Below are 56,161 nucleotides of genomic sequence, written 5' to 3'. Positions count from 1 at the left end.
GTCGCATGACGAGCTGATGGATCAGCGCGCCGATGGCCAGGCCCACGCCGATGGCGAGCAGCGCCGCCACCGGCGTGGCCATGCCGGCCTCGCGTTGCAGGTAGAAGACGTAGGCGCCCACCATGCCGACCGCGCCCTGGCTGAAGTTCAGAATCCCGGAGCCGCGGTAGATCAGCACGATTCCGAGGGCGGACAGGCCATAGATCGCGCCGGCCCCGAGACCGAGTACGGCGAACCTGATCACGTCAGTCAGCATGTGTGGGCCCGGTCCTCAGCTCTTCGGCGGAGTGGTGCAGTTCTGGCCGGTGTAGGCGTCGCGGAAGGTGTCGTACACCGGCAGTTCCTTGCCGCCGCTGTACTTCACGATGAACGCGCAGGAGGTGAAGATCCGCGGGTATCCGCCCACGTTGCCCTTCTGCCACTGGATCGGCGGGGTGAGGCCGATGTCGATGCCGCTCATCGTCGGCAGCGCGTCCCACAAAGCGGTGTTGGTCGGGTCGGGCACCTTCTTGGCCGCCTCGGCGAAGGCGAGGACGGCGGCGTAGGCGTTGAGCCGGAAGCCCCGCGTCTCGCTGATCCCCTGCTTCGACATGGCCGCGACGTAGTTCTTGGTGGCCGTGTTCTCGTACGACGGCGGCAGGTAGCCCAGCGCCTCGTAGAGGCCGTCCGAGGCCGCCCCGAGCGCGTCGGCGACCTTCTCCTTCTGCGTGCCGATGATGCCGATCCCGATGTTCGGCGCGTCCTTCTTGAGCTGCTTGATGAAGGCGGTCGAGTCGGTGCCCGGCAGCACGGTCAGGATGGCGTCGGTGCCGTTGGCGAGGACGGCCTGGACGTAAGGCGCCATGTCCGCGGCGCCGGTCGGCACGGGCACGTCGTTGAGGATCTTCTGACCGGCGGACGTGAGGCCCTGGTTGGCGAAGCCGCTGAACGCCCCGCCGCCGTCGATCTGGATGCGGGCCATGCTGATCTTCTTGAAGCCCTGCGCGGCCAGCGCGTTGGCCAGCGACGCGGTCTGGATCGGCGTGCTGCCGTCGAGGGGGAACTGCGCGATCTCCGTCAGGTCCGTGCCGGAGGTGACGGCACCGATGATCGGGATCTTCGCCTCCCGGAGGATCTTCTCGTGGCCCTTCTGCAGGGTGAGCTCGCCGACCACGGCCGACACCCCGAGGCTCTGGGCCTGGCGGGCGCAGTTGTCCGCGATGTTCGGGTCGTTGCCGGTCTTGCAGACGGTCATCTCGATCGGCCGTCCTTTGATGCCACCGTTCGCGTTCACCTGCGCCAGACCGGCATTCGCACCGTCGACGAGCTCGGGGGCGGCACCCGAACCGGTCTCGTCGTAGATCAGCATGACCTTCACCGGATTGCCGGCTGTTGAGCCGCCGCCCGGGGCGGCGGGTGACTTGGTCTTGTCGTTGCTACAGGCGGATAACGCGACCGGCAGAACAAGCATCGCCGCAGCGAGGCGGGTCCGCAGCGTCCTCATGAATGCCTCCATCAAGGCCAGAAAGGTTGGGGGTGTGGGCCTGATACTGACATCAGTTTCAGAAAATTGGAACAGAAGACCGTTCAGGCCTTCGCAACCGCCTCCACGACCGGCGCGGCCGGCTCGTGGCGGACGTCGTCGGGGGTCAGCTTCCGCATCCAGGCCGCGAACTCCAGCAGGATGCCGTCCGGGTCGAAGAAGTACAGCGAGCCGACGTAGACGCCGTCGTGCATGCGCCGCGCGATCGTGGACGGGCTGTCGTCATGGAACACGACGTGCCCGACCTCCACGCCCTTGGCCTGGAGCCGCTCGCGGTACTCGTCGAACTTGTCGGCCGGGATCTGCAGGGCGACGTGGTTCATCGACGCGACGGCGCTGGCGATGTCGCCGACCCCGGGCAGCGCACCGGGATGGGTCACACCGGGAACCTTGTCCGGCGCACCCGGGAACCAGAAGAAGGCCAGGGCGTTGCCGCCACCGCAGTCGAAGAAGAAGTGCTGCCCCATCCCGTTCGGCAGCTCGACCGTCTTGATCAACGGCATTCCCAGCACGTTGGTGTAGAAGTCCACCGTGCGGCGCATGTCGCTGCACACCAGCGCGAGGTGGTTGATGCCGCCGATCTCGAATTCTCGCTCGGCCATGATGCGCCCTCCAGGGTTCAGTTGATCGGGCCGATCCCGGCCCGGTCGGCCACCAGTTCCAGGTGCGGCGCCGCACCGCCGGCGAGCTGACCGTTGGTGTGGGCCCGCTTGAGATAGATGTGCGCGGGGTGCTCCCACGTGAAGCCGATGCCGCCGTACGTCTGGATCGCGCCCTCGGCCGCCGCCAGATAGGCGTCGGCGGCGGCGAGCTTCGCGACCGCGGCGGCCAGCGCCGAGTCCGGGGCGTCGGCATCCAACCGGCGCACCGCGTGGTCGACCGCCGCCACCGCCCCGTCGAGCTGACTCGACACGTCGGCCAGGCGGTGCTTGACCGCCTGGAACGAGCCGATCGGGCGGCCGAACTGCATGCGCTGGCGGGCGTGGTCCACGGCGCCCCGCAGCACGGCCCGGGCCCCGCCGATCGAGTCGGCCGCGACCAGCGCGGCGAGCTCCGACCGCAGCCGCTCGGCCTTCCACTCGCCGTCCCGGCCGAGCGGCGTCGTCACCGCCCCGTGGAACTCGACGTGCCACAGGACCCGCGACGGGTCGAGCGTGGGCAGCGGGCGCCGGACGACGCCGCGCGCATCGGCCGGCACCACGAACAGATCCGGCCCCGTCGCGATCACGAAGGTGTCGGCCGCTCCCCCCTCCAGCACGTAGGTCCGCTCGCCGTCGGCCAGCACGAGCGCGACCCGATGCCGGCCGCTGACCGCGCCCGCCAGGAGCCGGTCCCGTTCCGGTGACGCGGGCGCGGAACGCAGCGCCCGCAGGCCGAACATGTGGCCCAGCAACGGCGTGGCGGCCGGCACGGCGCCGCACTCCTCGATCGCCACCGCCAGGTCCTCGAGCCCGAGCTCGGCGACACCGAGATCGAACAGCGCATCCCAGTTCCCGCCGGGCGTACAGCGGGCCACCACGGCGGCCACCGAGGAGCGCCACTGGTCGCGCTCGGCGGCACTGAGCTGACTCATGGCCGGCTCATGCCCGCAGCGCGGCGGCGGCCTGGCTGTCGAGGTACTCGTCGATGCGCGAGATCCGCCCGCCGGTCACCGTCACCACCAGGCAGGCGGGGATCTCGACCTCGGTGCCGTTGGGCGCGGTCCCCCGCAGCACGTGCTGCTCCACGTAGCCGGTCGGCGTCGCGTGGCGTACCACGTCCTCGTAGCGCTTGTTGCCGACCTTGCGGTGCAGCCAGTTCAGCACCTTGAGGTTCTCGTCGACGCGCTGCTCGTGCTGATCGTCGTTGTGCCAGACCACCACGTCGGCCGTGTAGATCTCGTCGCGCAGGGCGTCGAGGTCGTTGGCGTCGATCGCCGTGGCCAGCCGCTCGGCCAGCGCGAGCGAGACATCCGCCGGGCTGGTTCGAAACTCGCTCGTCGTCATCGAAACTCCTGAAAGCGATGTCGGTTTCCGTCAGTTGTCGCGGTACGTGGTCAGCGCACGATCTCCGACCACGGCGCCTGCTCCCGGTAGTCGCCGCGCAGCAGTCGCTTGGCGACCACCATCCGGTGCACCTCGTCCGGGCCGTCGTAGATGCGCGCGTAGCGGGCGTCGCGGTACATGCGCTCGAGCGGCGTGTCCTCGGTGACGCCCAGCGCGCCGTGCACCTGCAGCGCGCGGTCGACGACGTCGTGCAGCATCTGCGCGCCGAAGAACTTGATCAGGGAGATCTCGATCCGGGCGTCCTGCCCGGCGTCGATCTTCCGCGCCGCGTCCAACGTCATCAGCCGGGCCGCCTGGATGTGCGCGGCCGACTCGGCGATGTAGCGCTGGACCTCGCCCTTCTCCGACAGCAGCGAGCCGTGCGCGAAGCGGGTCTTGACGCGGTCACACATCAGCTCGAAGGCGCGCTGGGCCTGCCCGAGCCAGCGCATGCTGTGGGTGATCCGGCCCGGCCCGAGCCGCGCCTGGGCCACGGCGAAGCCGCCACCCCGGGGCCCCAGCAGGTTCTCGGCCGGCACCCGCACGTTGTCGTAGCGGACCTCGCAGTGGTTGCCGCCGTAGTGGCCCATGGTCCGCACGACCCGCTCGATGTTGTAGCCGGGCGTGTCGGTGGGCACGAGGATCATCGAGAACTGCTGGTGCTTGGGCGCGTCCGGGTCAGTCTTGGCGAAGACCGTGGTGTACATGGCGCGGTTGGCGCCGGAGGTGAACCACTTGTGGCCGTTGATCACCCACTCGTCGCCGTCGAGCACCGCGGTGGTCTGGATCAGCGTCGGGTCGGAGCCGGCGACCTCGGGCTCGGTCATGCCGATCGTCGGTCCGGTCACGCCCTCGAACAGCAGCGGGATCCACTGCTTCCGCTGGGCCTCGGTGCCGAACTCCAGCAGCATCAGACAGTCCTGAAAGGACAGTGTGCCGAGGGCCTCCGTTCCCCAGTACGAACGCCCGACGATCTCGTTGACCATGACGTAGTCCATGAACGGCAGGCCGCCGCCGCCGATCGCGGCCGGGTGCCCGAGCGCCCAGACGCCCCGCTGCTTGGCCAGGCTCTTCAGCTCCGCCATCGCCTCGGTACTGCTCGCGTCGTTGCGATCCAGGATCGGCTCCCGCGGGATCAGCTCCTCGTCGACGAACCGCCGCACGTCGTGGCGCTGCTGGGCGAAGTCTCGACTCGGCACGGACGCCACCTCCAAATTAGCTGATTCTAACATCAGTTTTAGTTTTACATCGACGCTGCCGCGCTGGTCAATGGCCGTAACGGTCAGCGCGGGATCTGCGCCCAGGGCGTGTCGCGAGGCAGGCCGGGCTCCTTGGGCAGCCGCAGCAGGCGCTCCCCGATGATCGTGCGCATGACGTCCGACGTTCCGCCGGCGATCGTGTAGGCCTGCGACTGCAGCCAGGTCCACACCGGGTCGTCCGGGACCGGCCCGCCGGCCCGCACGGCGTCGGCGTCATAGACGAGCCCGGCCGGGCCGAGCAGCTCCAACGTGAAGCGGGCGATGCGCTGCTCCAGCAGGGCCCGGCGCAGCTTGAGACCGGACGCGCCCGGCCCGGGCCCGCCTTCGGCCCGCGTCCGCTGGTCCCGCAGCGCGGACAGGCGCAGCACCTCGGCCTCGACCCACAGCCGGGTCAGCTCGGCCCGCCGGTCCGGGTCGGACCCGGTCCGGCGCCAGGTGTCGACCGCCAGGGCGATGGCCCCCGACCCGCGCTCCCCGACCGACCCGCCGATCGCGGCCCGCTCGCTCGCGAGCATGGTGGTGGCGACCGCCCATCCGCCCCCGACGTCGCCGAGCCGGGCGTCGTCGCCCAGCCGCACCCCGTCCAGGAACACCTCGTTGAAGTGCGCACCCCCGGTCAGGTCGCGCAACGGCCGCACCTGCACGCCCGCGGCCCGCATGTCGATCAGGAACGCGGTCAGCCCGGCATGCTTCGGGACGCCGGGGTCGGTGCGGGTCAGGGCCAGCCCGAAGCGGGCGGTGTGCGCCAGCGACGTCCACGTCTTCTGCCCGTCGACGACCCACCCGGCGCCGTCACGGTCTTCGCGCACGGCCCGCGTGGCCAGCCCGGCGATGTCCGACCCGGCGCCGGGCTCGGAGAACAGCTGGCACCAGATGTGCTCGGCCGTGAAGATCGGCCGGAGCAGCGCCCGCTGGGCCGGCGTGCCGTGGGCCATCAGCGCCGGCGCGACCATGCCGATGCCCATGGGGTTGCGCTCCCAGGACTCCAGCCGGCCGGCCGCCGCGAGCAGCGCGTCCACCTCGGCCTGGCGGTCCGGGCCGAGGCCGAGCCCACCAGCCCCGGCGGGATGGTGGACCCAGGCCAGTCCGGCGTCGAACTGAGCCCCCAGCGCCGTGATCCGGTCGGCGCCGTCGGTGTCGCGAATGAAGCCGGCGACGCGCCGCCGGAGCTCGTCCTCGTTCACTGGATCAACGACTCCCGTCCGGCCCAGTACTGGTCCTTCAGCTTCCGTTTGTAGAGCTTGCCGGTGGGCAGCCGGGGCAGCTCGGTCACGAAGTCCACGGAGCGGGGGCACTTGTAGTGGGCGATCGACGCCCGGCAGAAGGCGATCAGCTCCGCGGCGGTCGCCGGCCCGGCATCCACCCCGGGGGCGAGCTGCACGACCGCCTTGACCAGCTCCCCCAGGTCGTCGTCGGGGACGCCGATCACCGCGGCGTCGTACACCTTCTCGTGGGTGATCAGGAGGTTCTCCGTCTCCTGCGGGTAGATGTTGACCCCACCAGAGATGATCATGAAGCTCTCCCGGTCGGTGAGGTACAGGTACGCCTCGTCGTCCAGGTAGCCGATGTCGCCGACCGAGCTGGCGCCGAGCTCGACGTCGCGCGTCGCCGCCGTCTTGCCGGGGTCGTTGAAGTACTGGAAGCCGGCCGGCCCCCGGAACCACACCGTGCCGGTCACGCCGGGCGGGCACAGGCTCCCGTCCTCGGCCCGGATGAGCAGTTCGCCGCTCGCGGCCCGGCCGACGGTGCCCGGGTGGTCGAGCCACTCCCGCGAGGTGCAGAACGTGTAGCCGATCCCCTCGCTGGCGGCGTAGAACTCGAGGATGATCGGGCCCCACCAGTCGATCATCTGGCGCTTCACCTGGGGCGGGCACGGCGCCGACGCGAGGATGACCGTGCGCAGCGACGAGACGTCGGCGCGGCGGCGGCGCTCCTCCGGCAGCTTCAGCAGGCGGGAGAACATCGTCGGGACCAGCTGCGAGTGCGTGACCCGGTGGGCGGCGACGAGGTCGAGGTACCGCTCCGCGTCGAACGACTCCATGACGACCGCGGTCCCGCCGGCCCGCAGCGTCATGGACACGCTGCCCTGCGGGGCCGAGTGGTACAGCGGAGCGGGCGACAGGTAGACGCTGGACCCGTCGAGCCCCCACCGTTGGCTCTGGATGCGTGACCCGAGGGGCTCCTCGGACGGGTGCGCGACCGCGAGCGCATGGTAGATGCCCTTCGGGCGCCCGGTGGTGCCGGACGAGTAGAGCATGGCCATGCCCAGCTGTTCGTCCGGAATCGGATCCGGCGGCAGGCCGGCGACGGCACCGTCGTAGGACTCGAACGGCGCCGGCGGGTCGGCACAGTCGGCCATCAGCCACCGTTCGACGCGGGGACACCGCTCCGGCAGCTGCCGAACGAGGTCGAGCTTGGCGGCCGACGTGACCACGATCCGGGCGGAGCTGTCGTTGATGATGTACGCGGCCTCGTCCGGGGACAGATAGTGGTTGATGCAGGTGTAGTACAGGCCGCTGCGTTCGGCGGCCGCCTCGCTCTCCAGCAGGCGCGGGTTGTTCTCCATGAGCATCGCCACGTGGTCGCCGAAGCGTAGGCCGCTGCGCCGGAAGAGGTGCGCCAACCGGTTCGCCTCCGACTCGTACTCACCGTAGGTGATCCGCGTGCCGGCCTCCGCCATGATGATCGCCACCCGGTCCGGACGGTCCTGCGCGATGTGTGCGGCGTACATCATCGGAGTGTGCCGCAGCCGTCGATTGTGTGCAATAGTGCAGACGAGCACCGCCAGAATGCCGTTTCTACGTGCTCCTGCCATCAGATTGTGCACATTCAGGGGAGCAGCCGTGACGAAGCAGGGTTCTTCAGGTCCGCTGTCGGGCGTCCGGGTCCTCGAGCTCGGCAGCTTCATCGCGGGACCGTTCGCGGGTCAGCTGCTGGCCGACTACGGCGCCGAGGTGATCAAGATCGAGCCGCCCGCCGGGGGTGACCCGATGCGCCGCTGGGGTGTCGTGCAGGACGGCCAGAGCCTCTGGTGGCCGGCCATCGCCCGGAACAAGAAGTCGGTCGCGCTGGATCTGCGCGACCCGGACGGCCAGGCCGTGCTGCGGGCCCTCGCCGCGCGCTGCGACGTCGTCCTGGAGAACTTCCGGCCAGGCACTCTCGACGCCTGGGGCCTGGGCTACCAGACCCTCGCCGACATCAATCCCGGCATCATCGTCGTGCACGTCTCCGGGCTGGGGCAGACCGGCCCGCGGTCGCGCGAGGCGGGCTTCGGCAGCATCGGCGAGGCCATGGGCGGCATCCGGTTCACGACCGGTGACGCCGGGTCGCGCCCGGCCCGGACCGGCATCAGCCTCGGCGACTCCCTGGCCGCGCTGTTCGCCGTCGTCGGAACGTCCACGGCGCTGGTCGAGCGCGCGGCGAGCGGCCGCGGCCAGGAGGTCGACGTCGCCATCTACGAGGCGGTCGCGGCGCTCATGGAGTCGACGATGGTCGACTACGAGCGGGCGGGAACACTGCGCACGCGAACCGGCAGTGTCCTGCCGGGTGTCGCACCGTCCAATGTGTACGGCACTGCCGACGGGGCCGACATCGCGATCGCGGGCAACGCCGACGCGGTCTACCGCCGGCTCTGCGACGCCATGGGCCGCCCGGAGCTGGCGACCGACCCGCGCTTCGACGGCCACGAGGCCCGCGGCCGCAACTCGACCGTCCTCGACGAGGAGATCGAACGCTGGACCACCTCGCTACCCGCACCGGACCTGCTGCGGACCCTCGCGGATCACGGCGTGCCGGCGGGAAAGATCTACACCGCCGCCGACATGGTCACCGACGCGCACTACGCCGCCCGGGAGATGGTGCTGCGGCCGGAGACCGCCGGCGGCACCGCGGGGCCGATGGCCGGCATCGTCCCGAAGTTCAGCCGCACCCCGGGCGAGGTGTCCGCGGTGGGGCCGCGCCTGGGTGAGCACACCCGCGCCGTGCTCGACGAGCTGGCCGGGGTGGACGACAAGGCCTGGGACGACCTCCTGCAGCGCGGGATCGTGGCCGAGTGAGCCCGCGCCGGACCGCCGTCATCACCGGCGCCGCGCGCGGCCTCGGCCGGGCCTACGCGTTGGCCCTGGCCGCCGCCGGCCACGCCGTCATCGTGAACGACCTCGGTGCCGACGACGGACCCGCCGGAGCGGTCGTCGCCGAGATCGAGGCCGCGGGCGGCACCGCCGTCCTGAGCCGGCACGACGTGACGGACTTCGCCGACACCGCCGACCTCGTCGGGCTCGCCGTCGACACCTTCGGCGGGCTCGACGTGGTGGTCGCCAACGCCGGCATCCTGCGCGACCGGACCCTGGCGTCGATGACCGAGACCGAATGGGACGACGTCATCGCGGTACACCTCAAGGGCACCTTCACCGTCGCCCATCACGCCGCCGCCCACTGGCGGGCAAGGGCCAAGGCGGGCGCGGACGTCGACGGCCGCCTGATCACCACGACCTCCGCCTCCGGACTGTTCGGCAACATCGGGCAGTCGAACTACGCCGCCGCCAAGGCCGGCATCGCCGCGTTCACGCTCGTGGCGGCCCAGGAGCTGCGGCCGTACGGCGTGAGCGCCAACTGCGTGGCCCCGAGCGCCCTCACCCGCCTGACCGAGGCGCCGCTGCGCCGCTACGAGGGCGAGATCACCGACCGCCGGCGCGAGGAGCTCGACCCGAACTGGGTGGCGCGCGTCGTCGCCTGGCTCTGCCGGCCGGACACGCGCGACGTCACCGGCCGCGTCTTCGACGTCCGCGGCCCGCAGGTCGGCATCGCCTCGGGCTGGCACCTCGAGCCGACCTTCACCCAGCCCGACGACCTCGACGAGCTCGACCGGGCCCTGCGGTCGGCCATCGCGGCCGCGCCGCCCGCCGCGGACATGGAAGGACAGCGTCATGACTGACGGGCCACTGCGCGGCGTGCGGGTCCTGGAGCTGCTCGGGATCGGCCCCGAGCCCTTCGCGGGCATGCTGCTGGCCGATCTGGGCGCCGACGTGCTCGCGCTGCGCCGCCCCGGCCAGGTGCCCGGCGGCGGCGGGCTGGAGCGGGGCCGGCCCGTGGCCGGCGTCGACCTGAAGGACGCCGAGACCGCGGACGTCGTGCGCGGACTGCTGCCCTCGGTGGATGTGCTCCTGGAGGGCTACCGCCCGGGCGTCGCCGAGCGGCTCGGGCTCGGCCCGGAGGACTGCCACGCCATCAATCCGCGGCTCGTCTACGGCCGGATGACCGGATGGGGGCAGACCGGGCCGCTCGCCGCCACGGCCGGGCACGACATCAACTACATCGCCGTCACCGGAGCCCTGCACGCCGCCGCGCGGGCCGGCCAGCCGCCGACGCCCCCGGCCAACCTCCTCGGCGACTTCGGCGGCGGCGGCATGTACCTCGTCACGGCGGTGCTGGCCGCGCTCGTCGAACGCGCGCGCACCGGCACCGGACGGGTGCTGGACGTGGCGATCACCGACGGCACCACCTACCTCGCGTCGATGCTGTTCGGCATGCACCGCGACGGGCAGTGGCAGGACGAGGCCGGCACGAACCTGCTCGACACCGGCGCGCCCTACTACGACGTGTACGCCTGTGCCGACGGCCGCCACGTCGCGATCGGCGCCCTCGAACCCCAGTTCTTCGCGGCGCTGGCCGACCTGCTCCGGCTCGGCCCGCAGCTGCGCGAGGGTCGCGACGATCCGGCCCGCTGGCCCGCGCTGCGTGCGGCGATCGCCGCGGCGGTGCTCACCCGGACCCGTGACGAGTGGGCCGCCCTCGCCGCCGGCACCGATGCCTGCCTGACGCCGGTGCTGACCCTCAGCGAGGCACCGCGGCACGGCCAGGCGGTGACCCGCGCGACCTTCGCCGACGGGATGCCCCGGCTTCCCCTCGGCCGCGCGGCGGCGACGGCGTCGGCCGCCGACGTCGTGCGGGCCTGGGGTGCGACACCCGAACTGGCCGCCGCGGTCGCGCAGTGGCCGTCGACTCCAACTCGCTGACAAGGGGATCCACATGCATGACGCGGTGATCGTCGACATCGCCCGCTCCGCGTCGGGCCGCGGCAAACCCGGCGGCGCGCTGTCCGGACTCCACCCCGTGGACCTGCTCGCCACCGTGCTGCGCGCGCTCGTCACGCGGACCGGGGTCGAGCCCGCGCTGATCGACGACGTCATCACCGGCTGCGTCGGCCAGGCCGCCGAGCAGGCGGCCAACATCGGGCGCAACGCCGTGCTGGCGGCGGGCTGGCCGCTCACCGTCCCGGGCACGACCGTCGACCGGGCCTGCGGCTCGGGCCAGCAGGCGATGCACTTCGCCGCCCAGGGCGTGATGGCCGGGGCGTACGACATCGTCGTGGCGTGCGGGGTCGAGTCGATGAGCCGGGTCCCGATGGGCACCGCGATGGTCGGCGGCGCCGACCCGTTCGGCCCGGGGGTGGCCGCGCGGCTGGCCGGGAACGGCCTCGTGTCGCAGGGCATCGCGGCCGAGCTGGTGACCGCCCGCTGGGGCCTCACCCGCGAGCAGCTGGACGCCTACGCCGCCCGTTCGCACGCGCTGGCCGCGGGGGCCGCCGCCGCTGGGGCCTTCGCCAACGAGATCGTCCCGGTCGGCGTGCCGGGCCGCGACGCCCCGCTCACGCAGGACGAGACCATCCGCCCGGCGACCTCGCCGGCCGGCCTGGCCGGGCTCAGGCCAGCCTTCTACAACGCCGCCGCCGGCGAGCGGTTCCCGCAGATCGGCTGGCACATCACCGCCGGCAACTCCTCGCCGCTGACCGACGGGGCGGCGGCCGCGCTGATCATGAGCGCGACGCGGGCGGCCGAGCTCGGGCTGCGGCCCCGGGCGCGGTTCCACGCCTTCGCCCTGGCCGGTGACGATCCGGTCATGATGCTGACCGCGCCGATCCCGGCGACCCGCAAGGTGCTGGCCAGGGCCGGCCTGACCATCGACGACGTCGACGCCTACGAGGTGAACGAGGCGTTCGCACCGGTCCCGCTCGCCTGGGCGGCCGATCTCGGGGCGGACCCGGAACGGCTCAACCCGCGCGGCGGCGCGATCGCGCTCGGCCATCCCCTCGGCGGCTCCGGGGTGCGGCTCATGGCGACCCTGGTGAACCACCTCGAACAGACCGGCGGCCGATACGGGCTGCAGACCATGTGCGAGGCCGGCGGCCAGGCCAACGCCACCATCGTGGAACGGCTCTAGAACGGCACAACGCCACCACCGTGGGGCGGCTTCAGAACGGCACTTCGAACACCGCGGTGCCGGCGAGGTGAACCTCGCCGGTCTGCCGGGTCGCCTGGACCACGACCGTGCAGACCGTGTGCGTCGCGGTCTCCTCGACGGCGGTGACCTCGCTGGTGTAGGTGAGGGTGTCGCCCGGCCACGCGATGGCGCGGAACTGCACCTCGAACCGGCGGATGTGGTCGGGGCCGAGGCGGTCCGCGACGAACGCGGCCAGGACACCGGCCTGCCGCATCCCGACGGCGAACACCGTCGGGAACCCGGCGGCACGCGCGAACTCGGCGTCGTGATGGATCGGGTTCATGTCGCCGGATGCGCCCTGGTAGCGCACGAAGTCGGTGACGGTGAGCGGGCCCTGCACCAGCGGCGCTCCGAGGGGGCCCACCGTCGGGCGCGACGCCGTCATTCGGCCGGCGCCGATGCCGTCGGGGCCTGCTCCGTCACGACGAGCGTGGCCCGGGCCTCGGCGACCAGCCGTCCGTCGGCGTCGCGGAACTCGGTGACGATGTCGGCGAACTCGAGCATGCCGCCGCGCCGGCCCTGCTTGGAGTAGACGCGATCGATGCGCTGGCGGCCGTGCAGCACGGTGCCCGCCCGTGGCGGCGGCCCGTGGAACACGTACTGCTGGCCGCCGTGGAGGACCCGCGACAGATCCGGCGGCTCGTCGCCCCACGGTGAGCTGGCGTCCGTCGTCCAGAAGGCGCTCGACGCCAGGAAGGTGGGCGGGGAGATCGGGTCGTCGCCGGAGTACAGCGGATGGTCCGAGCCGACGGCGGCGGCGAACTCGCGAATCTTGCCCCGCTCGACCGTCATCGTGAATTCGGCACCCGACCGGCCCTCGAACTTCGACATCTGACCCATGTGTACATCGCCTCTTCCCATCCAGCCTCGCCGATTGTACACAATTCGTCGGCCGCGACGCAGCACCTCGTCGCTGCCTACGGAAACCGCCCGGCGCGCAGCAGCTGGCCGGGCAGCTGCCGGCCGAGCACCTCGGTGATCCAGGCCGAGACGGACAGCAGCGCGTCGAGGTCGACGCCCGTGCTCACGCCCTGGCCTTCGAGCAGGTAGACGAGATCCTCGGTGGCGATGTTGCCGGTCGCGTTCGGCGCGAACGGGCAGCCGCCGATACCCGCGACGGAACTGTCGAGCACCGACGCCCCCGCCTCCAGTCCCGCGATCGCGTTGGCATAGCCGGTGTTTCGGGTGTTGTGCAGGTGCAGCCCGAGGGGAATCCCGAGCCCGGCCGCACCGGTGAGCAGGCGGGTGACCTGCCGCGGCACCCCGACGCCGATCGTGTCGGCGAAGATGATCTCGTCCGCGCCGGTGGCCGCGGCCCGCTCCGCGATGGCCAGCACCCGTCCCGGGTCGACCGCTCCTTCGAAGGGGCAGCCGAACGACGCGGCCAGCGTGATGCTGGCCCGCCGGCCGTCGGCGTGCGCCGCGGCCACGATCGCGGCGGCCTCGGCGAGCGACCGCTCAACGGCACGACCCTGGTTCCGCTGGTTGAACGTCTCGGTCACGCAGAAGGCCATCCGGGCCTCCACGCACCGCGTCGCCGCCAGCCGCGTGTATCCGCGCTCGTTGAGCACCAGAGCGACGTGGTCGACACCGTCGACCGGCCGCACCGCGGCGCAGACCTCCTCCGCGCCGCTCATCTGCGGTACCCGGGCGGGATTGACGAAGCTGACCACCTCGACGCTCGTCAGCCCGGTGGCCGACAGCCGGTCGACGAGCTCCGCGCGCACCCGGGGGCTCAGATGGTCCGGCTCATTCTGCAGGCCGTCACGTGGGCCCACCTCGCAGATCCTGACGGTCACGGGCTCTCCCCTGGTTCGTGCTGGCGGGCATCCGCACGGCACCCTCCCGATCACCAACGGCCGTCAACCTACCGCCCACGCGCTGGTTTGTACACAATCTAGGCCGGCATGACCTGCCGGCACAAGCACCGTCCGGCGACGGCCGGCCGTCGTCGTCGACCGCGTCGAACACCGCGGCCATGAGCAGCGGGGCGGCCCGTTCATCCGGCACGCCGGTCACCGCTGGGCCGTCCTGCCGTTGTCGATCCAGCGCCCGCTCATGCCGGCAGCCTTTGGACAACCGCCGCTGCGCATCGCCCCCGCTGCGCATCGCCCCCGCTGTTCGTCACCCCCGCTGTTCGTCACCCCCGCGAGCGGAAGCGGTCGGTGGTGACACGGCTCCGCCGGGTACGGTGCGTCGGTGAACGGATCGACGGCGGAGCCGGACCCGGCCCAGCGAACGCGGGCGATGCTGGTGCTCGCCGAGCCGGACCTCGGCGCCAGCGCGTTCCGGCTCGACGCGGCACAGCGTGCGCTGGACGCGGGCTGGGCGGGCACGATCACCGAGCTGCTCACCGTGCTGCGCGGCATCGACGAGCCAGGACGCGGCGAGGTGGTGACCGACCACGCCGAGGCGCTCCGGGACCAGCCGCACTACGGCTACCTCCTCGCCGTGGAGCGCGCGCTCGCCGAGCGTGGGGTGCGGGTCATCGCCCGTACCGTCGAGACAGCCCACTCCCTGCAGGGTCAGCTCACCGTCGATCTGGCCGCCTCGGTGCCGGCGTTCCCCGACAGCCGCCGGTTCGACGTCGTCTGGGACAGCACCGGCGGCTGGTCATACCGCCTCGACCGGCGCACCGTCTCCTACTCCGACCGGCGGCACGGCCGGTCCGTGTACTGGCAGCAGGGCCTCCTCCCCGAACCGGCCCCGGTCGCCGGCTGGATCGCCCGGTCGCTCGCCGGCGACCTGTCGCTGCCGGCGCGGCAGGGGTGGCACCTGGACGCCGACGACCTCATGACGGCGCTGCGGGCGCACGACTCCCCCACGCTCGCCGATTCGGCGGTGCCGACCCGCACGTCCCCGGTACGGCCCGGCAGCCTCGACCGGATCCTGCAGCGCGGCTTCGACCGCACCCTGCCACCCCCGCCACGGGCGGGCGACGACGTCTACGTGCCGTCGCGGTTCTGGCGCGACCTCGCCCCCGGCGCCGAGCTCCACGGCGGGCTCACCCAGATCGTCGAGGTCCGGGAGCGCCCAGGCGAGCTGGACTGGTACGAGGTGGCCATCACCGTCGGCGAGTGGGAGGAGAGCTTCGACTGGGACTGGCTCTCGGGGAAGCAGACCGAGTTCCGCCAGGAGTACGGCGACGCCCGCGCCACCCTGGAGGGGTGGTAGCTCGGCTCACGGCTGGATCGCGGGGAGAATGGCGGCAACGATTCGGGAGGAGTGGTGATGCGGCGGTTCGAGGGCAAGGTCGCGCTCGTCACGGCGGCGGCGCAGGGCATCGGGCGGGCCGTCGTCCGGCGGATCGCCGCCGAGGGCGGTGCGGTGGTCATCACCGACCTGCAGGAGGACGCGGTCGCAGCGCTGGCCGAGGAGATCGGCGCGGAGCACGCGCTCGGGGTCAAGGTCGACGTCACCTCGCGTGCCGACGTCGACGCCGCGGTCGCCGCGACCGTCGAGCGGTTCGGCCGGCTCGACCTGGTGGTGAACAACGCGGGTGGCTGCATCGTCACCTCGATGCCCGAGGACACCTCGGCCGAGGACTGGCACCGCCAGCTCGACTTCACCCTCGTCGGCGCCTCCCGTTGCATCCAGGCGGCCATCCCGCACCTGGTGAGGACCCGCGGCAACGTCGTCACGATCAGCTCGGTCAACGCCATCACGGCCTTCGGCAACGTGGAGTACGCCGCTGCCAAGGCCGGCCAGATCGCGATGTCGCAGAACTACGCCGCCCGGTACGGCCCGCTCGGCGTGCGCTTCAACGTCGTCGCCCCCGGCACCATCCGGACACCGAACTGGGACGACCAGCCGGGCGCGCTGGAGCAGCTCGCGCCGATGTACCCGCTCGGCCGCGTCGGCGAACCAGAGGACGTGGCCGCGGCGGTCGCGTTCCTCGGCTCCGACGACGCCGCCTGGATCACCGGCCACACCCTCCCCGTCGAGGGCGGCGTGCTGACCGGCCCAAACCCGATCGACCTGAGCCCACCCGACACCCTCCACCAACGCCTCTAGCAACCGCGACACCTCAAGGCCCAGACGCAATGCCACGTAGCATACGTTGATCTTGGCGGTTCGGTGGCGCGGTGATGCTGGTGGCTGACCGCGGGGTTCTACTGTGACTGGGTGATACAGGATTCGGAAACTTCGACTGTTGACGTGGGCATGGTCAGCCGACCGGATCAGGTGTCGTTGGGGGTGTTGGTCGCTGCGGTTCCGCGGTTCAAGGTCGACGAAGCGGTCGCGGTGTGCGAGGTGGCGGAGAGGCCTCGGGGCGGCACGCTGCCGCCGCACGTGACGGCGTATCTGACGATGGCGTTGTGTCTGTTCGCCGAGGACGGCACCGAAGAGGTCGCGCAGAAAGTGACCGGTTCACTGTCGGCGTTCGGGGTGTGGGATGCCAGGTGGGCACCGCCCACGTCGTCGGGCATCACGCAGGCGCGGAAGCGGCTGGGCCGCGATGTGTTGCGGGAGACGTTCTACCGGGTCGCGGAGCCGATCGCGCAACCGGCCACCCGCGGGGCGTGGCTTCGAGGCCGGCGCTTGGTGGCCATCGATGGGTTCGATGTCGATGTGCCCGACACCGCCGAGAACGCCACCGAGTTCGGCTACGCCGGCAACGCCCAAGCCCGGTCGGCGTTTCCGAAGGTGCGAGTGGTCGCGTTGACCGAATGCGGCTCGCAGGCGTTCATTGACGCTGAGGTGGGTCCGTGGGCGCGCAGTGAGAAGGCGATGGCCGCCACGCTGCTGCCCACACTGTCGTCGGACTGGTTGCTGATGGCCGACCGGGGCTTCTACAGTTTCGAGACGTTCAGCGTGGCAGCGCTTACTGGCGCGGCGTTGTGTTGGCGGGCGCCGACCCAGCTGCGTCTGCCGGTGCTGAAAGTTCTGTCCGATGGCACCTATCTGTCCGTGCTGATCGACCCGCAGATCCGGGGTCAGCACCGTGCGCGGCTGCTCGCGGCGGCGAAAAGCGGCGCCAAGCCGGATCCCGCTGCCGCGCATGTGGTCCGCATCATCGAGTACGACATCCCGAATCGCGACAGCAGCGAATCGATCGTTCTGATCACCAATATTCACGACCCGGACGATGTCACCGCGGCCGAGCTGGCCGGCACCTACCAGCAACGCCGGGAAGCCGAGGCATCCAACGGCCAGCTCAAGATGTGGCCGCGCGGTCCCGGCAGGGTGCTGCGCTCACGCAGCCCGGACCTGGTCCATCAAGAGGTCTGGGCCTACCTGCTGGTCCAGCACGCGATCAGCGCCCTGATCTGCCGGGCTTCCACCGGCGCCGACATCGACCCGGATCGAGTCAGCGTCGTCAACGCCGTCCACCTCATCCGCCGTACCGCCACCAGGACGGCGGCCTTTCCCCTTCCCCTCTGAGCACTGGCCCGCAGCCGCCAACAGAGTCCACGCCGAACTCACCGTGGCGTGCCCCACCCTGAGCCGGCCCCCGTCCAGTTCTACCCATACAGCTAGCACTCCATACAGGATGATCAACTTAAGCTACCCAGCATTGGGCCCAGACGTACCCCGGCTGCTGTCAGCAACCCAGAGCCGGAACTGGTGGATGGCTTCGCTGAGATTGAGCGGACCGCAGAAGGCCTCGAAGTGGTTGTCGACCAGGCGAGCGATGAACCAGTCGTGCTTGCTTCGGTGAACTTCCTGCTTGGGGAACGCAACGCCGTCCATTGCGGTCGCCTGCAGGTCCACCCTCAGCGACCAACCGGGGTTGTCCAGCGTCTCGATGGACACGCCGTACTCATGTTCCCAATCGCCATCGCACTGGGCGGCGTACCAGCCCTGAAGCCACGTCAACGCGTCAGGCCCGTCAACGTAGGAAATGGAAGCCTGCCCGCTCATGTGGTCATGATGCCGCAGGAATCTGAGCCCAACATCCGTGAGGCTTCATTGCGACGGTGTCACGCATGCTGTGTCACGTTGATGACCGTGCCGCTCGGGTCGCGGACGAAGAATTGACAGCCATGACCCGAGTCTATGGCGAGACGATCGCCGCCGAGCACCAGCGGCACCTCGCCGGCGGGGGAATCACCGGAACGCCTGCCGAGACGGCGCTGCTGGCGACCAATCCGACCGCCGAAGGCATGCACGTGACGCTGCACCATCACGGCGACGCCTCAGGCTCTACCTGACGCGCGACACGCGGCACACCGCCTTGCTCGGGTGGGGTCGGCCTGCCATCGTCAGCGGATGAGGCCCATGCGCTCATTGTCGCGAGGCGAAGATCTCAGTGAGCAGTTGTATCCGGACCTGATCGCGGCCGGCAGCCTTGCTCGGGCGTTGCGGCAGTCGCTGCCCTCCGGCGGCGGAACCGGGCTGGATGTCCGTGACCACATCGGGCGGTGGTCGGCGGTCGTCACGGGCGGCACGGCCGAGCGCGGCGACTTCCGCGTGTACATCGGCGCCGACGAACGGGCCTTCGGCGTCGCCGGATGGAGCCGGGGCGTCATGCTCATCGGCGGTAGCACCGCCGAACTGGCCGACGTCGGCGGGGCGGCGCAGTCCTGGCACGCCGGCGCGAGGCTCGAGGAGCTCCATCGTCAGTTCCCGTTCCTGGAAGTCACCAGCTTGGCCCTGGCCCATCAGCGAGGTCCGGCCGACGCGGTTGCCGAGCAATGGCGAGGGCTCCGCGAAGGTTGGGGAAGAGATGACCGTTTTCGGTTCGTCGTCGACCTCATCGACGCGGCACACGCGGCACCGCAACTGCGCCAACTGTACGTGTACACCAGCCACACATCGCTGCACTTCAGCACCTGCACCGGCTTCCCCTACAGCCAAGACGTTCCGTACATCGATCCGCGCACAGAAGGCGGCTACGTCGTTCGTAACGCCGCCGATCGTGAACCTGTCGGTGCGGCCGACGACGCCGAACGGGCGGTCGCGCTGCTGGTGGGGCAACTGCCGCCGGACCTGGGTCCGGCCGCGGCCGGCACCGCGGATCCTTCGGCCTGTTAGCGGCCCGAAACGTTTGGCCCGGGTCCGGAATCGTCGCCGCCGGCTGGGCCCTTCCACCGGTACAGATGCTCGGGGCGGCCGGTCGCGCCGTAGCGCAGGCTCATCAACGCCAAGCCGTCCTGCTCGAGGGCGGCCAGGTAGCGTTGCGTGGTGGCTCGCGCGATGCCGAGTTCGGCCGCGATCTCCGCGGCGGTTCGGGCCGTGTGTGGCAGCACCTGGAGCCGTTCCGCGACGAGCCGGGCGGTGACACTCGAGTGTCCCTTCGGCGTGACCGTCCGGTCGCCGGAGTGCAAGTGGCGTTGGCAGCGGTCAATGTCTTCCTGGTTGAACGTGCCGCCGGACGACATGGCGAGCGCCGTTCGGTAGCGGCTGTACGCGGTGAGGCGGTCGACCAGCTGTTCGGCCGTGAACGGCTTGAGGAGATAGTTCAATGCGCCGTGTGCGAACGCCTTACGTACGGCGGCCGCATCGGACATCGCCGTCAACATGATGGTGTCGACGTCGGTCTCGGCCAGCACCGTGAGTCCCGAGTCGTCGGGCAGGTAGGTGTCGAGCAGCATCAGGTCAGGCTGCTCATGGGCGAGCATCCGGCGCGCGTCGGCCGCCGTCAGGGCCGTTCCGACGACGCGGAATCCGGGCACCCGGTCGGTGTAGCTCACGTGGACCTTCGCGACCCGGAAGTCGTCCTCCACCACCAGGACTCGGATCATCAGTCGACCTCCGCTGTTCGGTCAGCGGGTGTGCGACAGGACCACATCTCCGGCTGAACCAGCCACGCCTCGCCGCTGAGTTGGTGAACCGCGCGTCGGCTGCAGCGGGCCCAGATTAGGTTTGCACGTCGCGTCGTGTCAATCACGTCGCTCGTCATGCAGGCACGACGTGCGACGCAGGGGCCGGATCCCGGGCCATCTGCCACCCGTGAACCGCCGCGAGCAAAACGCGCGAAACCTCCAGAACGTCAATTGCCTTCGCAACAACGGCAAGGCTGGAAGCCAGCTGGCCGGCTCCATACCCTCCTCCGCAACACCCGGTGAACACCCCTGTAATCGCCGGGCAACACAAGGAGGAAACGTGACCCAACCCGTGATCGAGTTGAGGGAGGCGACCAAGCGCTTCCGCGGCTCGACCGGAATCATGACAGCGGTTCAGAACCTCACCATGACCATTCGCCCAGGCGAATTCGTGGCGGTGGTCGGCCCGACCGGCTGCGGCAAATCCACCACGCTGTCGTTGGTTTCGGGCCTCGAACCGGCATCTTCCGGCGAGGTTCTGGTGGGCGGCAAGCCGGTGCAAGGCATCCCGGCGGGTATCGGCTACATGTTCCAGCAGGACGCGATCATGCCGTGGAAGAACGTGCTGGACAACGTCGCCGCCGGACCGCGTTTCCGCGGCGTGCGCAAGGCCGACGCGCGGGCCGTCGCGACGACCTGGGTCGAGCGGGTCGGACTCGCCGGCTTCGAGTCCTACTACCCCCATCAGCTGTCCGGTGGCATGCGCAAGCGAGTGGCGCTCGCGCAGACACTCGTCAACGAACCGAAGATCATTCTGATGGACGAGCCGTTCAGCGCGCTGGACGTACAGACGCGCAGCCTGATGCAGGACGAGCTGCTGCGACTGTGGGCCGGCACCGGCGCGGCCGTGATCTTCGTGACGCACGACCTCGAGGAGGCGATCGCACTCGCCGACCGGGTCGTCGTGCTGACCGCCGTCCCGGCGACCATCAAGGCCGACTTCGTGATCGATCTTCCCCGACCTCGTGACGTCGAGGAGATCCGTCTCACCACGGCGTTCCTCGACATCTACCGCGAGATCTGGGACTGCCTGCGCGAAGAGGTCGCCCGAGCGAGAAGGGGAGCGACACTCAATGCTGCCTGACACCGACGTACCGCGGCACCCCACGCAGGCACCGTCCGCAGACGCCGAACGCGCGGCGGTCCGGGCCGCGAGCCGATCACGGCGCCGCCGTCTCGCACTGGTCTGGGGCGTCCGGATCCTGCTGGTCACGGTCGGCCTGTCGGCGTGGGAGCTCGCCGCGCGGTACTGGGTCGACTTCGACGGGCGGACCCACTTCAGCAAGCCGCTGGACTGGAAGGACCACGCCCAACGCTGGGGCATCGACCAGTTCTTCTACTCCCAGCCCTCGCAGATCTGGCAACGCCTGCACGACTGGTTCACCGTCGGGCCGAGCAGTGGCCCGATCTGGGAGCACATCGGCGTCACCCTCTGGGAGGCGACGTCGGGCTTCGTCATCGGATCGATCGCCGGCGTCGTGCTCGGCATCCTGCTCGGCCGGGCCCGTTTCGCCGCCGAGGTGCTCGCCCCGTTCATCAAGGCCGCCAACGCCATTCCGCGGATCGTGCTGGCATCGCTGTTCGTCATCTGGTTCGGCCTCGGCCTGTCCTCCAAGATCGCCACCGCCGTGGTCCTCGTCTTCTTCGCGGTCTTCTTCAACGCGTTCCAAGGTGCCCGCGAGGTGGACCGCAACCTGGTCAACAACGCCCGCATCCTGGGGGCGAGCCGGACGAAGGTGCTCACCTCCATCGTCATCCCGAGCGCCACGTCCTGGATCCTGGCCTCGCTGCACGTCGCCTTCGGCTTCGCGCTGATCGGCGCGGTCGTCGGTGAGGTCATCGGCGCCAAGCGCGGCCTCGGACTGCTGATCGCCCACTCCCAGGGCACCTTCGACGCGGCCGGGATCTACGCCGGAATGATCATCATCACCGTCGTCGCCCTCGGCGCGGAGTGGCTGCTCACCGCCATCGAGAAACGCCTACTCCGCTGGCGCCCGCCTTCGGCGAGCGAAGCCAGCCATGTCTAACGACCATCCACAAAGGAGTGACTGGAACATGCGGAAGTTCTTGACAACCGTCCTCGCCGTCGGCCTGACGGCCGGCCTGGCAGCCTGCAGCACGGCCGAGAGGCCGACGGCCCCGAAGACCGAAGGTCCGCTGGCGAAGGTCCGGATCGGCGTCGGTGGCATCAACAAGGTCATCTACATGCCCGCGATGCTCACCGAACGGTTGGGCTACTTCGCCGCCGAGGGCCTGGAGGTCGAGCTCTCCGACGAGCAGAACGGCGTCAACCAGGAGAACGAGATGCTGGCCGGGCACCTTGACGGGGTGGTCGGATTCATGGACCACGCCTACACCCTGCAGCTCAAGGGCAAGTGCGTCCGGAGCGTCGTACAGTTCGCCAACACGCCGCTGGAGAAGGTCATGCTGTCGTCGAAGGACGCGGCGACGGTGAAGACGATGGCGGACCTGAAGGGCAAGAAGGTCGGGTTCACCAGCAAGGGTTCCTCCACCAACGCCCTGATCAACTCGCTGATGGCGAAGGCCGGCGTCAAGGAGGGCGACTTCGTCGGTGTCGCGGCCGGCGCCGGCTCCACCTTCGTCGCCGCGATCGAGAACGGCGGCATCAACGCGGGTATGACGACACCACCCACGTCGACCACCCTGCTGAGCAAGGGCACCGCGACGACCCTGGTCGACCTGTCCACTGTGGACAGCACGAGGAAGGCGCTCGGCGGGCTCTACCCGGCCAGCTCCCTCTACATGCCCTGCGACTGGGTGGCGGCCCACCCGCGGGAGTCCCAGAAGCTGGCCAACGCCTTCGTCAAGACCCTGCGGTTCATCGGGAGCAACTCGGCGGAGGACATCGCCGCCAAGATGCCGGCCGACTACGCGGGAGGCAACCCGCAGCTGTACGCGGCGTCGATCAAGGAGACCAAGGACGGGTTCACCACCGACGGCGTCATCGACGCCGACGGCGCCCGCAACGTCATCGAGGTCCTCGCCGCCGGCATCCCCGAGGTCGCCAGCGGCAAGGCGTCCATCGACGTGACGAAGGGGTACACGACCGAGTTCGTGACCAAGGTCCCCAAGGCGTGACCGGTCGTTCAGCCACCTGACCGGAGCGACAGCTCGACGGTCGGCGGGTCCCGCCACTGCGGACCCGCCGACCAGTCACGATGCGTCCTGGTCGGCTCCCGTTTCGGCAGCCAGCACGGCCGGCAGACGGGCGGCGAACACGGCACCCTCACCGTCGCCGCCGAGCTGGGCCAGCCACACCGCGCCACCGAGCGCGTGCACCGACTGCTGGACGATGGCCAGCCCGAGCCCCCGGCTGTCGCCGGCCCGCGTCGACACGCCCTGTTCGAACATGCGGTCCACCATCGACGAAGCGACGCCGTCACCGGAGTCGGCAACGCTCACGTGCAGGGTGTCCTGTTCGCCCGCGAGCACGATCTCCACCCATGCCGGGCGCGTCGCGCCCAGACGTGCGGCGTCGATCGCGTTGTCGAGCAGATTGCCCAGAATGGTGATCACCTCGACCGGGGCCGTCACTCGCCGAGCCACCCAGCTGCCCTCACTGATGTCCAGGCCCACGCCCTTCTCCGCGGCGAGGGCGCGCTTCGCCGCCAGGAACGCCCGCAGGTACGGGTCCAGGATCGCCTGGTCGTCCGCATCCGTCATGACAACCGACGAGGCCGACACCATGTGGAGATACTCCACCGCCTCAACGTGGTGCCCGGTCTCGAGCAGACCGGCGATCAGGTGCAGCCGGTTGGAGAACTCGTGCCGCTGCGCCCGCAGGCCCTCCGTCAGTGTCCGGACGGCGTCGAGCTCGCTGACCAGCTTCTCGAAGTCGGTGCGATCGCGCAGCGTGAGCACCCGACCGAGACTCCGCCCTTCGCGCCACACCTGCCTGCGGGTGGCGACCAGCACCCGGTCGCCGGCGACGGTGACGAGGTTGTCCGCGTCGCCGTCGTCGGACAGTGCCGATCGGACCCCCACGGGCAGGTCGATGTCGGCCAGCGTGGCACCCACCGGCGAATGGATGCCCAGCAGCCGCTCGGCCTCCCCGTTGTAGACGGAGATGCGGCCGGCGGCGTCCACCGCGAGCATCCCTTCACCGATGCCGTGCAGCACCGCCTCCCGCTCCTGCAGGAGTTCGGCGAGCTCATGGGGCTCCAGGCCGAGCGTCAGCCGCCGCAGCCGCCGCGTCAACAGCGCCGCCCCCGCCACGCCGAGCGCCAGCGCCGCCAGGGTGTACAGGCCGGCCACCGCCACGATCCCCCGCCAGCGCGTCTGGATGTCGTTCAGGTCGATGCCGACGCTGACGATGCCGATCACCTGACCGGTCTGATCGCGCAGTGGCACCTTGGCCCTGGCGGAGTCGCCGAGTGTGCCCCGCTGGACGGTGACCACGTCGCGACCGGCCAACGCCTCAGAAGGATCGGTGCTCACCCGGTGCCCCACCTCGCCCGGGATCGGGTGCGACAGGCGTATGCCGTCCTTGTCGGTGACGACGACAAAGAGCACGTCGGTGCTGAGGCGCACCGCCTCTGCTCGCGCCTGGACCACGCCGTCCGGGTCGTGCCGGCCGGTTCGAGGGTCGATCCGGTTCGCGGCCTCCACGATGTCCGGGTCCGTGGCGACGGCATGCGCGACAGCGCGGGCTCGCTCGCCGTACTGCGCGGTCAGCTCACCATCCAGCAGCCAGCCGAAGACGAACAGCCCGACACTCACCACAAGCGTGATCACGACGACCTGCAACAGCAGCGTCTGGCGCGCGAAACTCAATCGCGGGCGAAGCATGCCACGACGGTACGGCGCCACCCGACCCGCCACGAACGGCACCCAGAACAAGGCGGCGCGAACCCGCAACTTTCGACGAAGACATCGACCACCAGGATTTCCGCTATGTAGCGGATTGAGTGTCGCCGTCGTCTTCGAAACCGCGTAGTCCAGTACAGACTGCCGCCCGCATGCGACGGCAGGTAGCCGACCAGCGTTGGCGCGACACGGCGACGGAGGTCAGCGTCGTCCACGACGCGTCCGGGCGTCATGCAGCCGTCGGCTACTTTCGACAACGGCCGCGAGACCTACTGGTCGAGCGACCCGGCGAACGGCCCGGGCAACGCCGCGCTGGTCGTCGTACTGGTGGTCGCCGCCATCGCCTGGAGGCGCCGTCGACGGGCCGCGCCGGCCGTACCGCTGCCGACGACGTCGCCGGAGCCGGCCGTCGGCACCGGGTCTGCCGCCGTCCCCGCCGACGTCCACGAGTCTGGCTATCGGCTGGCGGTCGACTACGGCACTTCCAACACCGTGGCGGTGCTGAGGTGGCCTGACGGGCGGACCCGGCCGCTGCTGTTCGGCTCCTCCCCGCTGCTGCCCTCCGCCGTGCAGAACGCCGACGGCAGGCTGCTGACCGGGCAGGACGCCCGCAACGCCGCCCGAGCCGACCCGGCGTCGCACGAACCGAACCCGAAGCGCCGGATCGACGACGGCCGGGATCCTGCTCGACGCCGCGGGCAGGGCCGGCCTGCCCACCCCCGCCCTAGTCGCGGAGCCGCTCGCCGCCGGCGCCTACTACGCGTCGGTCCTCGGCCACTGCATCGACCAGGGACATGACCTGCTCGTGTACGACCTGGGCGCCGGCACCTTCGACGTCGCCGTGCTCCGGCGGGCCGGCACCGGCGCGGACATCACCGCGGTGGGCGGCCTCGACGACCTGGGCGGCCTCGACTTCGACGCGCTGATCGTGGCGGCCGCGGCGCCGACGGCACCCGACCCGCAGTGGCAGCTGCTGCTCGAGCCGCGGACCCCGTCGCAGGCCCGGTTCACGCACATGTTGCGGGACGACCCCCGGGCGGTGAAAGAGACGCTGTCGCGCCACTCGGTCGCCAGCCTGGCGCTGCCTGCGCTCGACCGCGACGTTCACGTCACCGCGAGCAGTTCGAGACCGCCGCGCTGCCGCTCATCAGCAGGACCGTCGCGGTCACCGCCGCGACCGTTCCCGACAGGAAGCTGCTCGACGGAGTCTTCCTCGTCGGCGGCTCCACACGAGTGCCGCTGGTCGCGACCGTGCTGTTCCAGCAGCTCGGGATCCAGCCGACGGTCATCGAGCAGCCGGAGATGGTCGTCGCTGAGGGTGCCCTGTACGCGACCGGTTGATCCGCCCAGACGCGGCGCTCCTCCCGACACTGGCGGTGGAACAAGGGACGCGTCTCTTCAGCGAACTTTCAGGACGGCCGGCCTACGTTTCCACGGCATTCTGCGGATTCGACGCCTACGGCGCCGTCATGAGGGAGAGCTGTGTCCTTGACCATCAACAGGCGCGTGACTCCGGGCGGGTGGCAGACCAAGGTGCCCGCGATCACCGCCACATTCTGGATCATCAAGGTGCTGTCCACGACGATCGGGGAGACCGTCGCGGACTACCTCGCCGTGAGCGTCGGCCTCGGGCCCGCGGTGACCGACGCGATCATGTTCGCCCTGCTGGTGGCCGCGCTGATTGTCCAGTTCCGCACCCGCAGGTACACGCCCTGGATCTACTGGCTCTGTGTGGTGCTGGTGAGCATCGTCGGCACCCAGATCACCGACTTCTTCACCGACGTCCTGGGCGTGCCGCTCTATCTCAGCACCGCCGTGTTCGCGGTCCTGCTGGCGGCGGTGTTCGCGATCTGGTACCGGCAGGAACGCACGCTTGCCATCGCCTCCATCAACACGCCTCGCCGCGAGGGCTTCTACTGGGCGGCGATCCTGACCACGTTCGCGCTCGGGACCGCCGCGGGCGACTTCGCCACCGAGGCGCTCAACCTCGGCTTCCGCAACGGCACGTTGCTCTTCGGCGGGCTGATTCTGGCGACGTGGATCGCGTTCCGGCTCGGCGCCGGGCAGGTGTTGACGTTCTGGATCGCCTACGTGCTCACCCGGCCGCTCGGGGCGTCGCTCGGCGATCTGCTCACCCAGGACAAGGACCTCGGCGGGCTGGCTCTCGGCGCGAGCGTCACCAGCCTGCTGTTCCTGGTGGCCATCCTCGTGCTCGTCGTCCGCGAGCAGATCCTGGTCGGCCGCCACGGGGTCGCCGAGAAGAACGCCGGACCGAGCGGCGGCCGCGGCCAGGACTACGCCTGGGCCGGTGTCTGCGCCCTGGCGGTCGTCGTGGCCGGGTTCGGGCTCAGCCTGGTGCAGGGATCGTCGCCGGGCACGGACCCGCAGGCCGACGCCGCCCTGACCACGGCCACCGGGACGGGCCCTTCCGCCGCGGCCCAACTGGTACACCCGACGACCAGGCTCGGCAACCTCAGCAAGTTCGCGGTGATCGTGTCCGACGTCCAGGGCAAGGTCACCTCGAACGACCTCGTGGGCGCGAAGACCCGCGTCAAGGACCTCGAGGTGGCTTGGGACAACGCCGAGGCCGGGCTCAAGCCGCGAGACGCCACCAGGTGGCACGAGGTCGACGACCGGATCGACGCTGTGCTCACCGCCCTGCGCTCGGCGCATCCCACCCAGGCCGCCTGCGCACCGGCGGTGGCCGACCTGATGAAGACGCTGAACACCTTCGACGGGGTCTGACGGAGCAGCCGTCTGCCTACTGCGGGTCCGCACCGACTGGTGCGGACCCGTTCGAGACTCCTGGGACGATGGGCCCTGGACCTGCTGCGTTCGGCCAGGGTCTCTGGCCCCGATCTCGCCCGGCGGACCGCACCGGGTCCGCGATCGATCCTGGCGCGCCGCGGCATCCCGGAGTCCGGGCCCGGGCGGCAGGCGGTCAGTCGCCGCGGATCATGGTCAGATCCGGGCGCCGGGTGGTGAGCACCAGGGTGGTCACCGCCAGCGCGGCGGCGCCCAGGATCGTCAGCGCGACTGCCACGAGATAGCCCACCGGCAGTGCCAGCCGGTCCGGCGGCGGGTCGAAGACCCCGCTGAGGATGGCGACGAGCACCTGGGCCATCCCGGTCCCGCCCGCCGCACCGAGTGCCAGCGCCGGGAGGGTGACGACGCAGGCCTCCGCCGCCACGAACCCGGCGATGTGCCGCGGTCGGGCACGGAGCACGCCGAGGATGGTGAAGGTGCGGCGGCGCTCGGCCAGGTCGACGAAGAGCACCAGCCCGGCCGCGGCCACGGCGAGGGCCAGCGCGAAGCCGAGCTCGATGCGGGTCAGCCCGGTGAGGTCGACGCCCGTGAGGCTGGAGCCGACGGTGGCTCGGGCGGCCGTGATGTCGGTGATGACCGGCCCGGTGCCGAGCCGCTCGCGCAGCGCCGTGGCCACTGCGGCCGGGTCGGTGCCGTTGGTGTCGACGAGGTGGGTGCTCGGGCCGGTGCCGCTCTGGGCGGCGACGTAGTCGGCGTTGGCGACCAGGAAGCTGTCCGTCGGGGCCGTCGGGAACTCGTTGACGACGCCGAGGAAGTGGAAGACGACCGGGGTCGGGGTGCCGGTGCCGGAGTCCGTGACGCGCAGGGTGAGGCGGTCGCCGGGCTTGAGCTGGAAGTCGACGACGGTCTCGGCGGAGACCAGGACGCCGTCGGGGTGCCGGGAGAGTTGTTGCATCAGGCCGGCGGCGGTGCCGCCGGTGAACCAGGCGTCGGCCAGGTGGGCGCCGCCGGTGACGGTGGCGGGATGGACGGCGTAGAGGTCCTGGAGGTCGGCGCCGACGTAGGCGTACCGATGCTGGATCGTCTCGATGTGGCGGACGCCGGGCGTGGTCGCGATGGCGGAGGTGAGGTCCGACTGGCTGCCGGGCGGGGGCGTGATGGTGACGTCGGCGCCGTTGGTGAGACGGGCGTCGACCTCGGCCTGCTGACGGTAGGTGGCAGTGAAGCCGGCCGTGGAGACGGCGAACGCGACCGCGCAGGCGATGAGCGTGGCTGCGGTGGCGATCATGTGGCGGCGGCGGTGCAGCGTGGCGGCGACCGGACCGGCGAGCGGACCGGCCAGGGGACGCAGCAGGCGTCCGAGCGCGGTGCGGCCGTGGCGCAGGACGGCGGCGACGAGACGCCAGACGAGCAGTGCACCGCCGAGCCACAGCAGCGCCGGTCCGGCGAACGCCCAGTAGTCGACCGCGATCTTCGGGGCGCCTTCGGGGGCCAGGACCAGCTGGTAGCCGTGAGCGGTCGTGACCCGCAGCAGCAGGGCCGCGGCGGTGAGGGCGATGACGTCGAGGCCGACGCGCAGGACGAGCGGTGTGCGGGTGGTGGTGACCTCGGCGCGGGCGGCCGCGACGCCGCCGGTGCGCAGGGAGCGCCAGGTCGGTAGCACGACCGCTCCGGCGGCGACGGCGAGCCCGCACAGGCCTGCGGCGGCGAGCCATGCCGGGCCGCTCGTGCCGCCGAGTGCGGTCGCGGCGCCGATGCCGAGCGCGGCGCCGGTGATGCCGCTGAGGGCCGCCTCGACGGTGGTGACCGCGAGGACCTGGCGGGCGGTGGCGCCGCGGGTGCGCAGCAGGGCCTGTTCCCGGCGGCGGCGTGGGGCGGCGGCCGTGACGACCGTGGCGGTGAGCAATCCGGCGAGGGCGGCGCCGGGGGTGGCGAGGAACAGGAACAGGGCGGTGGCGTAGGCGGCGTCGGCGCGGGCGGCTGCCAGGGCAGTGCCGAGGTTGTCGGTGGTGCGGCCGGCGCCGGCAAGGGTGGCGTCGAGGTGGTGGGCGGCGCCGGTGGCCGCGGTGTACGCCTGGTCCGGGCCCGCCGGGAGCCGCCGGTCGGTGCGGACGTGCAGCTGTGTGGTGGCCGGCAGCGGATCGAGCCAGGTGGCGAAGACGTCGGCCGGGAGCAGCAGGACGTTGTCGGGTGGCGCGGTCGCGGTGCCACCGGTGGCCAGCAGCGTGTCGGCGTGCGGCAGGTCGACGATGCCGGCGACGGTGACCTGGGCAGCGAGGAGGCCGGGACGCTGGACGGTGAGCACGGTGCCGGGGACCGCGCGGAGGTTGGCGGCGGTCTGCTGGGCCAGCAGCACGCCGTCGGCGGTGCCGGCGAGGACGCGGATCTGGGCCGGGAACGCCGACCGGTAGCCGGATGGCAGGCCCAGCACGACGGCGGCGCCGGTGGTGCTGACGGTCCCGGGCTCCCGCGTGGACAGGGCCGGCACGTCGGCGTAGCGGACCGGCAGGGCGGTGACGACGCCGGGTTCCGCGCGCACGGTGCCCAGCGCCGCGGCGGGGTCGGCGGCGGCATCGAGGTGCACCTGCCAGTCGACGTCGACGGGGGCGACGGCGCGGCGGGTCATGGACGCCTTGGCGGCACCGAGAAACGCCCCCACACTCGCCAGCAGCGCGACCGCGACCGCGATGCCGGCCGCGGTGGCGAGGATCCGGCCGGGGCGGCGCCGCACCAGCCCGGCGAGCCAGGTCAGCATGCCGTCTCCGGTCCGCGCCGGACGACCCCGTTCGCCATCCGCCACCGGTGCTCGAGACGGCCGGCGACGGCATCGTCGTGGGTCGCCACCACCAGCGCGGCGCCGAGCCGGTCGGCGGCCGCGAGCAGGACGTCGACGAGGTGCGCGGCGCCGGTGGAGTCCAGGGCGGCGGTCGGCTCGTCGGCGACGATGAGGCCGGGATCGGCGGCGACGGCGCGGGCGACGGCGACGCGCTGCGCCTGCCCGCCGGAGAGCTCGTGCGGCAGGCGGGTGCTCAGGTCCGTCAGATCCAGCCGGGCGAGGGTCTCCGCCGCGGCCTCGCGGGCCGCGTCCGGGGTGCGGCCGGCCAGCAGCAGCGGCAGGCTGACGTTCTCCGCGACGTCGAGGGCCGGCAGCAGGCCGGGGCGCTGCAGCACGACGCCGACCAGGCCGGGGTGGCTGCGCGGGTGCCCGCCGATGCTGGGCCAGCGGGCGGTGCCCGCGGTGGGCTCGTCGATCCCGGCGACGATGTGCAGCAGCGTCGTCTTGCCGGAGCCGGACACGCCGGTCACGGCGATCCGGGCCGCGGCGGGCACGACGCAGCTGACGTCCCGCACGGCGGTGGCGGGTCCGAAGGTACGGATCAGGTGCTCACCGACGAAGGCGTCCATTCACGCCACCCCGCCGTCGCGCAGTTGCAGGACCCGGTCGGCGGCGCGGGCGACCGCCCGGCTGTGGCTGGCGACGAGGACGGCGGTCCCGGCGGCGGCGCGGGCGGCCAGCAGACCGAGGATGGCGCGCTCGGTGAGCTCATCGAGCTCGCCGGTCGGTTCGTCGGCGACCAGGACGGCCGGGTCGTTGGCCAGTGCGACGGCGAGGGCGGCCCGGGCGGCCTGCCCGCCGGAGAGCTCCCCGGGCCGGGCAGCGCCGCGGCCGTCCAGGCCGACAGCGGCGATCCGGGCGGCGATGTCGTCGCCGTCGCGCGGCCGGCGGGCCAGCCGGCGGGCGAAGGCGACGTTCTGCGCGACGGTGAGGTGCTCCAGCAGGTTGCCGGCCTGGTAGAGCACGCCGATGTGCTGGGCGCGCAGCCGCGCGCGGGCGGCCTCGGGGCGGCGGGTGATGCGCCGGCCGGCGATCCAGACGCTGCCACCGTCGGGTTCGTCGAGGCCGGCGAGACACGCCAGCAGCGTCGATTTACCGGAGCCGGACGGGCCGGTCAGGGCGAGCCACTCCCCGGCCGCCACCTCGAGCGAGACCCCACGCAGCGCGAGGACCTCCTCGTCGTCGGCGTGGAAGAACCGGAACAGGCGTTCGGCGCGTACTGCGACCGGGGCGCTCATCGCAGCCACCGGACGGAGTCGGTGACGATCCGCCACGGGTCGACGTTGTCGGCGCCGTGCGGGCCGGCCAGGGTCACGGTCAGCAGCGATGACGGCGGATGCCAGTACTCGTAGCGCTCGACGTCGTCGTTGACGACCTTGCCGGTCACCGGGTCGGGCGAGGCGTCGGCGCGGTAGGTCGTCAGGAGCGCCTGGCCCGCGGTCCGCTGCACCGTCGAGGACTGACCGGCGACCGCCTCGGGCGCGGCCGGGCGGGTGCCGAGGCTGACGGTGATGGTGTTGAGCTTGTCGGTGAACGTGACGGTGCCGCCGGACTCGGCCCGCGCCCAGCCCTCCGGCACCTTGAGCGCGTACTCGCCGCCCGCCGGCCGGTACTCGACGAACGCCTGGTTGTCGGGGATGTCGCCGGCTCCCCCGGCGTCCGGCGCGGCGCCCGAGCCGCAACCGGCGAGCCCCAGGGTCGCCACCGCTATCAGGACCGCGAGCGGGCCGTTGATTCGCATGCCGGGACCGTAGGCTCCGCAGCCTGAAGACCGGCTGAATGAGGACGGTTCGGCGTTCCTTCAGCTCCGCTTCAGGCACGCCGGCCTAGCGTCGGCGCGTGCTCGAACGGATCGGAATTCCCGCTCGGCTGCTCCCCCATCTCGTACTGGGCTGGGCGGTCACCTGGTTCGCCGTCATGGCGCTGCACGGCGGCTCGTCCTGGCACTACTTCGTGCAGGGCGCATCCGCGCTCGCCGACGCCGACGACCCGGTGAGCGGCGGCCTGCACGTCTACGCGGCCGCACCGGTCCTGCAGATCGGCCCGCTCACCTTCCTGGCCGTGCTCCCGCTGCTGCCGGCCGGCACGGCGGCGGCGCTCCTCGGCTGGCAGGTCCTCGGCGCCGCGGCCGGCCTGCTGGTGCTGTGGCTGACCCGTGGCCTGGTCCCTGCCGAGGCCCGCGACGACGGATTCCTCGTCGTCGCCGCGGGCTCTTTCATGCCCATCTGGATGTTCCTGGCCGTCGGCGTCACCCACGTCGACGACGTCCTTGCGCTGCTGCTGTCCGTCGCCGCCCTCTGCGCCGCCCGCTCTGGGCGGGCAGCGCTCGCAGGGCTGCTGCTCGGCCTGGCCGCCGACGCCAAGCCGTGGGCGGTCGGGTTCGCCGCCCTGCTGCTCCTGCTGCCCGGCTGGCGCCGCCGGCTGCTGGCCGCCGCGGTGGTCGCGGCGACCGTGGCCGCGGCGTGGCTGCCGTTCTTCGCCGCCGATTCGGGGACGGGCGACGCGGTGCGGTTCACCATCCAGAACGCTCCGGTGTCGGCCCTGCACGCGCTCGGCGTGCACGACGCCCGGACTCCGGCCTGGGATCGTCCCGCGCAGCTCGTGCTCGCGCTGGCCCTGGGTGCGGTCGCCGTGCACCGGGGCCGCTGGGCGGCGATTCCGCTGCTGGCCGTGGCCTCACGGCTGGTGCTGGAGCCGGGCGGCAACAAGTACTACCTCGCCGGCATTCTCGTCGGCACCGTCATCTGGGACTGGGCGGGCTCGCGCGCCACCCTGCCGTGGTGGACGATGTCGTCCTGCTTCGGCCTGTTCGTCTCCCGTTTCGTGCCGATGCCGGACCGGCTGCACGGCTGGCTCCTGGTGGTGTTCTTCGCCGCCGTGTGCACCCTGCTCCTCGGTCCGCGCCGCGATGGCGGCCAGCGGGCGGCAGGACCCCGGCCGGTCGCGAGGTCATGCCGCCGCTGTACCGCCACGCGCCCCGCTCAGGCGGGCGGGGTGTACGCCGGAAGGTTGGCCGCCACCAGGTGCTGCCCGAAGCTGAAGACGTTCGGGTCGCGGGCGTCGACGGTGGCGCTCACCCAGTGGTTCTGGGCCTCGCCGAAGGTGGTCACCCTGGTGAAGTTCTCCACCACGTTCGGTCCCGCCAGACCGGCCGCGTTCGTCGTCGCGTAGTCGGTGAGGGGCTTGTCCGTCTCGAAGCTGTGGCTGTCGCCGTTGACCAGGACCACCCGGCCGTTGAAGGCCGTGGTCTGCAGGAACAGTTCCTTCTTGGTGTCCGCGTAGTGGGTCAGCACCGCGGTCGGGTCCCACATGTCGGCCTGCGTGATGATCATGATGCCCTTGCTGCGGGCGGCCTTGGCGGCCGCGAAACCGGCGCGCAGCCATTCGAGGTTCGCGGCGTTGCGGGCCGCGTACTCGGCCTGCCCCTGCTCGGCCGGGCCGTTCTTGCCGCCGTCGGCGAAGTTGTTGTCACTGCCGGGGATGTTGACGGTGATGAACGTGACCGGGCCGCGCGTCCAGCGGGCGTTCTCCGGGTAGGCGGCGCTCTGCTGGATCACGCTCATCGGGCGCCGGCCCTGGCTGAGGTTCGTGGTGAAGAAGATCGAGCGCAGGTACGCGAGCCGGTCGCTGGAGTCCGACACCAGGCCGCCGACGGTGCTCGGGCGGTCGCAGTCGGTCCACTCGTTGTCGCCGGGGGTGTAGACCACCGGCGCCTGGAACTGCCCGAAGAGACCCTTCGCGTACTTGTACACGTCCGGGTGGGCGGCGTCGGCGACCGCCTTGTCCGGAGTCGGGTTGGCCGGGTTGGTCGGGTGCGGGTCGGCGTAGCAGGGCTCGCTGCCGTTCTTGATGTCGCCGTCGAAGACCGAGAAGGCGAGTCGGCTCGCGTTCATGTCGGCGACGACGTTGCCGATGCGGGACCGGCCGTAGTCGCCGTACGGCATGTCGCCGAACAGGCCCACGTCGAACGTGTCGCCGTGGCCGCGGTCGTCGTGGCCGCCGTCGGCGATCGCCGGCGACGGGCCGCCGCCCGCCAGGACCACGCCCAGGATCAGGGCTGCGCCGGCCGCGGTCAGGCCGAGGGACAGTTTGGTACGCATCGCGACTCCTCCGGGAACGATCTGCCCCCGGAGTGTCGTCCGCCTCGGTTACGCCCCGGCGGCACTCGGCCAATGCTCCTACAACTTGTAGGTGAACGGCGGGCGGTCCGGCGGCCGCTCCCCTGTGGTTACGAGACCAGGCCGCGGCGGAACGCCTCGGCGACCGCGCCGGCACGGTCGCGTACCCCGAGCTTGTCGTAGATGTGCAGCAGGTGGGTCTTGATGCTCGCCTCGCTGATGAGCAGGCCGGCGGCCGCCTCCCGGTTGCTGGCGCCGTCGGCGATGAGCTTGAGCACCTGCAGCTCGCGCTGGCTCAGCGTGCCCGACACCGGGCGGCGGACCCGGCCCATCAGCCGCCCGGCCACCGCCGGCGCCAGCACCGACTCGCCCCGCGCGGCGGAGCGCACCGCGCGCAGCAGGTCCTCCACGGGGGCGTCCTTCAGCAGGTACCCGGTGGCGCCGGCCTCGATGGCGGGCAGCACGTCGTGGTCGGTGTCGAACGTGGTCAGCACCAGCACCCGCACCTCCGGCGCCCGCTGCCGGAGCCGCCGGATCGCCTCGGCGCCGTCGACCACCGGCATGCGCAGGTCCATGAGCACGACGTCCGGCCGCAGCTCGACGGCCCGCTCGACCGCCGCGGCGCCGTCGCCGGCGACGCCGACGACCTCGAACTCGGCGGTGCCGGCGAACGCGCCCCGCAGCCCGTCGCGCACGATCGGATGGTCGTCGACGATGAGCAGGCGGATGGGCGGGGTCACGACGGCCTCGTTTCCGGGGTCAGGGCCGGCACGGTGACGTTGAGGGTGGTGCCGTCGCCGGGTTCGCTTTCGATGGTGAGGGTGCCCTGCACGCGCTCCGCCCGCTGGCGCACGCCGTGCAGGCCGAAGCCGCTGCCGTCCGCGCCGCCGCCGGGTGGCACCGCCGCCGGGTCGAAGCCGGCGCCGTCGTCGCGCACGTCGAGCATCACCACGTCGTCAAGATAGGACAGGGTGACGGCCACCCGGGCGGCGCCGGCATGTTTGGCGACGTTGGCCAGCGCCTCCTGCGCGGCGCGGAACAGCGTGACCTCGATCTCGGTGTGCAGCGTGCGCGCCTCTCCGGTGGTCTCCAGCTGTACCGGCACGCCCGAGGTCCGCGACCACCGCGCGGCGAGGTCGGCCAGGGCCTCGGGCAGCCGGACGTCCTCCAGCTCCTGCGGGCCGAGCGCGGCGACCGAGCGGCGGGCCGCGGCCAGGCTCTCCCGGGCCAGCGTGTGGACCTGGTCGACGTGGTGGCGCCACAGCCGCGGATCGTCGCGGACCCGCTCGGCGGCCTGCAGCTGCGTGATGATGCCGGTCAGCCCCTGGGCGAGGGTGTCGTGGATCTCGCGGGCCATCCGCTGCCGCTCGTGGTGGATGCCGGCCTCCCGGGCCTGCTCGAGCAGCTGCGCGTGCAGGCCCGCGTTCTCGGCAAGCGCGGTCCGCAGCTGCGCCACCGCCCGGTGACGCTGCTCGGTCTCGTCGCTGAAGCGGTACCCCAGGTAACCGAACCAGCCGATGAGGAACGTCTGCAGGGCCACGATCAGCACCACCATCGTGGCCCACTCGGGGGTGTCGGGCACGCCGCCCGGCAGCACGTTGACCAGGCAGGAGGTCAGGAAGATGCTGACGAACGCCCACCGCGGCGGGAGCACCTCGTAGGCCTGCACGAAGCCGACGGTGGCGAAGACGAAGAAGGCCGGCTGCCAGGACATCAGTACCGCCGCCAGGGCCAGCTGCCCGCCGACGTACAGCAGCATCGGGCCGGTCCGCCGCGTCCACGACGGCGGGCGCAGGGTGTACATGCCCAGCGCCCAGGCGGCGGTCACCGCGACCAGAGCCAGGGTGACCAGCCGGTCGCGTGCGCTCTGGCCCGGGCTCAGCAGGCCCAGCACCGCCGACACGCCGAGCAGGATGTACGGCAGGGGCACCAGGAGCCGCTGCAGGCGCAGCCGCGACTCCGACGTCTCGGGCAGCTCGAACGGCACGCTCGTCATGCCCCCACCCCACCGTAGATTCACTCCCAGCGGAAGCATCGGATCGCGAGCAGCGCGGTGAGCACCGCGTAGGCGGCCAGCACCGCGATGGCCTGGCCGGACGGCCAGCCGCCGTCCGTGGTGTCGCGCAGCCCCTGCACCGCCGCGCCGAGCGGGGTGAAGTCGCTGACGCGCACCAGCGCGTCCGGCATCACCTCGCGCGGCGCCCACAGACCGGCGAAGAACATCAGCGGGAAGAACAGCGCGGTGCCGATGCCGCTCGCCGCCCGGCTGGAGGGCGTCACCGCGCCGACGAGCAGGCCCAGCCCGAACATCGCCGCCCCGGTGAGCAGGAGTACCAGCACGAGCCCGAGGACCTGTCCCGGCGGGCGCACGTCGAAGGCGAGGCCGGCCACCACGTACAACAGCAGCAGCGTGGCGAAGGCGAGCAGCGCCTGCACCGCGACCTGGGCGGCGAGCACCCGCCCCGGGCCGACCGGCGTCGTGGCCAGCCGGCGCAGCACGCCCTTCTCCCGGTACTGCCCGAGGAACAGCGGCGTCACGAACAGCGCCATGGCGGCCAGGCCCATGATCGCGATGATCGGCGCGTACAGGTCGATGACGCGCAGCCCGTCCAGCGCCGGATCGGAGCGGCGGAACGCCGGCACGCTGCCCAACGCCACGAGCAGCACCAGGGGGAAGGCGGTGCACCAGATGTAGGCGCTCGGTTCGCGCAGGAACAACCGCAGCTCTGCCGTGGTCATTCGGTACAGTGCTGACACCTCAGGCTCCCTGCTCGTCCGGTTGCGTCTCGGCCTGGCGCCCGGTCAGCGCCAGAAATGCGTCGTCCAGACCGGACTGCTCCACCCGCAGCTCGGCGGCGATGATCTGGTTGCGGGCCAGCACGGCGGTCACGGCGTGCACCAGGTTGCCGGTGCCGGTCACGATCACCTGTGTGCCCTGCCGGGTCACGCCGGTGACCTCGGGCAGCTCGGTGAGCAACCGGTCGTCCAGCGGGCTCGCCGGGCGGAACCGCAGCCGCTGCGGCGCGTCGACCTTGGCGACGAGCCCGGCCGGGGAGTCGAGCGCGACGACCCGGCCGGCGTCGATGAGCGCCACCCGGTCGCAGAGCCGTTCGGCCTCGTCCATGAGGTGGGTGACGAGCACGACGGTCACGCCGCGCGAGCGGACCTGCTCGACCACGTCCCAGGCGTCGCGACGGGCCTGCGGGTCCAGGCCCGTGGTCAGCTCGTCGAGCACCGCCACCCGCGGGTTGCCGACCAGCGCGAGCGCGATCGACACCCGCTGCTTCTGCCCGCCGGACAGCTTGCCGAAGCGGGTGCGCCGCTGCTCGGACAGGCCCAGGTCGGACAGCAGCGCCTCCCAGTCGGCCGGGTCGCGGTAGAAGCTCGCGTACAGCCGCAGCGCCTCGGCGACGGTCAGCCGGTCGGGCAGGTGGCTCTCCTGCAACTGCATGCCCAGCCGGTGCCGCAGCTCGCCCCCGTCGCGGCGCGGGTCCAGCCCCAGCACGCTGATCGTGCCGCCGTCGGGCCGGCGCAGCCCGGCGATGCACTCGACCGTGGTGGTCTTGCCCGCACCGTTCGGGCCGAGGATCCCGAAGATCTCGCCCTCCCGCACGGCGAACGAGACGCCGTCGACCACGTCGCGTTCGCCGTACCGCTTCCGCAGGTCGGTGACTGTGATGATGTCCACGCCCTCAGCCTGCGGCACGGCGCGCCGCGGCGGATCGACCGCGCGGCACCTCAGTCGGTGGGCTTCCGGATCAACCGATCGGTGGATGCGCTCAACCGTCCGGTGACGGCTTCCACACCTCTTCCATGGCCGTTGCACGGGGCTTGCACCGCGGCTCGGCAGGGTGTTCCGCAGAGGTAGCACGGTGCTCCTCGGGTATGTCAGGAGGCTCGGATGAGGGGAATCGTCGAGGGCATGGGCGGCCGGTTGCTGGCCATGTTCGTGCCGAAGATCAGTGCGTCGGCGGGCTGTGGCAGCTGGCCGTCGTGCTGGCAGTGCATCAGCCGGTGCGGGCGGGCGCTGCCCTGCGACGCCTGCACCGTCGGCGAGATCGACAAGCCCGGTGAATGGATCTTCTGCAAGGGCTGCTGATCGGCTGAGGCCGCGGGGCGGCTGACCGCTGCCGCCGTGCGGCTTCCCGCCTCCGGCCGAGGCCGCGAAGCCGGTGCTCCGACGTGGAATCCACGGTCGGAGCCGGGTGGTCGGGCCTCGGCCGGGGGCGGCCGGGCGTCAACGAGTCGAAGCGAAGGGAATCTCCGATGCACTATCTGGCCATCACCGTGCGCTGCGCGATCGGGCTGGTGTTCCTGGCGTCCACGGTCGGCAAGCTGCGGGGACGGGGCGCGTTCCCCGCGTTCGTCGCCTCCCTGCGCGGCGTCGGCCTGCTGCCGCGGCGCCTGGTCCGTCCGGCCGCGATCGTTCTGGTGGTGGCGGAGGGTGCGCTGTGTGCGGCGCTGGCGGTGCCCACGGGGCTCGTTCCCGGCCTCGCGCTGGCCGGTGCGGCCCTGCTCCTGGGCGTCTTCACGGTGGGGGTGGCGGTCGCGGTACGACGCGGGACCGCGAGCACCTGCCGCTGCTTCGGCGCCTCCACCGAGCGACTCGGCCGCCGGCACGTCGTCCGCAACATGCTGCTCACCGGCCTGGCGACGGGGGGAGCCGCCGCGGCGTTCGCGGCGGCTGCGTCACCATCCGGCTCCCTCCGCCCGGCGGGGCTGCTGCTCGCCGGCTTCGCCGGCCTGCTGCTGGGCTTCCTGGCCACCAGATTCGACGACCTCGCGGCCGTGTTCCGCGGGGTCGAGCACGATCCGCGACTCACCACTACGTTTAGGAGCCACAGATGACCGTCCTTGTCGCGGCCGTTCTGGTCGTTGGCCTGCTCAGCGCCGTGAACTTCCTGCTCACGTTCGGCGTGCTCAAGCGTCTGCGGGAGCACACGGCGCTGCTGTCCAACACTGCCGGCCCCTCCGCCGAGCTGGGCATCGCCGACCCGGTGGGCGACTTCACCGCGGTCGACACCGATGGCGTACCAGTACGCCGCGAGCTGCTGCGTGGGGAGACCTTCGTGGCCTTCGTCTCCACGTCCTGCGACTCCTGCCGGGAGAAGCTGCCCGAACTCGTCGAGCACGCCCGGCGGGTGCCCGGCGGCCGGGAGCAGGTGCTGGCCGTCGTCGCGGACGGCGCCGACGACGCCGACGGGTTCGCCGACCGGCTCGCAGCGGTGGCGCGGGTCGTGGTCGAGCCGAAGGGCGGCCCGCTCAGCAACGCGTTCCGGGCCTTCACCTATCCCACCATGATGTGGGTCGGCCCGGACGACGCCGGCCGGGTGGTCCGGATCAAGCAGACGGCGCCGGCCCCGGCATGACCGGGTGGCGGACACGGCGCGGCGGCGTGGGGGCGCCGCCACCGGCGCGGTCGGCACGGCGGATCCGCACGGCCTGCCTGCTCGTCGGCCGGGCGGCCCCGGTGACCCTGCTGGGGTACGTCGTGCTCACGCTCGGCGCCGGTGCGCTGCCCGTACTGATGGCGTGGCTGACCAAGGGAATCCTGGACGGACTCGCCGGCGACGCGGCGCCGAAGACCCTGACCCAGCTCGGCTCGGCGCTCGCCGTCGCCGGCCTGGTGGCGGGATCGGCGCCGCAGCTCACCCAGTTCCTGCGGGCGGAGCTGGACCGGTCGGTCGGCCTGCTCGCGCAGGAACGGCTGTTCACGGCGGTGGACCGGTTCGTCGGTCTCGACCGGTTCGAGGACCCCCAGTTCCTGGACCGGCTCCGGCTCGCCCAGCAGACCGGTGGCAGCACCCCGAGCCAGGTCGTGGACGGTGTGCTGGGCACCGCCCGCACGGCGGTCACCGTCACCGGCTTCCTCGGCTCGCTCTACCTGTTCAGCCCGGTGCTGGCCGTGCTGGTGCTGGCGTCGGCGGTGCCGATGCTCGCGACCGAGCTGCTGCTCGCCCGCTACCGCGCCGGGATGCAGTGGCGGATCGGGCCGGCGGAGCGCCGCGAGTTCTTCTACAGCCAGCTGCTCTCCACCGCCGCGGCGGCGAAGGAGGTGCGGCTGTTCGGCACCGGCGGCCATCTGCGGGACCGGATGCTGGCCGACCGCCGGACGGTCAACCGGGCCAAGCATCTCAACGACCGCCGCGAGCTGGTGGCGCAGATCAGCCTGGCGCTCGTGGCCGCGGTCGTCGCCGGCATCGGGCTGCTGTGGGCGGTCCGCGCCGCGGCGGCCGGCCGGATCACGGTCGGTGACGTCACCGTCTTCGTCGCAGCGGTCGCCGGTGTACAGCACGCGCTGGCCTCGCTGGCCGCGGAGATCGCGCGCGCGCACCACGCGTTGCTGATGTTCGACCACTACGTGGCGGTGACGACGAGCCCGCCCGACCTGCCCGTCGCCCCGGACGCACGGCCCGTCGATCAGCTGCGGCGGGGCATCGAGCTGCGGGACGTGTGGTTCCGGTACTCCGCCGGGACGCCGTGGGTCCTGCGTGGGGTGAACCTGTGGATCCCGGCCGGCGCCACCCTCGCGGTCGTCGGGCTCAACGGCGCCGGCAAGTCGACGCTGGTCAAGCTGCTGTGCCGGTTCCACGACCCCAGCCGTGGCCAGGTGCTCTGGGACGGGGTGGACATCCGCGAGGTCGACCCGGCCCAGCTGCGGCGCCGCATCGGCGCCGTCTTCCAGGACTACATGCACTACGACCTGACCGCGGCGGAGAACATCGCGCTGGGTGATCTCACCGCCCTGCCGGACCGGGAGCGGATCACCGCCGCCGCCCGTACCGCCGGCGTCCACGACGTGCTGACCGCGCTGCCGCACGGGTATGACACCCTGCTGTCCCGGATCTTCTACCAGGAGGCGGACAAGCAGGACCCGACAACCGGCGTGGTCCTCTCCGGTGGCCAGTGGCAACGGCTGGCGCTCGCCCGCGCCTTCCTGCGGGACCGGCCGGACCTGCTGATCCTCGACGAGCCCTCGGCCGGGCTGGACGCCGCGGCCGAGCACGAGATCCATCACCGCCTGCTGCGGTACCGCGCGGGCCGCACCAGCGTGCTGATCTCGCATCGACTGGGCGCCCTCCGCGACGCCGACCTCATCGTCGTCATCGCCGACGGTGGCGTGACGGAGCGAGGCACGCACAATTCCCTGATGGCGGCCGGCGGCACCTACCGCAGGCTGTTCGACCTGCAGGCGTCCGGATACGGCGAACACGCCGAGGCCGCGCTGACGACGGAGGCGAGATGATCGTGTGGATGCTGATCTACGGGGTGTCGGCGGTCCTGGCCGGCGCGGTCCTGCTCGGACGGTGCCTGGCACGTCGTCTCGTCGCGGTGACCGTGCACGGCGCCAGCATGGAGCCGACCTACCGGGACGGCGACCGGGTGCTGGTCCGGCGGGGCGGCGTCCCGGCCGTGGGACAGGTGGTGGTCGTGGAGTACCCGTCCCTCGACGGCACCTGGCAGCTGCCGCTGTTGCGCGACGGCGCCCCGGCGGCCGAGGTGGGCCGGCGCCGGTGGCTGATCAAGAGGGTGGCGGCGGTGCCCGGTGATCCGGTGCCCCGGGACCGGGTGCCGGCGCTGGCCGGGGAGCGGGTGCCGCCGGGCATGGTCGTGCTGCTGGGCGACAATCCGGGCTCGAGCTTCGACTCGCGGCGGATGGGCTACTTCTCCGGCGCGCGGGTGCTGGGCGCGGTGCTCAACGCCCGTCGCTCGCCCTCGACATGAGCGGCGGCCGGCAGCCTGGTCCGGGTGCCGCAGAGCTCCAGCTTGGCCCGCACCGCCTCGGCGCCGTCGGTGCGCAGCTCGGTCATGATCGTGTACGCCCGCCCCCAACTGGCCGCGGCCGCCGTCACGTCACCCAGGGCATGGTGGCAGTCACCGAGATGCGCCAGGGCCTCGGCTTCCTTGAAGCGGTGCCCCACGTTCAGGCCCAGCGCCTGCTCGTAGCACTCGACGGCGATGGCGTACTCGCCCAGGTGCTGGTAGGCGTAGCCGAGGGTGTCCCAGGTGTTCACGGCCCCGGCGTCGTCGCCCAGTTCGGCGTGCAGTGACAGCGCCTGCCGGCAGTATCCGATGGCCTGCCGGTAGTCGCCGACCTGCGCGAGATCCCAGCCGACCGCGTTCAGTGCCCGGGCCTGCCCGCCGCGGTCGCCGCCCCGCGTGAACAGGTCGAGCGCGGCCTGGTCGTGGTGTGCCGCCGCCCGCCGGTCCCCCTGCAGCTCACACAGCCAGCCGAGGCTCAGGTGGACGTACGCCTGGCCGTTCGGATCCGCGGCGTCGGCGAGGTCGGTCAGCGCCCGGTGCAGCTGGAACCGCGCCTGTTCCGGCCGCCCGAGCCCGGCGAGCGCGTGGGAGAGCTCCCTGCGGCACTGGGCCTGCGCCGGCAGGTCATCGAGGCGGGTCGCCGCCGACAGCGCCAGGGACTGGGTGGTCAGCACGTCGTGCCAGTAGCTGCCCCGGCCGAGGTACGTCGCCGTCGCCCAGGCCAGCTGCCAGGCGTGCCGGTCCAGACCGGCCTGGGCGGCGCAACCGACCATGGCGATCAGCGTCTGGTGCTCCACGGTGAACCAGGCGAGGGGGTCGACCTCCGCGACGTCCTCGGGCGTCACACCCTCCTCCGGCGCGGCCACCGCCACCGGTTGCCGGTGCGGCATCAGCACCCTGTCCCCCGCGACGGCGGAGTGCAGGTAGTGGTCCAGCATCCTGCGCCGTGCGGCATGCCGGTCAGGCTCGGCCTCGCTCAGTTCACCCGCGTACGCCCGGAGCAGATCATGCATGACGTACCGGCCCGGCACCCGCTCCCCGGTCAGGTGGGCACCGGTCAGCTCGGCGAGCAGGGCGTTGGCCGCGCGCCGGCTCACCCCGGCCACGCCGGCCGCCGCGGCGGCGGTGAACTCCGGCCCGGGATGCAGGCCGAGCCGCCGGAACATCCGGGCCGCCGCCGGGGTCAGCGCCCGGTAGGACCAGGAGAACACGGCGCGCACGTCCACCGACGAGTCGCTGTCGGCGAGCCGGTCCAGCACCCCCGCCCCGGCCAGGTCATCGGCGAGGGCCTGGAGGGTGAACTGGGGGTTGGCGGCGGCCCGGGCGGCCGCGATGGACAGCGCCAGCGGGAGGCCCGCACAGAGCCGGGCGATCTCGGCGACGGCCTCGGGTTCCTTCCCGGCGCGGTCGGCGCCGATCCGGTCGGCGACCAGCTGGCCGGCCTCCTCCTCGTCCAGCAGGCCCAGCGTGAGCGGGTGCGCGCCGTCGACGGCGATCAGGGACGACATCCGGTTCCGGCTGGTCACCACCGTCACGCACGTGGTCGAGGCGGGAATCAGCGGCCGGACCTGGTCGGCGTCGTGAGCGTTGTCGAGGACGATCAGGATCCGGCGGTCCCGCAGCTGGGCCTGGTATCTGGCCATCTGCGCGTTGAGGTTGGCCGGGATCTGCTCCGGTGCCACGCCGAGCGCCTCGAGGAAGACGCGCAGCACCTCGGTCGGCGCCAGCGCCGCGGCATTGGCGTCGAAGCCGCGAAGGTTGGCGTAGAGCTGCCCGTCGGTGAACCGCGGGGCCAGCCGGTGGGCCAGCCGCAGGCTCGCACTGGTCTTGCCGACCCCGGCCGGGCCGAGGACCAGCAGCATCGCCGAGCGCGGCTCGTCCCGGCCGACCAACCGGGCCTCCGCGGTGGACAGTTCCTGCGCCCGGCCGACGAAACGCGGCAGGTCCGGCGGCAGCATCCGGGGCGCCGAGGACCGGCCGGCCGGTTGTCGCACCTCTCGCCGCAGGATGTCGCGCTGCAGGCGGTGCAGCTCCGGCGCGTCGATGCCCCGGTCACCCAGCAGCGCCAGACCGTGCCGGCACACCTCCGCCGCCTCGTCGGTCCGGCCGTCGCGGTACAGGGTGAGGGCGAGCATGCAGCGCAGGCCCTCGTCGTACGGGTCGGCGGCCACCGCGCCGATCAGGTCGCCGATCGCCTCGGCGTGCCGCCCCGACTCGTTGACCGCCTCCGCGTAGGCGAGCAGCGCCGCACGGTGCACTGCCCTCAGGCGGGCGATCTCGACCAACGCGAAGGGTCTGTCGGCGAGGTCGGCGTAGGGTTCGCCGTGCCAGTCGTCGAGCGCGGTACGCAGGACCGAGACCGCCCTGTCGGTCTGCTCGGCATCGCCGAGCGCCAGCAGCCGGCGGCTCTCCCGGACCGACTCCTCGAACCGGACGGCGTCGACGCACGCCGGCTCCAGGTCCAGCCGGTACCCCGCCGCGGTCCCGTGGCCGACCGTGGCGATGAGCCCCTTGCCGCGCTGCCCCCGCCCACCGGGTTCCGGGGCGCGCTCGCCGGGCTCGAGGGCGCGCTCGCCGGGCTCGAGGGCGCGCCGCAGGTGGGCGACGTGGCTGCGGAGGGTGGCCCGCGCGGCGTCCGACGCGTCGTCGCCGGCCATCAGTGCCGCCAGCCGCCGGCTCGGCACCGGCTTGCCGAGCTCCAGCAGCAGGATGGCGAGCAGCGTGGTGAGCTGTGGACCGAGCGGGACCAGGACACCGTCCCGGCGGAGCTGCACCGGGCCCAGGACGGAGACGTCGATGGGGGCTACCGGGGTACGCAGCAGATCCACCTCAGCCATAGTCGCTGGTTGATACAGGTGATTTGCATTGTATAGGCGTCTTTGGACCCACCGGCACCACGCCGCGGTTCGCGAACCGCGGCAGGCGACAGCGACCTCCCGTGCCTGCCGGACGTCGGACCGCTGATCCTTGCCGTCACCGCGATACCCCTGGTGATCGCCATCGTGGGACCGCTGCTCGCCCGCTTCCTGGGCGCGTCACGGCCCTGGCTCTTCGCCGCCCCGGCCGCCTGGGCAACGGCATTGACGTGCGTCGGTCTGGGCCTCGCCGACGGCCAGAACCACTGGCCGTTCAACGACGCATTCAGCAGCATTGCGATCCTGTTGCTCTCGTACAGCGTGATCGCACTGTGGACCTCGCGACCGGCAGTCGAACAATAGGCGTCAGCGCGCCACGAACCGCCGGTCGTCGCCCTCTCCGGTCAGCTCGAACATCGCGGCTTCGACGAGCACGCGGTGCAGGCGGGCTTCGGCCGCAGCGTCGTCCAATGTGGACGGCACGGCGACGTGACCCAGCTCGACCGCGCCGATCGTCGCCTGGAAGGTGTACTGGAACGGCGCCATGCTGTCGGCGTAGCGCAGCGCGATCCGCCCCTCCCAGTCGAGGGCGAACGCCGTGCGGCCCTGCCGCTCGCCGAACCTGATCCGGTGGTCGCCGACCGCGTCGTGGCCCAGCAGGTAGATCCCGAACGCGGCATCCTGCCAGCAGGGTCGAGCCGCCCCAGCCACGTCAGCTCCTCGACGACATGCCCGGCAGGCCAGGGGTTACCCGGAAAGACGATGCGGCCACTCACCCCCGCGACTCTGCCACACCCCACCCTCCAGCATGAGATCGAGCAGACGCAGCACAGTGCGGTATCCACGTACGATCCATCGGCGATCGACGAGGACCGGACACTTCCACCCGTGCTTGCGCAGGCCCACCTGCTCTGGCTCCGGGAGTTTCGCCACTCGCCCGACCTCGAACCAGGCGACACATTCGAGGGCTCCGCCGAGACCACCGAACGGTGGCGTCAAGACACCAACAATCCAGCCGCAGACGTCGCACCGTTCAGGATATTCGGTCGCGAAAGCGCCGGCGGGTTCGCCGCGTTCTGGATCCGAGAGCCGGAAGCCTCTGTCGAGACTCAACCGATCGTGTTCCTCGGCTCAGAGCGCGAGATCGAGGTCATGTGCGCTCACTTGAGCTGAAGTCGTGCACAGCCTCGTAACCTTGCGCGGTCACCAACCGTCGCGGTTGCTGCCTGTCTCCCGGGAGATACCGGATCCAGTGTCGGGGTAGACGCCGAACCGCTCGTCATGGAGGTGTGCGAAGAAGTAGCACATCTCCTCGCACTCGGCGTCCATCACCGCCACCGCGGGGTCGGCCTGGACCGCACCGTAGAAGTCACGCCCAGCCGCCACGATGAACCCGCGACAGTACAGGAAACCGTCGTCCGAGCCGTCGGTGTGCTCGTGGACCTCCTGACGGTCCAGCTGGTACAGCTGGCGCTCGACGACCCGGTCCAGGTCCGTCAGCTCCGCTCGGGACAGCTCTGCGCACAGTCGCCCGAGGTGAGCCAGGACCTGCTCCATCCAACCTTCGACGGCTTGGGCGATGACGTCGCCGTCATCCGCTGCGGGGTCGCGTTCGATCAGCCTCCGGCGGGCGAGCGCCGCCTCGGTCCCGCAGGCTGCCCAGGCAGCCTCGACCAGCTCCCAGAAACTGAGGGGTGGATGCCGAAAGGAACGTTCCGTGTGCTCACAGTGAGGTTCGATCCGGCCGATTGTGATGTGGTTGACCCGGACAGCGGTGGCGGCGGGCGCGCATAAGGGGCATCGTCGTGGTTATGCGATCTTCTCACCGCGTACGGGTGGCGGCGCTGCTGGGCTGTCTTGGTCTCGGGTTGACGGCGTGCGGCGGGAACTCCGCGCCGCAGGCATCGTGGTCCGGGGCACCGTCGCCGGGCCAGCAGCCGGCCGGGGGCGCGTCGCCTTCGGTGTCGCCGGCGCCGAGCGGTAAGCCGGTGCACGTACGGCTGTACGAGAAGGACGGGGCGACGTACGGCGTGGGCATGCCGATCATCGCGTACCTGTCGGCGTCGATCACCAGCGCCAAGGACTTCGACGCGGCGACCCAGGTCACCGTCAACGGGGCTCCGACCGAGGGCGCGTGGTACTTCCAGAAGTCCACGATCTACGCCGGCTACCCGATCGAGGCACACTACCGCCCGGCCGAGTTCTGGCCGGCGCACGCCGACGTCGCCATGAAACTCGACACGAAGGGCAAGTCGGGCGGGACCGGGCTGGTGTACGACAACAGCCTGACCCTCGACATGAAGACCGGGCCGGCGAACGTCGGCAAGGTCGACGGCAAGACCCTGCGGATGGTCGTGACCTCCGACGGCAAGCAGGTCTTCGACTTCCCCGTGTCGCTGGGCAAGGCGAGCACCCCCACGTTCAACGGCACCAAGGTCGTCATGGAGAAGAAGGCCGTCGAACACATGGTCGGCGACGGTTATGACGAGCAGGTGCCGTGGTCGGTACGGGTCACCAACTCCGGCGAGTACGTCCACTCGGCCAGCTGGAACGGCGGCAACATCGGCCAGCGCAGCACCTCCCACGGCTGCACCAACCTGACCGAGGCGAACGCCAAGGCGTACTTCAACTTCGCCCAGGTCGGCGACCCGATCACCTACACCGACACCGGCGGCCCGACGATGCCGACCTGGGACGGGTACGGCGACTGGAACGTGCCCTGGAACACCTGGCAGGCAGGCGGCGCGGTGCCGGCCAACTGACGCACCTCCGGACGAACGGCCACCGGTGCGGGTTGCACCGGTGGCCGCCTGGTTCACGTCAGTATTGCGTTGGGGTTGGGGTTAGGGGTAGTTCACGACCTGGCGCGGGGTGGTGTTTCCGGCCGGGTTGGGGACGGCGCCGCCGGTGTCGTTGACGACGTTGGCGATGGTGCCGACGTCGCCGAGGGAGACGGTGATGACGCTGTGGAGCCGGACGCCGGTCCGGTTGGGCACCTCGAAGCCTCGGTCCACCCGGACGGCGGGGTTGACGTTGAAGTAGCAGTACACGCCGCCGCCCCACAGTTCGTGGTCGGTGACGGTGTCGGCGACCTTGTAGGCGGCGTAACCGTTGCCCCGGGGGCCGATCCAGGCTGCCTGGTTGGGCACGTCGTACGGCTTCTCGTTCTGGAAGAAGATCGTCTTGCCGCGGTTGCCGTTCCAGATCACTTCGTACTTCTGGTAGTGCTCGACGAACAGGCCGGTGGCGAGGACGTCGTCGCCGTTCACGAGGAGGCCGGTGTCGCCGGTGTTCACCGTCCAGCCGGTGGGTGCGCCGCCGTGGTCGGCCCGCCAGGCCCAGATGTGGTCGATGATCGTGTCGTCGCTGTGCACGGCGAGGGTGGTGGTGGCCTTGCCCTGGACGCTGCTGCCGATGCGGAAGAAGACGTCCTGGATGCTGATCGGGTTCGCCGCGTGGTCGGTGTGCGCACCGGCCGCGCCGACGGTCATCAGCGTGGGGCTGTTGGTCGTGCCGGCGTCGAAGGTCAGGCCGCTGACCTTGACCCCGTTGACGTCGGCGACGTTCAGCGCCTCGACGCCGCCGACCGGGATCAGGGTCGGGTAGCCGATGCCGGTGACCACCGTGTCGGCCCGGGTGACCCGGATCGTCTGGTCGAGGGAGTAGGTGCCCGGGGTGAAGAACAGGTTCAGGCCCTGGGCGAGGGCGGTGTTGATCCGGGCGGCGCTGTCACCGGGCTTGGCGACGTAGAAGTTCCGCATCGGGATCGAGGTGCCGGGGGTGTTCGGCCAGGTGGCACCCGCGGAGTTGCGCCGGATGGACGGCACGAAGACGCGGTACAGGCCGGCGCTGTCGACGTACAGGTACGGCTTCTCCCGGGTGACCGGGGTGGTCGCCAGCGTGGTGTGCGGCGGGTTCGGGAACGCGTTGGGCGGGGCGCCCTGCACGCCGGAGTAGACCATGTTCCAGACGCCGCCGTCCCAGCGCTGGATCCGGCTGTCGCGGGTGTACCACTGCTGCTGCGAGCCGGAGGTCACGTAGCCGTCGACCACCGAGTCGGCGAGGTAGCCGCCGCTGGAGTAGCCCTGCCCACCGTCCTGGTTGGACGGGGCCAGGGTCAGGTTGCCCTTGATGTGCACGCGGCGCATCGGGGCGGCCTGGGAGACGGCCCACCGGTTGATGCCGCCCTCCGGCACGATCGACAGGTTCTCCATGCTGCGCCAGAAGTTCTGCGTCGCGTTGAGCTCGTCGCCGAAGTTCCAGCCGGAGTCGACGTTGACCGCGCCGTTGATCGTCACGTCGTCGGGGTTCAGGCCGAGACCGGCGACCGTGGTGTAGAAGCCGACGTTGGCCCAGACCCGCCCGTACGTGCCGGGCTTGAACAGGAACACGTGGCGCTGCGTGCCGAACTGCGCGGTGGGGCTGCGCAGTTGCGCGTTGAACGCCTGGTCGACCGCGGACTGGATGGTCGCCACCGGGGTGGACTGGTCGAAGATCCGCACGTTCGGGCCGAAGTCCGGGGTGTCGGACGTCGGGAGGGTCGGCGTGCTGGACGACGTGCTGGGCGACGGCGAGGCCGAGTTCGTCGGGCCGGAGCCGGTGAACACCTGGAACTCCCAGAGCGAGTAGCCCCACACGGTGGCCCGGGCGGTGCCGTTCATGCGCACGTAGCGACCGGTCGTCGTGGTGACGGCCGGGGTCTGCACGCCACCGGTGCTGGCGGTCGTGCTGTAGATGTTCGTCCAGCTCGTGCCGTTGGTGGACACCTGGATCTGGTAGGCGGTCGCGTACGCGGCCTCCCAGTTCAGCGAGACGCCACAGACGGACACGGCCGAGCCCAGGTCGACCTGGAGCCACTGCGGGTCAGCGGCCGCGCTGGACCAGCGGGTGCCGGTGTTGCCGTCGAACGCGGCCGAGGCCGGGGTGCCGGCGTTCTCGGTCGACGACGCGGTGGCCGTCTTGCCCTGCGCCGCGTTGGTGGTGCCGCAGCCGCCGGGGGTGTCGGGGGTACCGCCGAAGACCTGGAACTCCCACAGCGAGACACCCCACTGGGTCGCCTTCGCGGTCGCGTTGACGCGCACGTAGCGGCCGGTGCCGGTGACCGGCAGGCTCTGCTGGCCGCCGGTGCTGGTCGTGGTGGAGTAGATGTTCGTCCACGTGTTGCCGTCGGCGGAGGTCTGGATCTGGTAGGCGGTGGCGTACGCGCCCTCCCAGTTCAGTGCGACCCGGGTGATCGACTGGGCGGAGCCGAGATCGACCTGGATCCACTGCGGGACGCTGAAGGCACTCGACCAGCGGGTGCCGGTGTTGCCGTCGGTCGCGCTGCTGGCGGGGGTACCGGCGTTCTCCGTCGACGAGGCGGTCGTCGGCCGGCCCTGCGACAGCAGGGTCTCGGCGGCGTTGGCGCGGGTCGTGACCACGACGATGTAGGTCACCAGCATGGCCGCTACCGCGGTCACGATGGCGGCCATGCGCAGGGTGCGCCGGCTCGTCAATGATCCGGATGAACGTCTATGGCCGGGGCGGGGTTCCGACCATTCCATAGGGACTCCTTCGTGAAGCTGGGGTGTCGGCGGTGTGTCGCGGGTGTGAGAGAGCGCTCTCGCAGACGTCACTCTGACCGGTCCTTGGAGAGGTGTCAATGCTTCGCGAGGAACGTACGACCTCCGACCACTGCCGCCCCACGCGCAGGCCAGGGCACCGCAACGGAATGCTGACCAGCGACGCCCGCCGATTGCCAGCTCCTGGGAGCGCTCTCTGAAGCGCTTTAACCACGACCGGACCAACCCGGCTCCATGGGCCGATTGCGGGACATGGCCTCGGCCGATGGGATGGAACCGGGGCGAGTTGATTTGCGACTCGAAAAAAGGGTCCTACGATCCCGTGAATGAGGCGGTTGATCTCCGTGGAGTTCGCGGGCGAGGGTTCCGGTGAGGACGAGCTGTCGTGGGGGCAGCGGGAAATTTGGCATGCCCTCGTCGATCAGAAGACCTGGATGCCGATCGGTGGGACGCTGCCGCTGCCCGCGGGGCACACCCTCGAGGATGCGGTCGAGCAGTTGCGGTACCTCATGTCCCGATACCCGTCGATGCGCACCCGGCTGAAGTTCGAGGCCGACGGCACGCCCCGCCAGGTGGTGCACGCTTCCGGCACGATCGGGCTGGAGGTCGTCGACGCCGGGGACGGCGACCCGCTGGAGGCCGGGCAGGCCGTCCAGCGCCGCTACGAGGAGACCGACCTCGACCTCGCCGCCGAGTGGCCGGTCCGGATGGCGGTCGTCGAGCAGCACGGTACGCCGACACACCTGGTCGCCATCATGAGCCACCTCGTCACGGACGGCGGTGGATCGGCGGTCATGCTGGCCGAGAGCGCGCGCCGCGAGACCGCGCCGGTCGACGGTCTGCAGGCCCTGGAGCAGGTACGGTGGCAGCGCTCGCCAGCCGGGCAGCGGCAGAGCGCGTCCGCGATACGGCACTGGGCGAACACGATGCGGGCCATCCCGCTGCGTCGGTTGGCGGGCGACGGCGACCCGCAGCAGCCGCGGTACTGGCGCGGCGAGCTCACCTCCGTCGCCCTCGACCTCGCCCTGCGCACCCTCGCCGCTCGAACTCAGGTCGACCCGGCCGCGATCATGCAGACCGTCTACGCGGTGACGATGGCCCGCGTCGGCGGCGTGAACCCGGTCGCGACCCGGCTCGTCACCAGCAACCGGTTCCGCCCGGGGCTGGCCGCGGTCGTCGGGCCGGTGTCGCAGACCAGCCTGTGCAGCATGGACGTCGCCGGGCAGCCGTTCGCCGAGGCGCTGGACCGGGTGCGGCGGGCCGCGATGACGGCCCACAAGTACGGGTACTACGACCGCGCCCGCCTCGAGGAGGTCACCGCCGAGGTGGTCCGCGAGCGAGGCCCGGAGCTCGACCTCGAAAGCTTCTACAACGACCGCCGCGGCCCGCTCCGCCCCGAGCTCGTCGACCCGGCCGACATCCGGGCCGCGCTGCCGCACACGACGATGCGCTGGCCGATCAAGCGCGACGAGGTGTACGCCCGGATCTTCCTCAACGTCGACGACGGCACGGTGTTCGGCTCGGCCGGCGAGGTCCTCCTGAGGATCGAGATCGACACCCACCACGTATCGCCCGCATTGGCCGAGGCCCTGCTCTTCGGCATGGAGGAGACAGCGGTCGCCGAGGCGACCGGTCCGTAGCGTCCGGCCGGTCACCCCCGCGGCCCGTCAGGCGGGATTGGCAGACGCCGTGTTGTGCAGGTGGTCGAGGATGGCGTCCATCGCGGGGTCCGTGTTGGCACGGTAGGCGGCGAAGGTGGGCGGGGCGTAGATGTCGGGTGCGATGGCGGTGCGGTGGTCGAGTGGCCAGGACGTCTGCCAGTACAGGTCGGAGACGTTGGCCTGGATGCCGTTGTACGAGAGGCGGAACGGCACGGTTTCGCCGACGAAGTTCGGGCTGGACCCGCTGGGTTCGCCGACGAACACGGCGTTGGTGTGCCGGTCGAGGAGGGTGGCGGTGTTCTGCGCGGCGGAGAAGGTGTTCGGCGGTGAGCGTGACGTCGGTGACGGTGCCGGCTGCCGGGCGGATGGTGAGGGTGGCCTTGTCCGGGTTGTCGGCCACGTCGAGGGCGTGCAGGAACACCGGCTGACGCATCCAGGCGGGCGCGCTCGCGGTGGGCCCGTAGTCGTTGTCGCGGGTCAGCAGCGGATCGAGGGTGTCGAGGACCAGCGGAACAGGTCGGCCGTCGACGGCGAGTACCTGCGCACCGAGCAGCTGCCGGTAGCGGGGATCAACCTGGGGAATGAACAGACCCTCGTCGAAGAGGTAGAACCACACCGGCAGGCAGTGGCCCCAGCCGGGAAATGCCTGGTCGGTGTCGATGTAGGCGTGGCCGTCGCCGAGCCGGCGCAGCAGCCGCCACATTCCGACCACGATCCGCACGTCGTCCAGCCCGGCGATGGCACGGTCCAGGTCGTCGGCGGCGGTATCGAAGTCGGCGTCCACGAGGTGTGGAAACGGTATGCGGCGCTTGATCTCCCGGCGCAGTGTCCGAAGGTCGGCGCGCCACCCCTCGACCCGCGGCAGCCGGTGGTCGCCCGGTGTGCCGACCAGTTCCCGGAACCGTGGATCGTCATGCAGGGCTGCCAGGTGGGCGTCCGTGGCAGCCCTGTCGAGATCGCGAAGCTGCTGGCGCGCCGCTGCCGCCAACGCGGTGATCGCCTGCTCGTTGTCGCCGAGACGCGCGTGACAGCAGGCGATCCGGTACGAGACCTCACCGGGAAAGATCGAGGTGAGCGGCACCGGGTCGGGTCCGCGGACCGGCCAGACTCCGAGCGTCTCCGCCCGCCGGTACGCGTTCAATGCCGCGGTGTAGTCGCCGGTGGAGAACCGCGCCCCCGCCAGCCGGTCCCAGTAGACGCCGTTGACCGGGTTGAGGTCGACCACGGCCTGCCACGCGCTCGCGGCCTGTTGCCAGTTCTGCGCCCGCGACAGCGCTTCGGCCTGCGCCACCATGGTCAACTGGTCGGTCATCCGGTGCCTCCCCGAGGTAAAGATGTCTTGTTATAGGTCGACCGCGACCGCCGGCCGCCACCACCGCAACCGCCCGCAGGCGCGTCCGGCGCCGTCCGCCGAGGAGCCGGCCCGATCGTGAACGCGCCGACAACGTGGCGTGGACCGGCGGCGGGCTAACTGTTGACAAACTTAACTGATTGACGTTCCCTGATGGGAAGGTCGACGCCGGTGGGCGGACCGGTCGTCAACGGATGACTCACGTCTGCCGAAGGAGCAACATGACCCTCCGAAGAAGACTGGCGGTCCTCGCTGCCGCCCTCCTCACCGCCCCGCTGTTCACCGTGATCCTCTCGGCCACGCCGGCCAGCGCTCACGGCTGGGTCACCAGCCCACCGAGCCGCCAGGACCAGTGCGCCACCGGTGTCGTCGCGAACTGCGGCTCCATCCAGTACGAACCGCAGAGCGTCGAGGCGCCCAAGGGCTCCCGCAACTGCAGCGGCGGGAGCAGCTACACAGTGCTCGACCAGGACAACAAGGGCTGGCGCGTCACGAACATCAGCAGCTCGCAGACGTTCACGTGGCGCAACACCGCGATGCACCGCACGCTCAACTGGCAGTACTACGTCGACGGCAACCTGCACCAGACGTTCACCAACGGCAACGCGCAGCCGCCGCAGATCGTCAACCACAACGTCACCGGGCTGCCCAGCGGACGGCACAAGATCCTCGCCGTCTGGAACATCTACGACACGGCGATGGCGTTCTACGCCTGCGTCGACGTCAATGTGGGTAGCGGTGGTGGCGGCGGTGGCACCACTCCGCCGCCGCCGCCGACCGGCAACTGCGGCGCGGCGTGGAGCGCCTCGGCCGTCTACACCGGCGGCATGACCGTCTCGCACAAGAGCCGTAAGTACACCGCGCGCTGGTGGACCCAGGGCGAGGAGCCGGGCACCACCGGGGAGTGGGGCGTCTGGCAGGACAACGGCGCCTGCTGATCCGGCACACGTACTGATGAAGAACAGGCCGTCCGGCCCGGGGCATCCCGGGCCGGACGGTTCCGAGCACCCGATCGAGCGGAGCCCACGCCGATGAACCTGCGCAGCCAGAACGTCGTGGCCGCTGTCGCGGTGGCCGCGGTTGTCGTCGGCCTCGGCCTGGCGGCGTGTTCCGGCCCGTCGCCCAGTTCCGGACCTGCGCCCGCCGCGGCGCCGGCCTCCGCCGGCAGCGACCACCAGCACGCCGCCGGCGGACCGGTGGGGTCCGGCGCGCCGGGCGGGACGGTCGTCGTGCACGCCGCCGACGAGTTGCGCGCCACGCTGACCCAGCTCGTGCCGAAGTTCGAGGAGGCGTTCCCGGGCGTCCGTGTCGCGGTGGAGTACGGCCGCGGCTCCGAGCACGCCGGGCACATCCTCGCCGGCGCGCCGGTCGACGTGTTCGTGTCCGCGGACGCGGTCGCCACCACCCAGGTCACGGCCGGGCACGCCCGCGGTGAGCCCGCTGTCGTCGCCCGCGACCCGATCGTCATCGCCGTCGCGCCGAGCGCCGGGATCGCCGGCCTCGCCGACCTGCCCGGCAGGCGGGTGGCGTTGTGCGCCGAGACCACCCCGTGCGGCCGGGTGAGCCGCGCCGCGCTCACCGCCGCCGCCGTCGACGTGCGCCCCGTCTCCGTCGATCCGGACCCGGCCACCGCGCTGACCCGGGTCCGCTCGGGTGCCGCCGACGCCGCGCTCGTCTACCGCACCGACGTCGTCGCGTCCGGCAACGACCTGCGCGCCCTCGACTTCTCCCAGGCGCTGCTCATCGCCGACCAGTACACCGCCATCAAGGTCTCGACCGGCCCCAACACGGTCGGCGCCGACGCGTTCGTGGCGTTCCTCGGCTCCGCCCTGGCCCGGCACATCTTCGCCGACGCCGGCCTGTCGCCCACCTGACCTACAGATGAGCAAGCAGGAAAGTAACCGCCTCTTACATTTAACAGTGTTAACTGATAGTTTCCTCGCCATCGATCCATCGATGGCGAGGAGTCCAATGAGCTCTCAACGTCGTAAGTTCGCACTGGCAGCGGGCATGGCCGCCACCGTCATGACGGCAATCGTGCTCGTCCCCACGCTCCAGGCACAGGCCGGCAGCGCCGCCGTCCAGGCCGCCTGCACCGCGCCGGTCTGGGCTGAGGGCAACACCTACACCGTGGGCACCCAGGTCACGTACCAGGGCCACACGTACCGGGCGCTGCAGACGCACACCGCCTACCCCGGGACCGGCTGGACCCCGTCCACCACGCCGTCGCTGTGGACTGACCTCGGCACGTGCACCGGAGGCGGCGGCCCGACCACTCCCCCGCCGACCACGCCGGCCGGAACGCCGTCCGCTCCGGGCAACTTCCGGGTGACCGCGACCACGAACACCAGCTTCACCCTCGCCTGGAACGCCTCGACCGGCACCGTCACCGGCTACCGCGTCTACGAGGGCAGCACGGTACGGGCTACCGTCACCGGCACCTCCACCACCGTGTCCGGGCTGACCGCCGGCTCGACCCACACGTACACGGTGAAGGCCTACAACAACGTCGGCGAGTCCGCGGCGTCCAACAGCGTCACCGCCACCACCACCGGCGGCACCACCACCCC

Annotated in this window: 55 protein-coding genes and 1 pseudogene (1 of these 56 cut by a window edge); 29 read left to right on the top strand and 27 right to left on the bottom strand. The window is 71.5% G+C overall.

All coding sequences use genetic code 11. The features are described from left to right. The 8 genes from AB0J72_RS34135 to AB0J72_RS34100 form a co-directional block, all read right to left on the bottom strand. Positions 1-256, bottom strand: partial view of an ATP-binding cassette domain-containing protein gene (locus AB0J72_RS34135; protein WP_363405832.1) — the 5' portion only. It extends 3,242 nt beyond the left edge of the window; only the first 256 of its 3,498 coding nucleotides appear in the window; its start codon is at positions 254-256; its stop codon lies off the left edge, out of view. Between the two features lie 15 nt (positions 257-271). After that, positions 272-1,348 carry an ABC transporter substrate-binding protein gene (locus tag AB0J72_RS34130; RefSeq protein ID WP_363405829.1) on the bottom strand — a complete coding sequence of 359 codons (1,077 nt, stop codon included), beginning with the start codon at positions 1,346-1,348 and terminating at the stop codon, positions 272-274. 218 nt (positions 1,349-1,566) lie between these two features. Beyond that, entirely contained in the window at positions 1,567-2,124 is a 558-nt protein-coding gene (locus AB0J72_RS34125; protein ID WP_363405826.1) for a VOC family protein, read from the bottom strand. Between the two features lie 17 nt (positions 2,125-2,141). Then, positions 2,142-3,095 carry an acyl-CoA dehydrogenase family protein gene (locus AB0J72_RS34120; protein WP_363405823.1) on the bottom strand — a complete coding sequence of 318 codons (954 nt, stop codon included), beginning with the start codon at positions 3,093-3,095 and terminating at the stop codon, positions 2,142-2,144. A 7-nt stretch (positions 3,096-3,102) separates the two neighbouring features. Next, positions 3,103-3,507 carry a nuclear transport factor 2 family protein gene (locus AB0J72_RS34115; protein ID WP_363405820.1) on the bottom strand — a complete coding sequence of 135 codons (405 nt, stop codon included), beginning with the start codon at positions 3,505-3,507 and terminating at the stop codon, positions 3,103-3,105. A gap of 50 nt (positions 3,508-3,557) precedes the next feature. Then, positions 3,558-4,745, bottom strand: coding sequence for an acyl-CoA dehydrogenase family protein (locus AB0J72_RS34110; protein ID WP_363405817.1), 1,188 nt, complete (start codon positions 4,743-4,745; stop codon positions 3,558-3,560). A gap of 83 nt (positions 4,746-4,828) precedes the next feature. Then, complete coding sequence (locus AB0J72_RS34105) at positions 4,829-5,989, bottom strand: acyl-CoA dehydrogenase family protein (protein WP_363405814.1); 1,161 nt, start codon at positions 5,987-5,989, stop codon at positions 4,829-4,831. Beyond that, positions 5,986-7,536: an AMP-binding protein gene (locus AB0J72_RS34100; RefSeq protein WP_363405811.1), complete on the bottom strand. Its 1,551-nt coding sequence runs from the start codon at positions 7,534-7,536 to the stop codon at positions 5,986-5,988. Before AB0J72_RS34100 ends, AB0J72_RS34105 begins: the two co-directional genes overlap by 4 nt. A gap of 112 nt (positions 7,537-7,648) precedes the next feature. Here AB0J72_RS34100 and AB0J72_RS34095 point away from each other — a divergent pair, with 112 nt between their 5' ends. The 4 genes from AB0J72_RS34095 to AB0J72_RS34080 are packed head-to-tail and all read left to right on the top strand — an operon-like array spanning position 7,649 to position 12,023. Beyond that, entirely contained in the window at positions 7,649-8,860 is a 1,212-nt protein-coding gene (locus AB0J72_RS34095; RefSeq protein ID WP_363405808.1) for a CoA transferase, read from the top strand. Then, positions 8,857-9,738 (top strand): SDR family NAD(P)-dependent oxidoreductase, encoded by an 882-nt coding sequence (locus AB0J72_RS34090; protein ID WP_363405805.1) that lies wholly within the window; start codon positions 8,857-8,859, stop codon positions 9,736-9,738. The genes AB0J72_RS34095 and AB0J72_RS34090 overlap by 4 nt, the downstream gene beginning before the upstream one ends. Continuing rightward, the gene (locus AB0J72_RS34085) at positions 9,731-10,819 is read left to right on the top strand and encodes a CaiB/BaiF CoA-transferase family protein (RefSeq protein WP_363405802.1); all 1,089 of its coding nucleotides are present in this window, start codon (positions 9,731-9,733) and stop codon (positions 10,817-10,819) included. Before AB0J72_RS34090 ends, AB0J72_RS34085 begins: the two co-directional genes overlap by 8 nt. A gap of 13 nt (positions 10,820-10,832) precedes the next feature. Beyond that, positions 10,833-12,023, top strand: coding sequence for a thiolase family protein (locus AB0J72_RS34080; protein ID WP_363405799.1), 1,191 nt, complete (start codon positions 10,833-10,835; stop codon positions 12,021-12,023). A 31-nt stretch (positions 12,024-12,054) separates the two neighbouring features. Here the strand turns inward: AB0J72_RS34080 and AB0J72_RS34075 are convergent, their stop codons facing one another. The 3 genes from AB0J72_RS34075 to AB0J72_RS34065 all read right to left on the bottom strand — a co-directional run bounded on the left by AB0J72_RS34075 (position 12,055) and on the right by AB0J72_RS34065 (position 13,882). Next, positions 12,055-12,423 (bottom strand): MaoC/PaaZ C-terminal domain-containing protein, encoded by a 369-nt coding sequence (locus AB0J72_RS34075; protein WP_363405796.1) that lies wholly within the window; start codon positions 12,421-12,423, stop codon positions 12,055-12,057. A 41-nt stretch (positions 12,424-12,464) separates the two neighbouring features. Beyond that, positions 12,465-12,914, bottom strand: a complete 450-nt coding sequence (locus tag AB0J72_RS34070) for a MaoC family dehydratase N-terminal domain-containing protein (RefSeq protein WP_363405793.1) — start codon at positions 12,912-12,914, stop codon at positions 12,465-12,467. Between the two features lie 86 nt (positions 12,915-13,000). After that, complete coding sequence (locus tag AB0J72_RS34065; protein WP_363405790.1) at positions 13,001-13,882, bottom strand: hydroxymethylglutaryl-CoA lyase; 882 nt, start codon at positions 13,880-13,882, stop codon at positions 13,001-13,003. A 400-nt stretch (positions 13,883-14,282) separates the two neighbouring features. Here AB0J72_RS34065 and AB0J72_RS34060 point away from each other — a divergent pair, with 400 nt between their 5' ends. The 3 genes from AB0J72_RS34060 to AB0J72_RS34050 all read left to right on the top strand — a co-directional run bounded on the left by AB0J72_RS34060 (position 14,283) and on the right by AB0J72_RS34050 (position 17,468). After that, complete coding sequence (locus tag AB0J72_RS34060) at positions 14,283-15,257, top strand: DUF6292 family protein (RefSeq protein ID WP_363405787.1); 975 nt, start codon at positions 14,283-14,285, stop codon at positions 15,255-15,257. 57 nt (positions 15,258-15,314) lie between these two features. Beyond that, the gene (locus AB0J72_RS34055) at positions 15,315-16,097 is read left to right on the top strand and encodes an SDR family NAD(P)-dependent oxidoreductase (protein WP_363405785.1); all 783 of its coding nucleotides are present in this window, start codon (positions 15,315-15,317) and stop codon (positions 16,095-16,097) included. A gap of 150 nt (positions 16,098-16,247) precedes the next feature. Beyond that, the gene (locus AB0J72_RS34050; RefSeq protein ID WP_363406045.1) at positions 16,248-17,468 is read left to right on the top strand and encodes an IS4 family transposase; all 1,221 of its coding nucleotides are present in this window, start codon (positions 16,248-16,250) and stop codon (positions 17,466-17,468) included. 123 nt (positions 17,469-17,591) lie between these two features. On the opposite strand, the gene AB0J72_RS34045 is transcribed toward AB0J72_RS34050, so the two are convergent. Continuing rightward, positions 17,592-17,948 carry an immunity 53 family protein gene (locus AB0J72_RS34045; RefSeq protein ID WP_363405783.1) on the bottom strand — a complete coding sequence of 119 codons (357 nt, stop codon included), beginning with the start codon at positions 17,946-17,948 and terminating at the stop codon, positions 17,592-17,594. 56 nt (positions 17,949-18,004) lie between these two features. On the opposite strand from AB0J72_RS34045, the gene AB0J72_RS34040 reads away from it, so the two are divergent. Together AB0J72_RS34040 and AB0J72_RS34035 are read left to right on the top strand one after the other, a co-directional pair. Continuing rightward, on the top strand, positions 18,005-18,238 hold the full coding sequence (locus AB0J72_RS34040; RefSeq protein WP_363405781.1) for a hypothetical protein: 234 nt from the start codon (positions 18,005-18,007) through the stop codon (positions 18,236-18,238). Positions 18,239-18,296: 58 nt separating this feature from the next. Continuing rightward, positions 18,297-19,061, top strand: a complete 765-nt coding sequence (locus tag AB0J72_RS34035; protein ID WP_363405779.1) for a DUF6193 family natural product biosynthesis protein — start codon at positions 18,297-18,299, stop codon at positions 19,059-19,061. Here AB0J72_RS34035 and AB0J72_RS34030 read toward each other — a convergent pair. Next, complete coding sequence (locus AB0J72_RS34030; protein WP_363405777.1) at positions 19,058-19,771, bottom strand: response regulator; 714 nt, start codon at positions 19,769-19,771, stop codon at positions 19,058-19,060. The two genes, AB0J72_RS34035 and AB0J72_RS34030, sit on opposite strands and share 4 nt — an antisense overlap. A 361-nt stretch (positions 19,772-20,132) precedes the next feature. Between AB0J72_RS34030 and AB0J72_RS34025 the strand changes: the two genes are divergently transcribed. Genes AB0J72_RS34025 through AB0J72_RS34015 form a run of 3 tightly spaced genes read left to right on the top strand, consistent with a single transcriptional unit; the run spans position 20,133 to position 22,951 of the window. Further along, positions 20,133-20,936 (top strand): ABC transporter ATP-binding protein, encoded by an 804-nt coding sequence (locus tag AB0J72_RS34025; protein ID WP_344513105.1) that lies wholly within the window; start codon positions 20,133-20,135, stop codon positions 20,934-20,936. Further along, a complete protein-coding gene (locus AB0J72_RS34020) occupies positions 20,926-21,879 on the top strand; it encodes an ABC transporter permease (protein ID WP_363405774.1) in 954 nt (317 codons plus the stop codon). The genes AB0J72_RS34025 and AB0J72_RS34020 overlap by 11 nt, the downstream gene beginning before the upstream one ends. A gap of 28 nt (positions 21,880-21,907) precedes the next feature. Continuing rightward, a complete protein-coding gene (locus tag AB0J72_RS34015) occupies positions 21,908-22,951 on the top strand; it encodes an ABC transporter substrate-binding protein (protein ID WP_363405772.1) in 1,044 nt (347 codons plus the stop codon). A 75-nt stretch (positions 22,952-23,026) separates the two neighbouring features. Here AB0J72_RS34015 and AB0J72_RS34010 read toward each other — a convergent pair whose 3' ends face one another. Beyond that, positions 23,027-24,703, bottom strand: a complete 1,677-nt coding sequence (locus AB0J72_RS34010) for a sensor histidine kinase (protein ID WP_363405770.1) — start codon at positions 24,701-24,703, stop codon at positions 23,027-23,029. Positions 24,704-24,910: 207 nt separating this feature from the next. Here AB0J72_RS34010 and AB0J72_RS34005 point away from each other — a divergent pair, with 207 nt between their 5' ends. The 3 genes and pseudogenes from AB0J72_RS34005 (at position 24,911) to AB0J72_RS33995 (ending at position 27,424) form a co-directional block, all read left to right on the top strand. Beyond that, positions 24,911-25,477 carry a hypothetical protein gene (locus AB0J72_RS34005; protein WP_363405768.1) on the top strand — a complete coding sequence of 189 codons (567 nt, stop codon included), beginning with the start codon at positions 24,911-24,913 and terminating at the stop codon, positions 25,475-25,477. Then, positions 25,359-26,020, top strand: a pseudogene (locus AB0J72_RS34000) (Hsp70 family protein). Before AB0J72_RS34005 ends, AB0J72_RS34000 begins: the two are co-directional and overlap by 119 nt. 147 nt (positions 26,021-26,167) lie before the next feature. After that, positions 26,168-27,424 (top strand): hypothetical protein, encoded by a 1,257-nt coding sequence (locus AB0J72_RS33995; RefSeq protein ID WP_363405766.1) that lies wholly within the window; start codon positions 26,168-26,170, stop codon positions 27,422-27,424. A 196-nt stretch (positions 27,425-27,620) separates the two neighbouring features. On the opposite strand, the gene AB0J72_RS33990 is transcribed toward AB0J72_RS33995, so the two are convergent. Genes AB0J72_RS33990 through AB0J72_RS33975 form a run of 4 tightly spaced genes read right to left on the bottom strand, consistent with a single transcriptional unit; the run spans position 27,621 to position 32,022 of the window. Further along, positions 27,621-30,200, bottom strand: a complete 2,580-nt coding sequence (locus AB0J72_RS33990; protein ID WP_363405764.1) for an FtsX-like permease family protein — start codon at positions 30,198-30,200, stop codon at positions 27,621-27,623. After that, positions 30,194-30,850 carry an ABC transporter ATP-binding protein gene (locus AB0J72_RS33985; RefSeq protein WP_363405762.1) on the bottom strand — a complete coding sequence of 219 codons (657 nt, stop codon included), beginning with the start codon at positions 30,848-30,850 and terminating at the stop codon, positions 30,194-30,196. The genes AB0J72_RS33990 and AB0J72_RS33985 overlap by 7 nt, the downstream gene beginning before the upstream one ends. Then, positions 30,851-31,519, bottom strand: coding sequence for an ATP-binding cassette domain-containing protein (locus AB0J72_RS33980; RefSeq protein ID WP_363405760.1), 669 nt, complete (start codon positions 31,517-31,519; stop codon positions 30,851-30,853). Then, positions 31,516-32,022 carry a hypothetical protein gene (locus tag AB0J72_RS33975; protein ID WP_363405758.1) on the bottom strand — a complete coding sequence of 169 codons (507 nt, stop codon included), beginning with the start codon at positions 32,020-32,022 and terminating at the stop codon, positions 31,516-31,518. Before AB0J72_RS33975 ends, AB0J72_RS33980 begins: the two co-directional genes overlap by 4 nt. 98 nt (positions 32,023-32,120) lie before the next feature. Between AB0J72_RS33975 and AB0J72_RS33970 the strand changes: the two genes are divergently transcribed. Beyond that, entirely contained in the window at positions 32,121-33,452 is a 1,332-nt protein-coding gene (locus AB0J72_RS33970; protein WP_363405756.1) for a hypothetical protein, read from the top strand. A gap of 1,057 nt (positions 33,453-34,509) precedes the next feature. Here the strand turns inward: AB0J72_RS33970 and AB0J72_RS33965 are convergent. Genes AB0J72_RS33965 through AB0J72_RS33950 form a run of 4 tightly spaced genes read right to left on the bottom strand, consistent with a single transcriptional unit; the run spans position 34,510 to position 38,087 of the window. Beyond that, positions 34,510-35,139: a response regulator transcription factor gene (locus AB0J72_RS33965; protein WP_344513118.1), complete on the bottom strand. Its 630-nt coding sequence runs from the start codon at positions 35,137-35,139 to the stop codon at positions 34,510-34,512. Continuing rightward, positions 35,136-36,395 carry a sensor histidine kinase gene (locus AB0J72_RS33960; protein WP_363405753.1) on the bottom strand — a complete coding sequence of 420 codons (1,260 nt, stop codon included), beginning with the start codon at positions 36,393-36,395 and terminating at the stop codon, positions 35,136-35,138. Before AB0J72_RS33960 ends, AB0J72_RS33965 begins: the two co-directional genes overlap by 4 nt. Before the next feature lie 20 nt (positions 36,396-36,415). Next, entirely contained in the window at positions 36,416-37,156 is a 741-nt protein-coding gene (locus AB0J72_RS33955) for an ABC transporter permease (RefSeq protein WP_363405751.1), read from the bottom strand. A gap of 1 nt (position 37,157) precedes the next feature. Beyond that, the gene (locus tag AB0J72_RS33950; protein ID WP_363405749.1) at positions 37,158-38,087 is read right to left on the bottom strand and encodes an ABC transporter ATP-binding protein; all 930 of its coding nucleotides are present in this window, start codon (positions 38,085-38,087) and stop codon (positions 37,158-37,160) included. Positions 38,088-38,300: 213 nt separating this feature from the next. Between AB0J72_RS33950 and AB0J72_RS33945 the strand changes: the two genes are divergently transcribed. The 5 genes from AB0J72_RS33945 to AB0J72_RS33925 all read left to right on the top strand — a co-directional run bounded on the left by AB0J72_RS33945 (position 38,301) and on the right by AB0J72_RS33925 (position 42,124). Then, positions 38,301-38,498, top strand: coding sequence for a hypothetical protein (locus tag AB0J72_RS33945; protein WP_363405747.1), 198 nt, complete (start codon positions 38,301-38,303; stop codon positions 38,496-38,498). Between the two features lie 167 nt (positions 38,499-38,665). Further along, the gene (locus AB0J72_RS33940; protein ID WP_363405745.1) at positions 38,666-39,247 is read left to right on the top strand and encodes a MauE/DoxX family redox-associated membrane protein; all 582 of its coding nucleotides are present in this window, start codon (positions 38,666-38,668) and stop codon (positions 39,245-39,247) included. Further along, a complete protein-coding gene (locus AB0J72_RS33935; RefSeq protein WP_363405743.1) occupies positions 39,244-39,768 on the top strand; it encodes a redoxin domain-containing protein in 525 nt (174 codons plus the stop codon). The genes AB0J72_RS33940 and AB0J72_RS33935 overlap by 4 nt, the downstream gene beginning before the upstream one ends. 26 nt (positions 39,769-39,794) lie before the next feature. After that, positions 39,795-41,645, top strand: coding sequence for an ABC transporter ATP-binding protein (locus AB0J72_RS33930; RefSeq protein ID WP_363405741.1), 1,851 nt, complete (start codon positions 39,795-39,797; stop codon positions 41,643-41,645). Further along, a complete protein-coding gene (locus tag AB0J72_RS33925; protein ID WP_363405739.1) occupies positions 41,642-42,124 on the top strand; it encodes a S26 family signal peptidase in 483 nt (160 codons plus the stop codon). The genes AB0J72_RS33930 and AB0J72_RS33925 overlap by 4 nt, the downstream gene beginning before the upstream one ends. On the opposite strand, the gene AB0J72_RS33920 is transcribed toward AB0J72_RS33925, so the two are convergent. Next, entirely contained in the window at positions 42,061-45,000 is a 2,940-nt protein-coding gene (locus AB0J72_RS33920; protein WP_363405737.1) for a BTAD domain-containing putative transcriptional regulator, read from the bottom strand. The two genes, AB0J72_RS33925 and AB0J72_RS33920, sit on opposite strands and share 64 nt — an antisense overlap. Positions 45,001-45,153: 153 nt before the next feature. Between AB0J72_RS33920 and AB0J72_RS33915 the strand changes: the two genes are divergently transcribed. Then, a complete protein-coding gene (locus AB0J72_RS33915; RefSeq protein WP_363405735.1) occupies positions 45,154-45,381 on the top strand; it encodes a hypothetical protein in 228 nt (75 codons plus the stop codon). 3 nt (positions 45,382-45,384) lie between these two features. Here the strand turns inward: AB0J72_RS33915 and AB0J72_RS33910 are convergent, their stop codons facing one another. Further along, entirely contained in the window at positions 45,385-45,729 is a 345-nt protein-coding gene (locus AB0J72_RS33910) for a hypothetical protein (RefSeq protein ID WP_363405733.1), read from the bottom strand. A 177-nt stretch (positions 45,730-45,906) separates the two neighbouring features. On the opposite strand from AB0J72_RS33910, the gene AB0J72_RS33905 reads away from it, so the two are divergent. Beyond that, complete coding sequence (locus tag AB0J72_RS33905) at positions 45,907-46,191, top strand: hypothetical protein (protein WP_363405731.1); 285 nt, start codon at positions 45,907-45,909, stop codon at positions 46,189-46,191. Between the two features lie 30 nt (positions 46,192-46,221). Here AB0J72_RS33905 and AB0J72_RS33900 read toward each other — a convergent pair whose 3' ends face one another. Next, positions 46,222-46,575: a DUF4240 domain-containing protein gene (locus AB0J72_RS33900; protein WP_363405729.1), complete on the bottom strand. Its 354-nt coding sequence runs from the start codon at positions 46,573-46,575 to the stop codon at positions 46,222-46,224. Positions 46,576-47,006: 431 nt separating this feature from the next. On the opposite strand from AB0J72_RS33900, the gene AB0J72_RS33895 reads away from it, so the two are divergent. After that, entirely contained in the window at positions 47,007-47,780 is a 774-nt protein-coding gene (locus tag AB0J72_RS33895) for a L,D-transpeptidase (RefSeq protein ID WP_363405727.1), read from the top strand. 81 nt (positions 47,781-47,861) lie between these two features. Here AB0J72_RS33895 and AB0J72_RS33890 read toward each other — a convergent pair whose 3' ends face one another. Beyond that, positions 47,862-50,459 carry a discoidin domain-containing protein gene (locus tag AB0J72_RS33890; RefSeq protein ID WP_363406042.1) on the bottom strand — a complete coding sequence of 866 codons (2,598 nt, stop codon included), beginning with the start codon at positions 50,457-50,459 and terminating at the stop codon, positions 47,862-47,864. A gap of 446 nt (positions 50,460-50,905) precedes the next feature. Here AB0J72_RS33890 and AB0J72_RS33885 point away from each other — a divergent pair, with 446 nt between their 5' ends. Beyond that, a complete protein-coding gene (locus AB0J72_RS33885; RefSeq protein ID WP_363405725.1) occupies positions 50,906-52,219 on the top strand; it encodes a condensation domain-containing protein in 1,314 nt (437 codons plus the stop codon). Positions 52,220-52,246: 27 nt separating this feature from the next. Here the strand turns inward: AB0J72_RS33885 and AB0J72_RS33880 are convergent, their stop codons facing one another. Then, the gene (locus AB0J72_RS33880) at positions 52,247-52,504 is read right to left on the bottom strand and encodes a hypothetical protein (RefSeq protein ID WP_363405723.1); all 258 of its coding nucleotides are present in this window, start codon (positions 52,502-52,504) and stop codon (positions 52,247-52,249) included. Between the two features lie 25 nt (positions 52,505-52,529). On the opposite strand from AB0J72_RS33880, the gene AB0J72_RS33875 reads away from it, so the two are divergent. The 4 genes from AB0J72_RS33875 to AB0J72_RS33860 form a co-directional block, all read left to right on the top strand. After that, positions 52,530-53,588 (top strand): hypothetical protein, encoded by a 1,059-nt coding sequence (locus AB0J72_RS33875; RefSeq protein WP_363405721.1) that lies wholly within the window; start codon positions 52,530-52,532, stop codon positions 53,586-53,588. A gap of 224 nt (positions 53,589-53,812) precedes the next feature. Next, positions 53,813-54,529, top strand: coding sequence for a lytic polysaccharide monooxygenase (locus tag AB0J72_RS33870; RefSeq protein WP_360567549.1), 717 nt, complete (start codon positions 53,813-53,815; stop codon positions 54,527-54,529). A gap of 93 nt (positions 54,530-54,622) precedes the next feature. After that, a complete protein-coding gene (gene modA, locus AB0J72_RS33865) occupies positions 54,623-55,465 on the top strand; it encodes a molybdate ABC transporter substrate-binding protein (protein ID WP_363405718.1) in 843 nt (280 codons plus the stop codon). 136 nt (positions 55,466-55,601) lie between these two features. Next, positions 55,602-56,161, top strand: a 560-nt coding sequence (locus tag AB0J72_RS33860; RefSeq protein ID WP_363405716.1) for a carbohydrate-binding protein, incomplete at its 3' end; no start/stop codon positions are given.

The sequence above is a fragment of the Dactylosporangium sp. NPDC049742 genome, from assembly GCF_040674675.1.
GTDB lineage: Bacteria > Actinomycetota > Actinomycetes > Mycobacteriales > Micromonosporaceae > Dactylosporangium > Dactylosporangium maewongense.
The sequence above is the reverse complement of the archived record's forward strand: the minus strand, read 5'-3'. Positions and strand labels throughout refer to the sequence as shown.

Excerpts from the sequence above, each read along its gene's own strand:
- modA (WP_363405718.1), top strand. The coding sequence starts at position 54,623 with ATGAACCTGCGCAGCCAGAACGTCGTGGCCGCTGTCGCGGTGGCCGCG.
- AB0J72_RS34045 (WP_363405783.1), bottom strand. The coding sequence starts at position 17,948 with ATGAGCGGGCAGGCTTCCATTTCCTACGTTGACGGGCCTGACGCGTTG.
- AB0J72_RS34125 (WP_363405826.1), bottom strand. The coding sequence starts at position 2,124 with ATGGCCGAGCGAGAATTCGAGATCGGCGGCATCAACCACCTCGCGCTG.
- AB0J72_RS34020 (WP_363405774.1), top strand. The coding sequence starts at position 20,926 with ATGCTGCCTGACACCGACGTACCGCGGCACCCCACGCAGGCACCGTCC.
- AB0J72_RS33920 (WP_363405737.1), bottom strand. The coding sequence starts at position 45,000 with ATGGCTGAGGTGGATCTGCTGCGTACCCCGGTAGCCCCCATCGACGTC.
- AB0J72_RS33935 (WP_363405743.1), top strand. The coding sequence starts at position 39,244 with ATGACCGTCCTTGTCGCGGCCGTTCTGGTCGTTGGCCTGCTCAGCGCC.
- AB0J72_RS33975 (WP_363405758.1), bottom strand. The coding sequence starts at position 32,022 with ATGCGAATCAACGGCCCGCTCGCGGTCCTGATAGCGGTGGCGACCCTG.
- AB0J72_RS34130 (WP_363405829.1), bottom strand. The coding sequence starts at position 1,348 with ATGCTGATCTACGACGAGACCGGTTCGGGTGCCGCCCCCGAGCTCGTC.
- AB0J72_RS33940 (WP_363405745.1), top strand. The coding sequence starts at position 38,666 with ATGCACTATCTGGCCATCACCGTGCGCTGCGCGATCGGGCTGGTGTTC.
- AB0J72_RS34100 (WP_363405811.1), bottom strand. The coding sequence starts at position 7,536 with ATGTACGCCGCACACATCGCGCAGGACCGTCCGGACCGGGTGGCGATC.
- AB0J72_RS33925 (WP_363405739.1), top strand. The coding sequence starts at position 41,642 with ATGATCGTGTGGATGCTGATCTACGGGGTGTCGGCGGTCCTGGCCGGC.
- AB0J72_RS33990 (WP_363405764.1), bottom strand. The coding sequence starts at position 30,200 with ATGCTGACCTGGCTCGCCGGGCTGGTGCGGCGCCGCCCCGGCCGGATC.
- AB0J72_RS34115 (WP_363405820.1), bottom strand. The coding sequence starts at position 3,507 with ATGACGACGAGCGAGTTTCGAACCAGCCCGGCGGATGTCTCGCTCGCG.
- AB0J72_RS34030 (WP_363405777.1), bottom strand. The coding sequence starts at position 19,771 with ATGATCCGAGTCCTGGTGGTGGAGGACGACTTCCGGGTCGCGAAGGTC.
- AB0J72_RS33960 (WP_363405753.1), bottom strand. The coding sequence starts at position 36,395 with ATGACGAGCGTGCCGTTCGAGCTGCCCGAGACGTCGGAGTCGCGGCTG.
- AB0J72_RS34050 (WP_363406045.1), top strand. The coding sequence starts at position 16,248 with ATGGTCAGCCGACCGGATCAGGTGTCGTTGGGGGTGTTGGTCGCTGCG.
- AB0J72_RS33945 (WP_363405747.1), top strand. The coding sequence starts at position 38,301 with ATGAGGGGAATCGTCGAGGGCATGGGCGGCCGGTTGCTGGCCATGTTC.
- AB0J72_RS34080 (WP_363405799.1), top strand. The coding sequence starts at position 10,833 with ATGCATGACGCGGTGATCGTCGACATCGCCCGCTCCGCGTCGGGCCGC.
- AB0J72_RS33870 (WP_360567549.1), top strand. The coding sequence starts at position 53,813 with ATGACCCTCCGAAGAAGACTGGCGGTCCTCGCTGCCGCCCTCCTCACC.
- AB0J72_RS34005 (WP_363405768.1), top strand. The coding sequence starts at position 24,911 with ATGCAGCCGTCGGCTACTTTCGACAACGGCCGCGAGACCTACTGGTCG.
- AB0J72_RS33980 (WP_363405760.1), bottom strand. The coding sequence starts at position 31,519 with ATGAGCGCCCCGGTCGCAGTACGCGCCGAACGCCTGTTCCGGTTCTTC.
- AB0J72_RS34120 (WP_363405823.1), bottom strand. The coding sequence starts at position 3,095 with ATGAGTCAGCTCAGTGCCGCCGAGCGCGACCAGTGGCGCTCCTCGGTG.
- AB0J72_RS34055 (WP_363405785.1), top strand. The coding sequence starts at position 15,315 with ATGCGGCGGTTCGAGGGCAAGGTCGCGCTCGTCACGGCGGCGGCGCAG.
- AB0J72_RS34015 (WP_363405772.1), top strand. The coding sequence starts at position 21,908 with ATGCGGAAGTTCTTGACAACCGTCCTCGCCGTCGGCCTGACGGCCGGC.
- AB0J72_RS34070 (WP_363405793.1), bottom strand. The coding sequence starts at position 12,914 with ATGTCGAAGTTCGAGGGCCGGTCGGGTGCCGAATTCACGATGACGGTC.
- AB0J72_RS33890 (WP_363406042.1), bottom strand. The coding sequence starts at position 50,459 with ATGCTGGTGACCTACATCGTCGTGGTCACGACCCGCGCCAACGCCGCC.
- AB0J72_RS33900 (WP_363405729.1), bottom strand. The coding sequence starts at position 46,575 with ATGGAGCAGGTCCTGGCTCACCTCGGGCGACTGTGCGCAGAGCTGTCC.
- AB0J72_RS33885 (WP_363405725.1), top strand. The coding sequence starts at position 50,906 with ATGAGGCGGTTGATCTCCGTGGAGTTCGCGGGCGAGGGTTCCGGTGAG.
- AB0J72_RS34085 (WP_363405802.1), top strand. The coding sequence starts at position 9,731 with ATGACTGACGGGCCACTGCGCGGCGTGCGGGTCCTGGAGCTGCTCGGG.
- AB0J72_RS33985 (WP_363405762.1), bottom strand. The coding sequence starts at position 30,850 with ATGGACGCCTTCGTCGGTGAGCACCTGATCCGTACCTTCGGACCCGCC.
- AB0J72_RS34035 (WP_363405779.1), top strand. The coding sequence starts at position 18,297 with ATGAGGCCCATGCGCTCATTGTCGCGAGGCGAAGATCTCAGTGAGCAG.